This is a genomic window from Lysinibacillus sp. DFXJR4 (assembly GCF_057196045.1).
The window spans coordinates 1-57,671 of sequence record NZ_JBXUNW010000003.1 but is presented as its reverse complement, the minus strand read 5'-3'; the positions used below and the strand labels follow the sequence as shown (position 1 = coordinate 57,671).

The 57,671-nt window shown below is 37.4% G+C and carries 60 protein-coding genes, 1 tRNA gene, 1 pseudogene, 1 riboswitch and 1 other annotated feature (1 of these 64 running past the window's edge); of the genes and pseudogenes, 48 read left to right on the top strand and 14 right to left on the bottom strand.

Features of this window, described 5'->3' with window-relative positions; translation table 11 throughout:
• The 3 genes in view from AC2CGN_RS10515 to AC2CGN_RS10505 are tightly spaced (at most 43 nt apart) and all read left to right on the top strand, a layout consistent with a single transcriptional unit that may run on beyond the window.
• Positions 1-160, top strand: partial view of an amino acid ABC transporter permease gene (locus AC2CGN_RS10515; RefSeq protein WP_429982709.1) — the final stretch only. It extends 545 nt beyond the left edge of the window; the window shows 160 of its 705 coding nt (coding positions 546-705); the start codon falls outside the window, past its left edge; the stop codon is at positions 158-160.
• A gap of 12 nt (positions 161-172) precedes the next feature.
• The gene (locus AC2CGN_RS10510; RefSeq protein WP_286924575.1) at positions 173-880 is read left to right on the top strand and encodes an amino acid ABC transporter permease; all 708 of its coding nucleotides are present in this window, start codon (positions 173-175) and stop codon (positions 878-880) included.
• Between the two features lie 43 nt (positions 881-923).
• On the top strand, positions 924-1,436 hold the full coding sequence (locus AC2CGN_RS10505; protein WP_484513754.1) for a GNAT family N-acetyltransferase: 513 nt from the start codon (positions 924-926) through the stop codon (positions 1,434-1,436).
• A gap of 263 nt (positions 1,437-1,699) precedes the next feature.
• On the opposite strand, the gene AC2CGN_RS10500 is transcribed toward AC2CGN_RS10505, so the two are convergent.
• Positions 1,700-3,079, bottom strand: a complete 1,380-nt coding sequence (locus AC2CGN_RS10500; protein WP_286924573.1) for an FAD-binding oxidoreductase — start codon at positions 3,077-3,079, stop codon at positions 1,700-1,702.
• Between the two features lie 212 nt (positions 3,080-3,291).
• A complete protein-coding gene (sspI, locus tag AC2CGN_RS10495; protein ID WP_283869109.1) occupies positions 3,292-3,501 on the bottom strand; it encodes a small acid-soluble spore protein SspI in 210 nt (69 codons plus the stop codon).
• A 210-nt stretch (positions 3,502-3,711) separates the two neighbouring features.
• On the opposite strand from sspI, the gene AC2CGN_RS10490 reads away from it, so the two are divergent.
• Positions 3,712-4,251 (top strand): RNA polymerase sigma factor, encoded by a 540-nt coding sequence (locus AC2CGN_RS10490; protein WP_429982706.1) that lies wholly within the window; start codon positions 3,712-3,714, stop codon positions 4,249-4,251.
• A 202-nt stretch (positions 4,252-4,453) separates the two neighbouring features.
• The gene (locus AC2CGN_RS10485; RefSeq protein ID WP_484513751.1) at positions 4,454-6,613 is read left to right on the top strand and encodes a bifunctional diguanylate cyclase/phosphodiesterase; all 2,160 of its coding nucleotides are present in this window, start codon (positions 4,454-4,456) and stop codon (positions 6,611-6,613) included.
• A gap of 184 nt (positions 6,614-6,797) precedes the next feature.
• On the opposite strand, the gene AC2CGN_RS10480 is transcribed toward AC2CGN_RS10485, so the two are convergent.
• The 3 genes from AC2CGN_RS10480 to AC2CGN_RS10470 form a co-directional block, all read right to left on the bottom strand.
• Entirely contained in the window at positions 6,798-6,989 is a 192-nt protein-coding gene (locus AC2CGN_RS10480) for an H-type small acid-soluble spore protein (protein WP_054770918.1), read from the bottom strand.
• A 12-nt stretch (positions 6,990-7,001) separates the two neighbouring features.
• The gene (locus AC2CGN_RS10475; RefSeq protein ID WP_283869106.1) at positions 7,002-7,163 is read right to left on the bottom strand and encodes a YfhD family protein; all 162 of its coding nucleotides are present in this window, start codon (positions 7,161-7,163) and stop codon (positions 7,002-7,004) included.
• Between the two features lie 152 nt (positions 7,164-7,315).
• Positions 7,316-8,731: a LysM peptidoglycan-binding domain-containing protein gene (locus AC2CGN_RS10470; protein WP_484513748.1), complete on the bottom strand. Its 1,416-nt coding sequence runs from the start codon at positions 8,729-8,731 to the stop codon at positions 7,316-7,318.
• Between the two features lie 189 nt (positions 8,732-8,920).
• Here AC2CGN_RS10470 and AC2CGN_RS10465 point away from each other — a divergent pair, with 189 nt between their 5' ends.
• Entirely contained in the window at positions 8,921-10,270 is a 1,350-nt protein-coding gene (locus tag AC2CGN_RS10465) for an FAD-binding oxidoreductase (protein WP_484513746.1), read from the top strand.
• Between the two features lie 167 nt (positions 10,271-10,437).
• A pseudogene (locus tag AC2CGN_RS10460) lies at positions 10,438-10,712 on the top strand (alpha/beta fold hydrolase); the annotation flags it as partial.
• Positions 10,713-10,895: 183 nt separating this feature from the next.
• Here AC2CGN_RS10460 and AC2CGN_RS10455 read toward each other — a convergent pair.
• The gene (locus AC2CGN_RS10455; RefSeq protein WP_484513744.1) at positions 10,896-11,291 is read right to left on the bottom strand and encodes a (deoxy)nucleoside triphosphate pyrophosphohydrolase; all 396 of its coding nucleotides are present in this window, start codon (positions 11,289-11,291) and stop codon (positions 10,896-10,898) included.
• A gap of 179 nt (positions 11,292-11,470) precedes the next feature.
• Here AC2CGN_RS10455 and AC2CGN_RS10450 point away from each other — a divergent pair, with 179 nt between their 5' ends.
• From AC2CGN_RS10450 to AC2CGN_RS10435, 4 genes are all read left to right on the top strand, one after another.
• Complete coding sequence (locus AC2CGN_RS10450; RefSeq protein WP_286924564.1) at positions 11,471-12,235, top strand: TrmH family RNA methyltransferase; 765 nt, start codon at positions 11,471-11,473, stop codon at positions 12,233-12,235.
• Between the two features lie 590 nt (positions 12,236-12,825).
• Entirely contained in the window at positions 12,826-13,863 is a 1,038-nt protein-coding gene (gene pheS / locus AC2CGN_RS10445; RefSeq protein WP_286924563.1) for a phenylalanine--tRNA ligase subunit alpha, read from the top strand.
• Positions 13,864-13,877: 14 nt separating this feature from the next.
• Positions 13,878-16,295, top strand: a complete 2,418-nt coding sequence (pheT, locus tag AC2CGN_RS10440) for a phenylalanine--tRNA ligase subunit beta (protein WP_484513741.1) — start codon at positions 13,878-13,880, stop codon at positions 16,293-16,295.
• A 164-nt stretch (positions 16,296-16,459) separates the two neighbouring features.
• The gene (locus AC2CGN_RS10435; protein WP_484513739.1) at positions 16,460-16,639 is read left to right on the top strand and encodes a hypothetical protein; all 180 of its coding nucleotides are present in this window, start codon (positions 16,460-16,462) and stop codon (positions 16,637-16,639) included.
• A gap of 1 nt (position 16,640) precedes the next feature.
• On the opposite strand, the gene rnhC is transcribed toward AC2CGN_RS10435, so the two are convergent.
• Complete coding sequence (gene rnhC / locus AC2CGN_RS10430; RefSeq protein WP_429987816.1) at positions 16,641-17,564, bottom strand: ribonuclease HIII; 924 nt, start codon at positions 17,562-17,564, stop codon at positions 16,641-16,643.
• Positions 17,565-17,699: 135 nt separating this feature from the next.
• On the opposite strand from rnhC, the gene zapA reads away from it, so the two are divergent.
• The 16 genes from zapA to AC2CGN_RS10350 all read left to right on the top strand — a co-directional run bounded on the left by zapA (position 17,700) and on the right by AC2CGN_RS10350 (position 37,799).
• The gene (zapA, locus tag AC2CGN_RS10425; protein WP_286924560.1) at positions 17,700-17,960 is read left to right on the top strand and encodes a cell division protein ZapA; all 261 of its coding nucleotides are present in this window, start codon (positions 17,700-17,702) and stop codon (positions 17,958-17,960) included.
• A 5-nt stretch (positions 17,961-17,965) separates the two neighbouring features.
• Positions 17,966-18,505: a CvpA family protein gene (locus AC2CGN_RS10420; protein ID WP_054770922.1), complete on the top strand. Its 540-nt coding sequence runs from the start codon at positions 17,966-17,968 to the stop codon at positions 18,503-18,505.
• A gap of 59 nt (positions 18,506-18,564) precedes the next feature.
• On the top strand, positions 18,565-20,274 hold the full coding sequence (gene polX / locus AC2CGN_RS10415) for a DNA polymerase/3'-5' exonuclease PolX (RefSeq protein WP_484513736.1): 1,710 nt from the start codon (positions 18,565-18,567) through the stop codon (positions 20,272-20,274).
• Between the two features lie 18 nt (positions 20,275-20,292).
• Entirely contained in the window at positions 20,293-22,659 is a 2,367-nt protein-coding gene (locus tag AC2CGN_RS10410) for an endonuclease MutS2 (protein WP_484513734.1), read from the top strand.
• A gap of 21 nt (positions 22,660-22,680) precedes the next feature.
• Positions 22,681-23,094, top strand: a complete 414-nt coding sequence (locus tag AC2CGN_RS10405; protein WP_010860124.1) for a DUF350 domain-containing protein — start codon at positions 22,681-22,683, stop codon at positions 23,092-23,094.
• A gap of 954 nt (positions 23,095-24,048) precedes the next feature.
• Entirely contained in the window at positions 24,049-24,999 is a 951-nt protein-coding gene (locus AC2CGN_RS10400) for a nuclease-related domain-containing protein (RefSeq protein WP_429985837.1), read from the top strand.
• Positions 25,000-25,528: 529 nt separating this feature from the next.
• Positions 25,529-27,220 carry an AMP-binding protein gene (locus AC2CGN_RS10395; protein WP_429982692.1) on the top strand — a complete coding sequence of 564 codons (1,692 nt, stop codon included), beginning with the start codon at positions 25,529-25,531 and terminating at the stop codon, positions 27,218-27,220.
• 188 nt (positions 27,221-27,408) lie between these two features.
• Positions 27,409-27,990, top strand: coding sequence for a fatty acid metabolism transcriptional regulator FadR (gene fadR, locus AC2CGN_RS10390; RefSeq protein ID WP_283869093.1), 582 nt, complete (start codon positions 27,409-27,411; stop codon positions 27,988-27,990).
• A gap of 14 nt (positions 27,991-28,004) precedes the next feature.
• Complete coding sequence (locus AC2CGN_RS10385; RefSeq protein WP_286926015.1) at positions 28,005-28,778, top strand: enoyl-CoA hydratase; 774 nt, start codon at positions 28,005-28,007, stop codon at positions 28,776-28,778.
• 109 nt (positions 28,779-28,887) lie between these two features.
• Positions 28,888-29,661 carry an electron transfer flavoprotein subunit beta/FixA family protein gene (locus tag AC2CGN_RS10380; RefSeq protein ID WP_484513730.1) on the top strand — a complete coding sequence of 258 codons (774 nt, stop codon included), beginning with the start codon at positions 28,888-28,890 and terminating at the stop codon, positions 29,659-29,661.
• Between the two features lie 50 nt (positions 29,662-29,711).
• Positions 29,712-30,689, top strand: a complete 978-nt coding sequence (locus AC2CGN_RS10375; RefSeq protein ID WP_429982691.1) for an electron transfer flavoprotein subunit alpha/FixB family protein — start codon at positions 29,712-29,714, stop codon at positions 30,687-30,689.
• A 143-nt stretch (positions 30,690-30,832) separates the two neighbouring features.
• Positions 30,833-31,066, top strand: a binding site (T-box leader).
• Between the two features lie 56 nt (positions 31,067-31,122).
• On the top strand, positions 31,123-32,472 hold the full coding sequence (locus tag AC2CGN_RS10370; protein WP_429982690.1) for an amino acid permease: 1,350 nt from the start codon (positions 31,123-31,125) through the stop codon (positions 32,470-32,472).
• 141 nt (positions 32,473-32,613) lie between these two features.
• On the top strand, positions 32,614-32,925 hold the full coding sequence (trxA, locus tag AC2CGN_RS10365; protein ID WP_054770925.1) for a thioredoxin: 312 nt from the start codon (positions 32,614-32,616) through the stop codon (positions 32,923-32,925).
• Positions 32,926-33,037: 112 nt separating this feature from the next.
• Positions 33,038-34,828 (top strand): excinuclease ABC subunit UvrC, encoded by a 1,791-nt coding sequence (gene uvrC / locus AC2CGN_RS10360; RefSeq protein ID WP_429982689.1) that lies wholly within the window; start codon positions 33,038-33,040, stop codon positions 34,826-34,828.
• 39 nt (positions 34,829-34,867) lie between these two features.
• A riboswitch (Lysine riboswitch) is annotated at positions 34,868-35,046 on the top strand.
• 133 nt (positions 35,047-35,179) lie between these two features.
• Entirely contained in the window at positions 35,180-36,406 is a 1,227-nt protein-coding gene (locus AC2CGN_RS10355; RefSeq protein WP_484513727.1) for an aspartate kinase, read from the top strand.
• A 133-nt stretch (positions 36,407-36,539) separates the two neighbouring features.
• Positions 36,540-37,799: a methyl-accepting chemotaxis protein gene (locus tag AC2CGN_RS10350; protein WP_484513725.1), complete on the top strand. Its 1,260-nt coding sequence runs from the start codon at positions 36,540-36,542 to the stop codon at positions 37,797-37,799.
• A 47-nt stretch (positions 37,800-37,846) separates the two neighbouring features.
• Here AC2CGN_RS10350 and AC2CGN_RS10345 read toward each other — a convergent pair whose 3' ends face one another.
• The gene (locus AC2CGN_RS10345; protein ID WP_054770927.1) at positions 37,847-38,281 is read right to left on the bottom strand and encodes a YslB family protein; all 435 of its coding nucleotides are present in this window, start codon (positions 38,279-38,281) and stop codon (positions 37,847-37,849) included.
• Between the two features lie 272 nt (positions 38,282-38,553).
• Between AC2CGN_RS10345 and AC2CGN_RS10340 the strand changes: the two genes are divergently transcribed.
• The 13 genes from AC2CGN_RS10340 to AC2CGN_RS10280 all read left to right on the top strand — a co-directional run bounded on the left by AC2CGN_RS10340 (position 38,554) and on the right by AC2CGN_RS10280 (position 48,820).
• Positions 38,554-39,162 (top strand): succinate dehydrogenase cytochrome b558 subunit, encoded by a 609-nt coding sequence (locus tag AC2CGN_RS10340; RefSeq protein WP_054770928.1) that lies wholly within the window; start codon positions 38,554-38,556, stop codon positions 39,160-39,162.
• 66 nt (positions 39,163-39,228) lie between these two features.
• A complete protein-coding gene (gene sdhA, locus AC2CGN_RS10335; protein WP_429985831.1) occupies positions 39,229-40,983 on the top strand; it encodes a succinate dehydrogenase flavoprotein subunit in 1,755 nt (584 codons plus the stop codon).
• A 5-nt stretch (positions 40,984-40,988) separates the two neighbouring features.
• The gene (sdhB, locus tag AC2CGN_RS10330) at positions 40,989-41,768 is read left to right on the top strand and encodes a succinate dehydrogenase iron-sulfur subunit (RefSeq protein WP_283869083.1); all 780 of its coding nucleotides are present in this window, start codon (positions 40,989-40,991) and stop codon (positions 41,766-41,768) included.
• A 208-nt stretch (positions 41,769-41,976) separates the two neighbouring features.
• Positions 41,977-42,435, top strand: coding sequence for an acyl-CoA thioesterase (locus tag AC2CGN_RS10325; RefSeq protein ID WP_429982684.1), 459 nt, complete (start codon positions 41,977-41,979; stop codon positions 42,433-42,435).
• A gap of 209 nt (positions 42,436-42,644) precedes the next feature.
• The gene (locus tag AC2CGN_RS10320; RefSeq protein ID WP_004226437.1) at positions 42,645-42,866 is read left to right on the top strand and encodes a helix-turn-helix domain-containing protein; all 222 of its coding nucleotides are present in this window, start codon (positions 42,645-42,647) and stop codon (positions 42,864-42,866) included.
• Between the two features lie 74 nt (positions 42,867-42,940).
• Positions 42,941-43,393 carry a MarR family winged helix-turn-helix transcriptional regulator gene (locus AC2CGN_RS10315; protein ID WP_283869081.1) on the top strand — a complete coding sequence of 151 codons (453 nt, stop codon included), beginning with the start codon at positions 42,941-42,943 and terminating at the stop codon, positions 43,391-43,393.
• 10 nt (positions 43,394-43,403) lie between these two features.
• Complete coding sequence (gene racE, locus AC2CGN_RS10310) at positions 43,404-44,201, top strand: glutamate racemase (RefSeq protein WP_286926025.1); 798 nt, start codon at positions 43,404-43,406, stop codon at positions 44,199-44,201.
• 129 nt (positions 44,202-44,330) lie between these two features.
• Positions 44,331-45,080, top strand: coding sequence for a ribonuclease PH (rph, locus tag AC2CGN_RS10305; RefSeq protein ID WP_484513932.1), 750 nt, complete (start codon positions 44,331-44,333; stop codon positions 45,078-45,080).
• Positions 45,080-45,673: an XTP/dITP diphosphatase gene (locus AC2CGN_RS10300; protein ID WP_484513721.1), complete on the top strand. Its 594-nt coding sequence runs from the start codon at positions 45,080-45,082 to the stop codon at positions 45,671-45,673. The genes rph and AC2CGN_RS10300 overlap by 1 nt, the downstream gene beginning before the upstream one ends.
• A 12-nt stretch (positions 45,674-45,685) precedes the next feature.
• Entirely contained in the window at positions 45,686-46,192 is a 507-nt protein-coding gene (locus AC2CGN_RS10295; RefSeq protein WP_484513719.1) for a metallophosphoesterase, read from the top strand.
• 140 nt (positions 46,193-46,332) lie between these two features.
• Positions 46,333-47,793, top strand: a complete 1,461-nt coding sequence (locus AC2CGN_RS10290) for a protein adenylyltransferase SelO (RefSeq protein ID WP_484513717.1) — start codon at positions 46,333-46,335, stop codon at positions 47,791-47,793.
• 106 nt (positions 47,794-47,899) lie between these two features.
• Positions 47,900-48,064, top strand: a complete 165-nt coding sequence (locus AC2CGN_RS10285; protein WP_286926029.1) for a DUF2639 domain-containing protein — start codon at positions 47,900-47,902, stop codon at positions 48,062-48,064.
• A gap of 57 nt (positions 48,065-48,121) precedes the next feature.
• Positions 48,122-48,820, top strand: a complete 699-nt coding sequence (locus tag AC2CGN_RS10280; RefSeq protein ID WP_484513715.1) for a YqjF family protein — start codon at positions 48,122-48,124, stop codon at positions 48,818-48,820.
• Between the two features lie 36 nt (positions 48,821-48,856).
• On the opposite strand, the gene AC2CGN_RS10275 is transcribed toward AC2CGN_RS10280, so the two are convergent.
• Complete coding sequence (locus tag AC2CGN_RS10275) at positions 48,857-49,510, bottom strand: hypothetical protein (RefSeq protein ID WP_429985828.1); 654 nt, start codon at positions 49,508-49,510, stop codon at positions 48,857-48,859.
• Positions 49,511-50,365: 855 nt separating this feature from the next.
• On the opposite strand from AC2CGN_RS10275, the gene AC2CGN_RS10270 reads away from it, so the two are divergent.
• From AC2CGN_RS10270 to AC2CGN_RS10250, 5 genes are all read left to right on the top strand, one after another.
• Positions 50,366-50,439 (top strand) — tRNA-Arg (locus AC2CGN_RS10270).
• A gap of 405 nt (positions 50,440-50,844) precedes the next feature.
• Positions 50,845-51,036 (top strand): hypothetical protein, encoded by a 192-nt coding sequence (locus tag AC2CGN_RS10265; protein ID WP_484513713.1) that lies wholly within the window; start codon positions 50,845-50,847, stop codon positions 51,034-51,036.
• A gap of 122 nt (positions 51,037-51,158) precedes the next feature.
• On the top strand, positions 51,159-51,596 hold the full coding sequence (locus tag AC2CGN_RS10260) for a SpoIIAA family protein (RefSeq protein ID WP_484513711.1): 438 nt from the start codon (positions 51,159-51,161) through the stop codon (positions 51,594-51,596).
• Positions 51,597-51,838: 242 nt separating this feature from the next.
• Positions 51,839-52,093: a phage holin family protein gene (locus AC2CGN_RS10255; protein ID WP_484513709.1), complete on the top strand. Its 255-nt coding sequence runs from the start codon at positions 51,839-51,841 to the stop codon at positions 52,091-52,093.
• Positions 52,090-52,758, top strand: coding sequence for a M15 family metallopeptidase (locus AC2CGN_RS10250; protein ID WP_484513707.1), 669 nt, complete (start codon positions 52,090-52,092; stop codon positions 52,756-52,758). The genes AC2CGN_RS10255 and AC2CGN_RS10250 overlap by 4 nt, the downstream gene beginning before the upstream one ends.
• 91 nt (positions 52,759-52,849) lie before the next feature.
• On the opposite strand, the gene AC2CGN_RS10245 is transcribed toward AC2CGN_RS10250, so the two are convergent.
• Positions 52,850-53,104, bottom strand: a complete 255-nt coding sequence (locus AC2CGN_RS10245; RefSeq protein ID WP_484513705.1) for a hypothetical protein — start codon at positions 53,102-53,104, stop codon at positions 52,850-52,852.
• A gap of 472 nt (positions 53,105-53,576) precedes the next feature.
• Between AC2CGN_RS10245 and AC2CGN_RS10240 the strand changes: the two genes are divergently transcribed.
• Together AC2CGN_RS10240 and AC2CGN_RS10235 are read left to right on the top strand one after the other, a co-directional pair.
• The gene (locus tag AC2CGN_RS10240; RefSeq protein ID WP_484513703.1) at positions 53,577-54,068 is read left to right on the top strand and encodes a hypothetical protein; all 492 of its coding nucleotides are present in this window, start codon (positions 53,577-53,579) and stop codon (positions 54,066-54,068) included.
• Positions 54,069-54,282: 214 nt separating this feature from the next.
• On the top strand, positions 54,283-54,780 hold the full coding sequence (locus tag AC2CGN_RS10235; RefSeq protein WP_484513701.1) for a hypothetical protein: 498 nt from the start codon (positions 54,283-54,285) through the stop codon (positions 54,778-54,780).
• A gap of 83 nt (positions 54,781-54,863) precedes the next feature.
• Here the strand turns inward: AC2CGN_RS10235 and AC2CGN_RS10230 are convergent, their stop codons facing one another.
• From AC2CGN_RS10230 to AC2CGN_RS10215, 4 genes are all read right to left on the bottom strand, one after another.
• Positions 54,864-55,100, bottom strand: coding sequence for a DNA-binding protein (locus tag AC2CGN_RS10230; RefSeq protein ID WP_484513699.1), 237 nt, complete (start codon positions 55,098-55,100; stop codon positions 54,864-54,866).
• A 253-nt stretch (positions 55,101-55,353) separates the two neighbouring features.
• A complete protein-coding gene (locus AC2CGN_RS10225; RefSeq protein WP_484513697.1) occupies positions 55,354-55,503 on the bottom strand; it encodes a hypothetical protein in 150 nt (49 codons plus the stop codon).
• A 141-nt stretch (positions 55,504-55,644) separates the two neighbouring features.
• Positions 55,645-56,313: a hypothetical protein gene (locus tag AC2CGN_RS10220; RefSeq protein WP_484513696.1), complete on the bottom strand. Its 669-nt coding sequence runs from the start codon at positions 56,311-56,313 to the stop codon at positions 55,645-55,647.
• 76 nt (positions 56,314-56,389) lie between these two features.
• A complete protein-coding gene (locus tag AC2CGN_RS10215; protein ID WP_484513694.1) occupies positions 56,390-56,521 on the bottom strand; it encodes a hypothetical protein in 132 nt (43 codons plus the stop codon).
• A 124-nt stretch (positions 56,522-56,645) separates the two neighbouring features.
• Between AC2CGN_RS10215 and AC2CGN_RS10210 the strand changes: the two genes are divergently transcribed.
• A complete protein-coding gene (locus AC2CGN_RS10210) occupies positions 56,646-56,786 on the top strand; it encodes a hypothetical protein (protein ID WP_484513692.1) in 141 nt (46 codons plus the stop codon).
• Positions 56,787-57,671: the final 885 nt, after the last annotated feature.

Here is a 57,671-nt window from a genome sequence, read left to right as displayed (position 1 = left end):
GAGAGGAGAAACACTTATTGCCTCTACCACAAGAGCGCTAGAGATTTATTTGGCACTATCGATTGTCTATTATGTCATTGTGATGCTGCTAGAGAGGGTTTTAAAGAGTAATGAGCGCTATCTAAATCGCTATATGCCAAAGGAAGCTGTATCTAGCTAGGAGGTAAAAGTTATGACCATAGATTTTGCATTTATTTTTGAAGCTTTTAAAGAAATTAGTAAGGTACTGCCGTTAACCTTGTTTATGACAATTACACCTGTCTTATTGGGCATCATCATCGGTGTTATTGTTGCCTTTGTTCGACTCCAGCAAACTAAATTTTTCACACCGTTGTTAAATTTTTATGTATCTTTTTTTAGAGGTACACCCATTATTATGCATATAATGCTTGTTTATTTTGGGGTTCCTATCATAGTGGATTTTCTTGCGAAAGCATTAAAGTTAAATGTTCAATCCAGCTCTATTCCTATATTATTTTTTGTTTTACTTGCTTTGACATTGAGTGCGGGTGCCTATGCCTCCGAAATAATTCGATCAGGGATTTTAAGTGTACCTAAGGGGCAGCTAGAGGCAGCTTATGCAGTTGGTTTAACATTTTCTCAGGCAATGCGACGGTATATATTACCTCAGGCATTTAGTAAATCAATTCCTAATTTTACGAATGTTTTTATAGGCTTTTTACATGCTACATCGCTAGCTTTTTTTCTTTCAGTGAAAGAATTAACAGGTGTAGCGAATATTGTTGCCTCTAAAAATTTAAAATTTTTGGAGGCATTTATCGCTGTTGGTCTTATCTATTGGGGCGTTTCAGCCGTCGTTGAATGGCTTGCCCATCGCCTTGAAAGAAAAGTGACTGCCTATAATAAGGGCGGCATTTGACGAAATACCTATGGTTCGACAAAAAAAGAAAGGGGAATAAACAATGACAGTCGTGGAAATAGTGATTGAACAATTGAAAGAGGAAGACCATGCACGTTATGTAGAAGTTCTTGTAGAGAGCTATTCACAATATGAGAAAGAATATCATAACCCAGAGGATTGGGCTTCATATTTAAGTGCTATTCGTGCATCCGTAGGTAATCCTGATGCAGCAACAATTTTAGTGGCAAAGCAGGGGGATAAAATTTTAGGGGGACTCCAGCTATTTACGGATTCTGAAAAGGCCTATGGTTTGCCAGAGCTTACAATACATTCTACTATTGTACGTTTACTTGGCGTGCATCCTAAGGGAAGGGGATTAGGCATTGCGAAAAAATTACTACAAGAAAGCTTTGCCTTCGCACGCGCTCGTCAGGATCAAGCTTTATATTTACATTCGGGCGATATCATGCAGGTTGCCATTAATCTTTACTTATCATTAGGTTTTGTACGTGATGAATCTAAGGATTTTCGCAAGGGAGATATTCTTGTAAAAGGCTTCCGTTATGATTTATAAAAGTATTTAAGTGGCTTTCAGTACAAATAATCTATTTAAATGATTATTGACGTGGCATAGCGGTACTCTGCTTCCTAGGGAGCTTCAATACTGCTGTGCTAACCTATTTCGTTTAAGGCAACTACTCTCAAGGAATTGCTCATCACCTTACACATGTTTTGCCTACGGTCATAAGGCTACTTCCCCTATGACATTAAGAGGGAGATCCCTATAAAAACTAATACGATCCCGTCTTAATGACGAGATCGTGTTTTTTTGCAAGATTACATAGTAAAAATTTTTCCTGGATTCATAATATTATGGGGATCAAGGGCTGCCTTTATGCTTTTCATCACTAATAGGGATGTACCATGCTCCGTTGATTGATATTTCATTTTGCCAATTCCAACTCCATGCTCACCTGTACATGTTCCACCTCGGAGTAAGGCATATTGCACAATATGTTCATTAAAGCGGTCTGCTTGTGCGCGTTCGGCAGAATCATTTGGATCAAGCATAAGCAATGCATGAAAGTTACCATCTCCAACATGGCCAACAATACCACCTGCCAGCCCAACGCCTTCCAGTTGCTCACGCGCATATAAAATGGTTTCAGCTAGTTTTGAAATGGGTACACATACATCAGTCGACATCAGCTTTTTCCCAGGGTAAGCATGAATATATGCATAGGCTAAGGAATGGCGAGCCTGCCAGAGCCTATTGCGTGCTGCTGTATCATGCTCGAATTCAACTGAAAGACAATCGAAATCTTTGAAAATCTCTGTCGCAAAATCTATGTCAGCATGCATACCAGCTTCGTTACCGTGGAATTCTAAAAATAATGTAGGTTTTTCTTCATAAGACGTTTCATTATAAATATTTGCCTGTTTAATAGAGGCTTCATCTACCAGCTCAACACGGCCAATTGAAATCCCGACCTGCAATAATGCAGTTACTGCACTAACAGCATCGCCAACTGTTGCAAAAACTGCACGCCCTGCAGTTACAAATTCAGGAATTCCATAGACCTTTAACGTTAATTCTGTAAAGCAGCCAAGTGTACCCTCAGAGCCAACAAATAAGCTATTTAAATGATAACCAGAAGATGATTTAGCGGCAAGGCTCCCAGTATGAATAACCGAGCCATCCGCTAGTACGACCTCTAAATCACGAACTTGATCCCGCATAACCCCATAGCGTACTGCGGTTGTCCCGCTAGCATTGGTAGCAGCCATACCACCTAATGTTGCATCAGCACCAGGATCGACAGTGAATTGAAGTCCATGTTTTTTTAATTCTTTATTCAATTGATCACGAGTTACACCCGGCTGTACTTTTACCAATAGGTCGTCTGGTCGAATGTCTAAAATAGCATTCATTTCAGAGAAATCGATAGAAATACCATTGGCAATGGGAATTGCATTTCCTTCTAAGCTTGAACCAACTCCGAAAGGTACGACTGGTACACGTTCCGCATGCGCGATTTTCAAGATGGCACTGACATCTGCTGTGGAACGGGGAAAGACAACGATATCTGGTAAGCTCATTGCATGATGAGACTCATCCTTCCCATGAAGCTGTCGCACTGTTTCGTTTGTCGATACTTGTTCTTCTAATAAAGCCTCTTTTAGTTGATTGATGATTAATTCTACGGCAACAGTCATTCCAATCCCTCCAAATTTTCTGATAAGTAAAACTTTATCATGCATTTCTTGGAAATGGAATGAAATATTTAGCATTTTGCCTTGATGTTGTTGTAGCTACCGCCCAAACAATATGGACCAATCACCCTTTAAAAGAATTTAGAAAATCTTTGTTCCTCTATACCTTTGAGTGTTTGGTCACTAAACTGCATCGCCTACATTGTTTACTGAAATCAGTGAGCAAATGCTTTTTCTAGCTTTTGTACAAATGCATCCTGCTCAGCAGGACTAGATTGCTGCCACCACTTTTCAAAAAATACACCAAGCCCAGGTAATAAATGCTCTTCCCCACGACTGATCGCATCTTCAACAATATCTTTAAATTCAGCCGCTGTTTGACCATGTACGTTTGTCGTGATCGCATCTCTTATTTGAAAATTCATCTATTTCGCCTCCTTAGTGATAATTTGTCCAGCCTTTGAAGAAATATGTATAGAAGGACAGATAAAGATAGGATTTTTTATTATTTTATAGCGATTCTGAATTAATTATAGTATGGATTTATACAAAATTTCTGATCATATCGACAAAAAGGGTATTCGCCATGTTCGTAGTATAATAAGTAAGATAAAGGCACCTAGGAATAAAGGACTGTGCATAGTCGTAAGGAAAATGGGATGCCGCAATGTAATAAGCTATCACCTGAACAGTCATTTGAAGAAGTATTAGAAAAAGTCCAACCAATGATAACGTCGATCTTTTTAAAGCTCCATATTTATAAAGATTATGATTATTATCGTCATCTTGCTTCGATAGCAGTATGGGAGGCTTGGTGTAAAGTAGATCCATTGAAAGGTAAATTTTCAGCTTATATTTATACAACCGTTAAGGGAGAGCTGATGAAGGAGCTGACAAAAGAGGTGACATTTGAAGAATTGCATGCACCTATGGATGATGAAACTATAAATTACGTTAAAGGTTTTGAAATAAGTCCGAAAAGTCCTATGCTTTTAGAAGCTTTATTGGCTGAAGTAAAGGAGGAGGAAAGAGCTATCTTACTACTTTATTATGTAGAAGGTTATACTTATGAGGAGATCGCTCAAGTATTACATTTATCAGTATCAGCCATAAAAAAGAGGCGTACTAGAATCATGACAAAACTACGTGGGCTGAGGTCCTCTATAGTAAAATAAAGGGATAAAATAGCAAAAGTATGCTAATATCTAAATACACAGAATATTAGCATACTTTCAATACTTGCATACAACTTCCAAAAAAAATGCTATGATTTGTAAGAAGTCAAAAAAATATACAATTTTTAAAATGATATTTTCAATAGGTAGATAAATTTACCTATACAATTTATAGATATATACTTAGTATGGAGGGTTTGGATTGGAAAATTGGTTTAATCATTTAGAAATTGAAAAGAAGGAGTTTTGGTATATAGTATTACCGTTATTGCTAGTGGTACCCCTATTAGGTTTTAGTAATCAGGTATATGGTATTTTTAAGGAAGAAAGTTATCTTTATTTGAATTTAGTTATAAAAATACTCATTATTGTTTTTACAATGGCAATTGCCATTCAATCTTGGCTTGTTTTTTCACATCTCTCATCAAATCAAACATTATACATAGGTAATTTATTTTTTATCACCGCATTATTGGAATTAGCTAGTTTAGTTATTCAACAAAACTATTCCGTTCATTCGCACTATGCGGTAATGAGTATACATATCATAATGCGTTTATGCTTGGCTATTGGCTTTTTATTTATTATTGTAAAGCCAAAACAAAATATAGCGATGAAATATCGTTATTATACATATGGAAGTTCCTTAATATTAGTATTACTTACCCTTTTTTTAGTTTATTTATCTTCAAGGCAATTACTGTTTGAGAATCAGTTGAATAAAATAAATGATATTGTTTATTTATCTTCTGCGGTTTTCCAGATTGTCACAATATTTATTTTAAGTAAATATTTTAAAAAGATACCAAAACGTGTAATGTGGCTTATTTGTGCCGCCATCTATTTAATTTTTAGTGATATTTTCTTTGTTATCAGTAAGGATTGGCAATCAATTTGGGGATTTTCAGCACTTATTTATCAATTTTTTGCATTCTATTTTTTCTTAAAGGCCATTTATTATACAACTGTAGAAAAACCTTATCAGCAGCTTTTGAAAATCAAGCAGGATTTGGAGCATTCACAGCAAGAGCTTCATTTTCAAGCCTACCATGATGATATTACACAGCTTCCAAATGAGCACTTATTATTGAAAACCTTAAAGGAAAGCTTACATGCAAATAACCATCAAAAGGCAATTATAGCCATCGAAATTGATCGATTAGCAGCAATTCGTGCATCAATAGGGATTAGCTATTCCAATAAGATGATGAAGCTTGTTGCTGAAAGGATACAAGGAATATTACCGCCTTATTATTTTGCAACAAAACTGAATGAAGGCCAATTTATTATTTATATTAATCATGTCAAAACAAGAGAAGAGCTATTACAATTCTGTTTAAATTTAAGAAATGTGATGAAACAGCCCTTACAGGTACAGTTATTTTCACTTAATGGAAATCTTAATATAGGTATTGCCCTACATGAAGAAGATTGTACGGGTGAAGAACTACTAATGCATGCACAATTAGCAATGAGAGAAGCGAGTCAGCTCCCTCAAAGATGTTTATTTTATAAACCTTATATGTCTAACGGAGTTACTGATCGTATTCTAATTGAGCAAGATTTACATAAGGCACTGGCTAATCAGGAATTTTATTTGGATTTTCAACCACAGGTAAATTTAAAAACGGGTAAAATTGAATCTGTAGAAGCACTTGTACGCTGGTGTCATCCAACACGAGGGTTTGTGGCTCCAGATCAGTTTATAGCCATTGCTGAGGAATCAGGTCTTATCATTCCGTTGGGAAAATGGATTTTAGAAACCGCCTGTGCTCAAGCTAAAGCTTGGGAGGAGCAAGGATTACCACCGATGAAGGTAGCCGTAAATCTTTCGCTTGGACAATTGTTCCAGCAGGATTTAGTGCAGATGGTACAGGAAATTTTGCAGCGTACACGATTAGAACCAAAGCATTTACAATTAGAAATCACGGAAAGTATGACGATGAATATTGATCAAATGACACAGCTGCTGTATGAATTAAAGGCATTAGGTATTCAAATTGCTGTGGATGATTTTGGGACTGGCTATTCTTCACTTTCTTATTTAAAGGATTTTCCGATTGATTGCTTAAAAATTGACCGCGCGTTTGTTCGAAATATTCAGCATAATCCAAATGATGAAGCACTTGTGTCCATGATTTTATCGATGGCCAAGCATTTGCGACTGAAGGTTGTTGCAGAGGGAATTGAGGAAGTTGAGCAGCTTGCGTTCCTTATTGATGGAGATTGCGATTATATCCAGGGATATTTATTCAGTAAGCCGATTTCAGCAGAACAAATCTCTAATAACTTTAACGAATTACACATACATGCTTTAGAAATTTTAACACAATTTACATATGTAGAAGACTACATTATTTAGAGATAAAGATAATGAATAATAATAGGCTAGTCTCAACAATTATAATCCGCTACAATTTAAAAAGGAAAAATTATAGCGTTTAACCTATTTAGTGGGTGCATAAATAAAATAAACCCCAGCAGATGTCACGGATTTTGATGAGGCTCGAAAAAATCCGAACGCAATGATGCTGGGGTATAATTGATTAATGCATCAGATACTCTTCCTTTAATTCTCCTATATCCACCTCTGATCGCTCCTCTAAAGAACGCCGTAAATGAACAGTTGCTGTTTTTCCATCGTCATGAAGCTTATCAATCCAGATAGATACGCCATTATAACTGACTTCATATTCTAATGGTGAGGCGACTATTTCTTGTGCACGTTTAAAATCCACTTGAAGTCCCCCTTATTTTTTTGATTTACCTTCTTTGGTAACGGAATGAATAAGTTCCATAAACTCTTTTGAAAATTCTTCACTCACTTTGTTGGGCGCTATTTTTTGGTTTTTTGGCGTTTGAGGTAAAGATCCTTTGTTGGCGCTTTGTCCTTGTTTATTGTCTCTTCCCATGTTTGTATCTCCTTTCGTTTTTGATATTTCTTAATATGGCTTTTGAATCGAATTTTTATCAAGGGGAAATCTAGGGAACAGAAAAAATTTAATGTAAAACAGTTATGAATTATTTTTGGAGAAATCGTTAACCTTAAAAGAAACAAGCGTTTTTATAGCGAGACCTTTTTTATGGAAAAGTCATTATTTAATAGCACCCAATTTTGTGGGAAAGGGAAACCTAATGCCCAATAGCTAATTCCTCTAAGGTTATAGTGTCGCACCATATCAAACTTAGCTTGTGCACTTCGAGCATCTTCAAACCAAACTTCGTGTTGCTTCCCATGTTCATCAACATAACGAAAATATGGTGACTGTGCAACTAGATCATATTGAATGGTTGCACCATATTTTATTGCCCGATTAACAGCTTCTTGAGAACTGAATGTTTCTGCTTCTTGTCCTTTTACATGTGGTAAAAGCCAATCACGAGCATAAAGTTCGAAGCCTAAAAGTATTTTCTCAGCAGGTATAGCAGTTAATGCATATTCAACAACTTTCCTCATTTCATTAATTGGAGATATTGCTTGTGGTGGGCCAAGTCGATACCCCCATTCATAGGTCATCAATACTACAAAATCTGCAATCTTCCCATGTGCTTCATAATCGTGAGCCTCATACAGTGTTCCTACCTGTGCTGCGCTTGTTTTAGGTGCAAGTGCTGAAGATACTAGATAGCCATACGGATGTAGACGGTCAGCAGCGAGTTGAAGAAAGGCAGTATAATTTTCTCGATCTGCTGGAAGGACGTATTCAAAATCAATATTTAAAACTTTATAACCCTTCTCCTGCATTACTTGTAGAGTATTAGTAATCACTTTTTCACGTAATGCTGCGCTTGATAAAATAACATGTGATAAGTTAGAGCCTGTTTCAGTAGAAGTTAGGTTTGTAAGGGTTAGCATAGGTGTAATGTTTTTTGCATTGGCAGCTGCAATCATTTCTTGATCATCAAGCGGCTCTAAAGTTCCATCCTCCTTTATTATATAAGCAAAAGGACTAAAATAAGTAAGAAGATGGCCAATGGCATTTATAGATTGAACAGCTTCTTTTGGCTTTTCATACGTATAGGCGTTCACCTCAATTGAAGGCTTTGCTCTTGGGATGATTAAGTGTGTACCTACATAAATCAGATTTGGATTTGAAATGCCATTTTCAACAGCAATAGCTTGAACAGTCGTACTATATTGATAAGCAATTTGAGATAACGTTTCTCCAGGTTGGACGATATGAATAACGGGTGGAATTACTAATTGAGTGCCAGGCGTTAGCAAATCAGGATTAGTTAAATGATTAACAGAGATAATAGATTGAATTGATACGTTGTATTGTTGTGCAATCGACCATAGAGTATCTCCTTTTTTCACTGTATGAGTTGTATAGGGAGAGGGAATAACGAGTGATTGTCCGATTACTAATTGGTCTGGATTAGATAATCCATTTAATTGAATAATCTCCTGAATAGGTACAAAATAGTGATTTGCAATTTGCCACAGTGTTTCACCAGCACTCACCACATGTATTATCATTGGACACCTCCAAAGTAGTTTTCATATTGCATCATATGTATTAAGGAAGAAAATGAGTATTTTTCTGAAGAGCCTTCTATTTCTGTGGATTCAACAATGCATAATAAATATTTTATTGTTCATATTCTTTCCAATCAATATGCATAGGATAGAGCATATGCATTCATTATTTGAGAAAGGAGCTGGCTTTTGAAAAAAGTAAAGCTCACTGGAAGAATTGTTACCCCTGATGATCTGGGATATGAACAGGCAAGAACAAATAACAACTTAAATAATCCAAAATATCCCAGCGTAATTGTGTTTTGTCAAGATACAAAGGATGTTATAAATGCATTAAACTGGGCAAGGGAAAATAATGAACCATTTCGAATAAGAAGTGGCAGGCATAGCTATGAAAATTATTCATTATTAAATAAAGGTCTTGTTATTGATATTAGTGACATGAATGACATTCAATTCAATCTTCAGGAAATGACAGTGAAAATTGAAGCAGGGGCAAATCTTGGGAGCGTTTATCGTGTATTAGGAGAACAAGGTGTAACAATACCTGCCGGAACCGAAAGTAGTGTAGGTGTCGTGGGCTTAACACTTGGTGGAGGAATTGGGATGCTATCTCGTCCATTTGGGTTAACATGTGACAATTTGATTGAAATTGAGATGGTGGGTGTAAGTGGTCATGAAGGAGCAACAGTCATTCAAGCAAACAGGCAAAAAAACAGTGATTTATTGTGGGCTAGCTGTGGAGGTGGAGGTGGCAATTTTGGTATCGTAACTGCACTTACCTTTAAACTACATCCAATTAATGATGTTGCTATTTTTTCTATTACATGGGGTTGGGAGGATTTTGAACGTGCCTTTGATGCATGGCAAAAATGGGCACCATATACAGATGAACGCTTAACGTCCCAGATTGAGCTTAAATCAAAGGAGATAGGTGAGATTGTTGCACAAGGAGAGTTTGTGGGTTCTGCTTCAGAATTAAAGAAATTACTACGGCCTTTAAGGAAAACAGGAACACCCAGAAATGTTTGGATAAAGGAAGTCCCTTATTTAAAGGCTGTAGAATTTTTTGATATTCCAAGTGGCAACCAGCCAGCCCTTCGTAAAAGATCTGGTTCTTTTATTGAAAGACCATTTCCACATGCCGCCATTGTACAAATGAAGGAATTCTTAGCTAAACCACCAAATAGAAATACAACGATTTGGCAGCAATCTTTAGGAGGCGCTGTAGGTCAAGTTGCACCCAATCGTACTGCTTATTATTATAGAAATGCTTTAATGGCACAGGAGTACAATACATCTTGGAAAAAACCTAAAGAAGAAGAGAAAAACATTCGATGGGTGGAAAATGTCAGACGGGCTTTGTCTCCTTATACTACTGGGGATTATGTCAATTTCCCTGATCGCTTTATTAAAGATTGGCTGACTGCTTATTATGGCCGAAATGTTCGTAGATTAAGAGAGGTAAAGTCAAAATACGATCCGTTGAATGTGTTTCATTTTCCTCAAAGCATCCCACCTAATCGAAAATGGCTTTAGGTAGTGAATCAACGATACAAAAAACATTTGCTGAATTAAGATAAAAAGGGTAGCATGCTGAAAATTAGCTATGCATGCTGTCCTTTTGCATGAATAATTATCTTGATAATTAGTGTTCTGCAAGTCAAAATGAAGATATTACATATATTTCTAAGGGAGTAAATGCGATGACTGATGTAATTGTTCGTAATAATGTAAAAATAATTGGTAAAGGGAATCAGCCTATTATTTTTGCTCATGGCTTTGGCTGTGATCAAGATATGTGGCGGTTCATTACCCCTGCATTTGAAGATAATTATCAAGTAATTTTATTTGATTATGTTGGCTCGGGTAATTCAGATTTACACGCGTATAACTCTGAAAATATAGTTCTTTACAGGGATATGTTCAAGATATTTTAGACATTATCGAAGCATTAAATTTGAACAATATTCTATTCGTTTATCAAAACGGATAATGAGACTACCATTTTACAAAGAGCTGATAAGGCTCTATATGCCTCTAAGGAAAATGGTCGAAACCACGTTACACATAGTATAGATTTAACAAGTATTTAGAGTGGAATAAAGGGGATTTTTATGAACAAGATGGCGATTAAGAAAATTACTTAATTGCCATCTTGTTGTTATTTTTCTGCTAGCAATTTTTTTATAGAAGGGATGTCCGCTGGAGCGAAGTTTAATTCTAACAGATGGTGTCGAGCTACCCATCTGATTTCAGTATGTTCTAAAGCAAGTGGTTCTCCACTAATTATCGTGGCTTTAAATGTCTCTAGGCGCACAATGAATTCTTGATATTCATATGTGGTATCTTCTACTTTTTCATTTACCTCTATAGAGCAATTAAATTCCTCTAATATTTCACGGGCCAATGCCTGCTTCGACGTTTCCCCTACTTCTATTTTACCGCCAGGAAATTCCCAGTAGTTAGCGAGTACCATGTGAGGATTTCGTAATGCACAAAAGATTTCATTCTTGTCATTTTCAATAATTGCGCCCACTACGTGTATTTGTTTTTTCATTTTCTTCATCCTAAAATTTTTTTATGAAATATTGTAAATTATAACATGTAGTTTGAAATTTTTGTTACTTAAAATAAAAGCTGTCTTCATGAAAAACAGAGTTTTCATGACGATGTAAATTGTTATTTTCTACTGTATAATAAAAAACAGTAAATAGGAAAAGGGCGGTACGAGGTACGATGAAAAGAATAGAATCTACGCAAAATGCATTAGTGAAATACTGGAAGAAGCTAGCGACGACACGTAAAGAGCGTGAACGTTCTGGAGAATTTATAGTCGAAGGATTCCATTTAGTAGAGGAAGCATTAAAAAATAAAGAGCAGGTATTGCAGCTTATTGTGCGTGAAGGTGTAGATTTACCAATGCTTTGGCCAATTGACGATATTGCCATCATTGAAGTGACAGTAGCTGTTGCGAAGGAGTTTGCTGAAACGGAGACCTCACAAGGAGTATTTGCCGTTTGTAAGCAGCCTTTACTAAAGGAAGATGTAATGGCTTCATGGCGTAAGGTATTACTGATTGATGCTGTACAAGATCCTGGGAATATAGGAACGATGATTCGTACGGCAGATGCTGCGGGTTTGGATGCAGTTATATTAGGCAAGGGCTGTGCAGATATGTATAATCCTAAAACACTTCGTTCTGCACAGGGCTCACATTTTCACATTCCAGTACTTAGAGGTGAGTTGGAGGATTGGATAGAGCAGCTACAGGAAAATGGTGTACCAGTATTTGGAACGGCCTTAGATGAAGATGCGGTTATCTACAGCGATATTCAGCATACAGGTGCTTTTGCCATCATGATGGGCAATGAAGGCAGCGGCATCCACCCACAATTGCTTGCTATGGCCGATCAAAATATTATAATTCCTATTTTTGGACAGGCAGAATCATTAAATGTAGCGGTGGCAACAGGAATTGTATTATATGGTTTTGTTAAATAACGGATAGAACTATCAAAATGATGGATAGAATAACTAAAGTGAAGGATAGATTGCTCAAATCAATGGATGCGTTGTCATAATGAAGGGTTCAAAAACTTTGGAATCATTAATATCCTTAATAATGGGAAGATGCCCCTTGATTTGCATGAGTATAGTATTGTATAATCACTTTTAAATTGTAAACTTGAATATGAAAATGCTTTGACCGGGAAGTAGTAAAGATTGTGAATGGACGACAGGGAGCGTGGGCCGGAGATTGAGAGCCAGCGCAGAACCAATGCAGTTTTGAATTCAGCCTGCGAGCAGCTACCGGGACCAGCAAAATGCTGTAAAGGTAAGCCGGCTTTAATCTAGTCGTTATGTCAATGAAGTGATTGCTTGGCGTTTGCCTTGCAATAACTAGGGTGGTACCGCGAATATGTCCTCGTCCCTTTTTTAGGGGCGAGTTTTTTTATGCCATTAAAAAGCTGACATTTATCCTGTAGCGGAAGTGAAACATGGTATAGGACAATTCAGAATCTGTAGTGAAGGCTAAGCGATAACTACAAAAATGCCAAAGTGAAATTGATTTGAACAAGGAGGATTTACACATGGAAGAGCAATTAAAGCAATTAGAGCAAGAAGCACTTGCTAAAATTGAAGCAGCAGCAACTTTAAAAGAGTTAAATGATGTGCGTGTAGCGTATCTGGGAAAAAAAGGACCTATTACAGATTTATTAAAAGGGATGGGGAAATTATCAGCAGAGGAACGCCCTAAAATGGGTGCCTTAGTGAATACAGTTCGTGAAAAGGTAACAGCTGTTTTAGAGGAAAAGGCAACTGTGCTTGAGGAAGCGGCAATTGCTGAAAAATTAGCAAGTGAGTCGATTGATGTCACTTTACCAGGCCGAGAAATTAAAGTAGGAAATCGTCACCCATTGACACGTGTCATTGAAGAAATTGAAGATTTATTTATTGGTATGGGCTATGAAATTGCAGAAGGTCCTGAAGTGGAGAAGGATTACTATAACTTTGAAGCACTAAACCTACCGAAGGGGCACCCTGCTCGTGATATGCAAGATTCGTTCTATATTTCCGAGGAAATATTATTACGTACGCACACATCTCCAGTGCAAGCTCGAACAATGGAAGAGAAAAAAGGTGAATCCATTCGTATTATTTGCCCAGGTAAAGTATTCCGTCGCGACAACGATGATGCTACACACTCACACCAGTTCATGCAAATTGAAGGATTAGTGATTGGCGAAAATATTCGCATGAGCGACCTTAAAGGTACTTTAGATACTTTAGCGAAGAAAATGTTTGGTGCCGATCGCGAAATTCGCTTACGTCCAAGTTTCTTCCCATTCACAGAGCCATCTGTTGAAATGGATATTTCTTGCTTTAAATGTGGTGGTTCAGGCTGTAATGTATGTAAAGGTACAGGCTGGATTGAAATTTTAGGTGCTGGTATGGTACATCCAAATGTGCTTGAAATGGCTGGCTATGATCCAAAAAAAGTTTCAGGCTTTGCATTTGGTATCGGTGCAGAACGTATCGCAATGTTAAAATATGGTGTTGACGATATTCGTCATTTCTACACAAGTGATACACGTTTCTTATCACAATTCGAGCGAACAGAGGCGTAAGGGAGGAATAAAAAATGTTAGTATCATTAGAATGGTTAAAAGATTATGTAAGTACACAGAATTTAGTGCCTGAGCAGTTAGCGGAAAAAATTACGCGCTCTGGGATTGAGGTAGATGCAGTAATTGATCGTGCTAACGGAATGGATAAAGTTGTAGTGGGCTATGTCGTATCAAAAGAAAAACACCCTGAAGCGGATAAATTAAATATTTGCCAAGTGGATGTTGGTGAAGCAGAGCTACAACAAATTATTTGCGGTGCACCAAATGTTGATGCGGGACAAAAAGTTATTGTGGCTCGTCCAGGTGCACATTTACCAGGTGGCATTAAAATAAAAAAAGCGAAACTTCGTAGACATGAATCAAATGGTATGATTTGTTCATTGCAAGAGCTAGGTATCGAAGGGAAGCTTGTTCCTAAAGCATATTCTGAGGGGATTTATGTACTTCCTGCTGATGCTGAAATTGGTTCAGATGCCCTTGCTATTTTAGGTTTACGAGACACAGTACTAGAGCTAGGTTTAACACCAAATCGATCAGATGCACTGTCAATGCTAGGTGTGGCATATGAAGTTGGTGCAATTCTTTCTGAAGAAGTGAAATATCCGGAAATTTCCTATAACACATCTACTGAAAAAGCGGAAGACAGGTTAAAGCTTCGAGTAGAAGATTTGCAAGCAAACCCAATGTACGTTGCTAAAGTTGTGAAAAATGTAAAAATTGCAGAATCACCAATGTGGTTACAAAATCGTTTAATGGCTGCGGGTGTTCGTCCACACAATAATGTTGTTGATATAACGAACTACATTTTAATGGAATATGGTCAACCCCTTCATGCCTTTGACTATGATAGCCTTGCAACAGGTGAAATCGTTGTCCGAAAAGCAACAGAGGGTGAACAAATTACGACTTTAGATGACCAAGAACGTACATTAAAAGCGACTGATTTAGTGATTACTAATGGTAAGGAACCAGTAGCTATTGCAGGTGTAATGGGTGGCGCAAATTCTGAGGTAACAGAGTCTACTACAACAGTTGTGATTGAATCTGCTTATTTCGATGGCTTAACTGTACGCCAAACTTCACGTCGTCTTGGCTTGCGCTCTGATGCTTCTGCTCGTTTCGAAAAGGGTGTTGACCCTAACCGCGTTTTACCTGCAGCAGAACGTGCAGCAGCATTATTAGCTGAACTTGCTGGTGGGGAAGTGTTGGAAGGCACATGTCTTGTCGATGAACTGGATAAAACACCAGCCCGTGTTGTTGTGTCCCCAGACTTTATCAATGAGCGTTTAGGAATGAAAATTTCTTTAGAGGATATGCTTTCTATTTTAGAACGTCTGAAATTCAGTGTAGAGGCAGCGAACGGCTTGTTAATAATTGATGCGCCAACCCGTCGTCAAGATATTAAAATTGAAGAGGATATCGTTGAGGAAATTGCTCGTTTATTTGGTTATGATGAAATCCCGATGACATTACCAGAGGGTGCTACGCAAGTAGGTGGTTTAACACCATATCAAGCACATCGTCGTGTAGTCCGTAATTTTATGGAGGGAGCAGGGCTTTATCAGGCTGTAACCTATTCATTAACATCTGAGGCATTGTCACAGCGCTTCGCATTGAAGGCTGAGCCAGTCACTCGTTTGCTAATGCCTATGAGTGAAGAACGTTCAACTTTACGTCAGAGTCTGATTCCACATTTAATTGAAGCAGCTGCTTATAATGTAGCACGTCAAGCTGAAAGCGTGGCACTTTATGAGGTTGGTTCTGTGTTCCTTGGTCAACTAGAAGAAGGGCAGCCATATGAGGAAGAGCATGTAGCAGCAGTTTTAACAGGAAAATGGCTAGATCATGCTTGGCAGGGTGAGAAAAAAGCAGTTGACTTCTTTGTCTTAAAAGGCATTGTTGAGGGCGTTATTGGTAAGCTAGGCTTAGAAAATCGCATTTCATTCGTGCAAGCACAAGTCGATGGCTTGCATCCAGGACGCACAGCTAGCATTCTTTTAGATGGGGAGCAGGTCGGCATTATTGGTGGTTTACATCCTGCAGAGCAAAAAGCATGGGGTGTTAAAGACACATATGTCATGGAAATGAATTTAGTAGCATTATTAAATGCCACTGAACAAGAGGAACCGCTTACCTACACATCGGTACCTCGATTCCCAGCAATGTCTCGTGATATCGCTTTAATCATGAATCGTGCTACAACTGCAGGAGAAGTCATCACAGCTATCCGCTCAGCTAGCGTAAAATTATTGAAAGACGTTCGTGTATTTGATGTTTACGAAGGTGAAAAAATGGAGCCAGGTAAAAAATCTGTTGCATTCTCACTCACTTACCTTGATCCAGAGCGTACTTTAACAGATGAAGAAGTTGTTGCAGCACATAACAAGGTGCTAAAAGCTATTGCAACAATTGAAGGCACAGAAGTACGTTAATATTATTATTTAGGAAGACTGTCTTACGGGACAGTCTTTTTTATCTTCATTCAGCAAATGTTTCTTGTATCGAAAGAATAGCGGTAGCGGCAGATGTTTTATGCTCGTAAGTGTAGCGGCAGCGGTAGATACAGAAGACTCCCATCTCTAGCAGTGGCGAGAGAATGCGGTTTTGGTTCCTTATCAGTGGTGTCCAAACACCTACTGAAATAGCAGAACTCAGTATAAGAACGTCACATCCTGTGGCAATTTATCTGTACAAAAGTGAAGCGACAGCAACACGTTTTTATCTGTGCGAAAGCGTAGCGGTAGCGGCAGCTACAATTACGCCGGGGCGAAAATGATTTAAATCATTTTCCTTGCTTTTTCGGTATTTGCAAAATGCCATTTCGTTATAGTGCGTAAAAAATCCTCACCTTGACCACGCCAAATACGTGCTGCTAAAGCATCTACTTTTGCAGAAGCTCCCTTTAATAATTCAATTCCAGCCAGTTCACTAAGTCGATCCATTTCCTTTAAGAAAGCTGCGCGAGCTAATATGGAGGCTGTTGCGACTGAAACATGCAATTGCTCAGCTTTTGTTGAAAAAAGCACATTCTCTCGAACAATTTCTCGCTCATTCTTTAAATAGTTATAGTATACGCCTCGTTCAGCAAACTGATCGATTAAAATATGCTGTGGTTTTTCTGGTGCCATTTTCACTAGAGTATTGTTAAGTGCTTTATTGTGCATCATTGCCTTCATTTTTCCCTGTGAATAGCCCTTTGCCTGTAAATTATTATACTTCTCATTCCGCAGTACAAGTACACTATGGACACAGGCAGCACGTAAATCTGGCGCTATTTTACGCATATAGTCATCTGTTAGCATTTTTGAATCTTTTACCCCAAGCTCATTGACAAGCTCAATCTTCGTTGCAGGAACATAAACAGCTGCTACAGTCATTGGACCGAAATAATCGCCAGTGCCAGTTTCATCAGAGCCGAGCACTGACATTGTAGCAAAGCCATCAGGCAAAACATCTCCCTTTGCACCTATGGCTGAAGCTTTTGGTGGACTAGGGATGCTACTGCCCCAGCGAGCTGCTTCTCGTTCAGCTCCTCCCCCTTGAAACATTAATTTACCTGATTTGTACATGGTGATTGCTGTATCTGGAAGCTTTGCGGCAAAGATAACACCAGGTGCCTTTCGCTCTACATAATGGCTTGCATAGAAGGCCTTCACTTCTTTTTGTATATTTGGTGATATTGAAAGCACAATATTTGACATTTAATCGTCCCTTTCTGTCCTCATTGTTCACAATTTTATATCATTCATGGTATGATAATAAATAGCTTTTTTGTGTGATGCTGTTCACAACTAAAAAAATCGTGAACATAAAGATGAAAAAAGGAGGGTGCGACTATGGAAAATCAAGAAAAGAATAAAATTTCTGTGGAAATATATGGTCACACATATAAAATGGTCGGCTCTGAATCCATTGGACATATGCGACTTGTCGCTTCAATTGTTGATGACCGTATGCGCGAAATGAATTTACATAACCCCTCACTTGATAGTACAAAACTAGCTGTTCTAACAGCAGTAAATACTGTTCACGATTATTTACTATTAAAAGAGCAGATGGAGCGACTAGAAGAAGAATTGAAAAAATTAAAGGGTTGAAGTGAATGCTAGATTTAATCATATTGGCGGTGCTATTAGCTGGACTTATTATCGGTGCAAAACGAGGTTTCATCGTTCAGATGATGCATATTGTCAGCTTTATAGTTGCCATCATTGTTGCGTATATTTATTATAAGCCATTAGCACAAAAATTTGTGTTTTGGATTCCATATCCAGGTGTAACAGATTCAGGTAGTCTTGGTGTAGTCATAGATAGTCTGGATTTAGACAGCACATTTTACCGTGTCATTGCCTTCGCTGTTATTTTCTTCGCTGTGAAAATTTCCTTGCAAATTATTGCGTCGATTTTTGATTTTATAGCGTATTTACCAGTGTTAAATACTTTAAATCGTTGGCTTGGAGCATTGTTTGGCATGATTGAAAACTATTTAATTATGTTTATTTTGCTATACATTCTTGCTTTATTGCCAGTTGATTTTATTCAAGGGTTAATATCGAAGTCATTGATAAGTGGTCTTATTTTGGAGCATACACCAATTATTACAAAGATGTTTCAAAACTGGTGGTATATTTATATGCAATAGTAAACTTTGCACTTCTCTCGGCTGTGAGAGAAGTGTTTTTACGATAGGAGGAACTTCTGTTGAACAAAAAAACAATTATTCGAACACTTGAAAAAATCGCATTATATATGGAATTACAGGGGGAAAATCCATTTAAAGTATCAGCCTTTCGAAAAGCAGCTGCGGCTCTAGAGGGAGACGAACGCTCATTAAGTGAGATGGAGGATGTAACGAAACTTAAAGGAATTGGTAAAGGAACTGCCGCTGTCATTGAAGATTTAATGACAACTGGACAATCAAGTCTATTAAAGGAATTAGAAGAAGTTGTTCCTAAAGGCTTACTACCCTTATTAAAATTACCTGGATTAGGTGGGAAAAAAATAGCCAAGCTTCATCAAGAGCTAGGAATTGATTCTGCGGAAAGTCTAAAGGCAGCATGTGAGGCATGTAAAGTTCGTGAGCTAGCTGGCTTTGCAGCGAAAACAGAAGAAAAAATATTAAAGGAGCTTGCCAATTTAGCTAATCGTTCAGAGCGTTTACCAATATGGCAACTGGAGCCTGTTGTTTTACAAATAGAAGCACTTCTAGGTAGTATGAAGGAAGTAGAACGTTTTTCAGTTGCTGGAAGCTTCCGTCGGGCTGCGGAAACAAGTAAGGATATTGATTTTATTGTTGTAACAGAAGTAGTTGAGGCTGTTCGTGAGCAACTGCTGAATAAGCTTTCGATACAGGAAGTGGTAGCAGCTGGCGATACGAAAATTTCTGTTGTATTAGATTTAGACGAGCCAATAAGTGTGGATTTCCGTTTAGTAAAGGATGCGGAATATGCAACTGCCTTACATCATTTTACAGGCTCTAAGGAACATAATGTTCGTATGCGTCAAATTGCAAAAGCACGTGGTGAGAAGATTAGTGAATATGGTGTTGAGCAGGAAGACGGGAACGTATTGACCTTTAAAGATGAAGCAGCGTTTTTTGCCCATTTTGATTTACCGTTTATCCCGCCAAGCATACGCACTGGTACAACGGAGTTTGATAAAACTGAGGATATCCAAACTTTAGTGAAACTAGAGGATATCAAGGCAGATTTGCATATGCATACAACATGGTCAGATGGAGCCTATTCTGTGGCAGAAATGGGCGAGGCTTTAATCGCACGAGGTTATCAATATAGCGTTATAACGGACCATTCGCAATTTTTAAAGGTAGCAAATGGTTTAACGCCTGAGCGTTTAGTAAAACAGCGTGCTGAAATAGATGCATTTAATAAAGCACATTCGGAATTTCATTTATATGCAGGGACAGAAATGGATATTTTGCCAGATGGGTCTCTTGATTTTGACGATGAAGTATTAAAAGAGTTAGATTTTGTAATTGCATCTATCCACTCTAGCTTTACACAGTCCCAGGAAAAAATAATGGCACGTTTACTAACAGCGATGCAAAATCCGTATGTGCATATGATTGCGCATCCTACAGGTCGCATTATTGAAGATCGTCAGGGTTATAATCCTGATATGGAGCAATTAATTGCTTGGGCGAAGGAATATGGTAAAATTTTAGAGTTAAATGCCAATCCATATCGTCTTGATTTATGTGTGGAGCATTTAGAAATGGCCATGGTAGCTGGTGTGCCTATAGCCATTAATACCGATGCCCATGATATTGCTCATTTACGTTTTATGGATATAGGGGTTCGTTATGCAAACAAAGCATGGTTGAAAAAGGATATGATTGTGAATACATGGACGCGGGAACAATTTGAGGCGTTTATTCGACGAAATAAATAGGTTGAGGAGGTGTTCTCAGTGATCGCAGAACGCGCATTGAAAACACTAGAATATGATAAAGTACGTCAGCAAGTGGCTACATACTGTACTTCATCCATTGGCAAAACAGCTATTGATGAGCTTGTACCACAAACAGACTATGAGAAAGTTGTACAATTATTAGAGGAAATGGATGAAGGACTTTCCATTTTACGTGTAAAAAGCAATGTACCGATGGGTGGAATTTTTGATGTACGCCCTGCCGCAAGACGTGCACAAATCGGTGGTATGCTTTCAGCGATGGAATTGATGGAAGTTTCAAGTACGATTCGTGCTAGTAGAATTCTTCGTAATTTCATTGAGGATATTGAATCAGAAGCAGTGATTGAGATTCCTCATTTCATCACTAAAAAGGAGGCAATGCCTGTTTTAACTGGCTTGCAGCACGAAATTAACAATTGTATTGATGACAATGGTTCCGTGCTAGATTCAGCAAGTCAAACTTTACGTTCCATTCGCCAATCTTTGCGTGCAGAGGAGGCTAAGGTTCGTTCAAAGCTTGAAAGCCTTATACGTGGCAGTAATGCTGCAAAAATGCTGTCAGATGCACTTGTAACGATTCGGAATGATCGCTTCGTTATTCCTGTTAAACAGGAGTATCGTCATCATTATGGTGGAATTGTGCATGATCAATCGTCTTCGGGGCAAACATTATTCATCGAGCCAGATTCGGTTGTACAAGCAAATAATGAGATTCATCGACTAAAAATGAAGGAGCAAGCTGAAATTGAACGCATTTTACTTGCTTTAAGTGCTATGGTAGAGGAAGTAGCCCCTGATTTATTTAATTTAGTGAAAGTACTTGGTGAGATAGACGTTATTTTAGCGAAGGGGAAATATGGGCAAGCAAACAAATGTACAATGCCAAAAATGAATAATGACGGTTATATTCGCTTAGTACGTGCACGTCATCCACTTTTACCGATTGACATTGCAGTTGCCAATGATATTGAATTCGGCAAAGACATTACAGCAATTGTTATTACAGGACCAAACACTGGTGGGAAAACTGTAACGTTAAAAACAGTTGGATTATGTACATTGATGGCACAGGCTGGATTACCTGTACCTGCTCTTGATGGTTCAGAATTAGCAGTTTTCAAACAGTTATTTGCTGATATTGGTGATGAACAATCTATTGAGCAATCACTATCAACGTTCTCCTCACATATGGTGAATATTGTAGACATTTTACAAAAATTTGATCATGAGTCACTTGTGCTCTTCGATGAACTAGGTGCTGGGACAGACCCACAGGAGGGTGCAGCTCTTGCTATTTCTATTTTAGATGAAGTACATGGAAGAGGAGCTCGTGTGATGGCAACGACTCACTATCCAGAATTAAAAGCTTATGGGTATAATCGTCCTGGTGTTGCCAATGCAAGTGTGGAGTTTGATATTGAAACTTTGAGTCCAACATACCGTCTACTTATTGGTGTTCCGGGTCGCTCCAATGCATTTGAAATTTCAAGCCGTCTTGGCCTACCAGAATCTATTATAGATAGAGCGAAAGGCTTTACAGGCACAGATCGTCATGAAGTGGAGTCAATGATTGCTTCACTTGAGGAGACACGACGCCAATCCGAGGATGATGCAGAGCGATCTCATGAATTGCTGATGGAATCCGAAGCCTTACGCAAAGAGCTGCAGGACAAACTACAGGCTTATGAGGAGCGGAAAGAGGCACTCGATAAAAAAGCGAAGGAAAAGGCTCGTAAAATTGTCGATGAGGCAAAGAGAGAAGCAGAATCAATCATAGCTGAATTGCGTGAAATGCGTAAAAATGCGGACCAGGTCGTGAAGGAGCATGAGCTTATTGAAGCTCGTAAACGCTTAGAAGATGCGACGCCTCAAGATAATAATAAAGTGCTAAAGAAAGCAGCCCAAGTGAAGGCTCGCGCTCAAAACCTAGTTGTCGGAGATGAGGTAAAGGTGTTAAGCTATGGTCAACGGGGTACTTTACTGGAAAAAGTGTCTGATTCCGAATGGATTGTGCAAATGGGCATTTTGAAAATGAAAATTTCGGATAGTGACCTTGAATACATCAAGCCAGAAAAAGAGCCCGTTCAACGTATTGCAGGTGTTAAAAACCGAAATAGCCATGTGAAATTAGAATTAGATCTCCGTGGTGAACGTTTCGAGGATGCTATTTTGCGTACAGAAAAGTATATTGATGATGCCCTACTAGCTAATTATGGGCGTGTTTCGATTATTCACGGTGTTGGTACAGGTGCATTGCGTCAGGGAATTCAAAACTATTTGAAAAAGCATAAGCGTGTAAAATCCTTCCGTTTTGGTGAAGCAGGTGAGGGTGGCTTTGGCGTCACGGTTGTGGAATTGAAATAAGCAGTAAAGGGGACGGAGAAAATGCTGAATTCTAGCTTTTGGCGATATCCGATTATCGAAACGGCAGGATATTTTAGTGTTGTTGTGTTATGTTTAGTCGTCTCGATGGCATTGTTCGAAGTCGTTACGAAATATAAAAATTGGGAAGAAATAAAAAATGGCAATGTTGCTGTAGCACTTGCAACTGGAGGGAAAATTTTGGGGATTTGCAATATTTTCCGCTACTCCATTGCTCGACACAGCACATTAAGCGAAATGATTGGCTGGGGTCTTTTTGGCTTTACATTACTGATTGTGGCGTATTTTTTATTTGAATTCATGACTCCACGCTTTAATGTAGATCAAGAAATTGCGAATGATAATCGCTCAGTCGGCTTTATTTCCTTCACCATTTCAGTAGGTCTATCGTTTGTGATTGGGGCAAGTATTGCATAGGGAGTGTCATGACATGGAAAAATTGGCGAAAATTCTAATCGTTGTCTGCATCGCATTTTTGGCAGTCGGTGTCTACTATATGATGACCCTTTAAACAAGAAAACGCATCCTGTTTGTGAGGATGCGTTTTTGTTATGTTTTAAGGTGGCGTAAAGAAAAGAATTGCTCAGCTTGAGAGTGGAATCGCTCGGGTAGGGTCAAGAACGGCTCCGGTAGAGTAAAAAGTCGCTCAGGTAGGGTCAAGAAGTGCTCAGGTAGAGTAAGAAGTCGCTCAGATATGGTCAAGAAGTGCTCAGGTAGAGTAAGAAGTCGCTCAGATATGGTCGAGAAACGCTCAGGTAGAGTAAAAAATCACTCGGATAGTGTCAAGAGTTGCTCAGATAGAGTAGAAAGTCGCTCAGGTATGGTCGAGAAGTGCTCAGGTAGAGTAAGAAAGCGCTCGGGTAGGGTCAAAAGTGCTCAGATAGAGTAAGAATCCGGTATGGTCAAGAAGTGCTCAGGTAGAGTAAAAAATCACTCGGATAGTGTCAAGAAGCGCTCAGGCAGAGTAAGAAGGCGCTCGGGTATGGTCAAGAAGTGCTCACGTAGAGTAAAAAAATCGCTCGGATAGGGTCAAGAAGTGCTCAGGTAGAGTAAAAAATCGCTCGGATAGGGTCAAGAAGTGCTCAGGTAGAGTAAGAAGTCGCTCGGGTATGGTCAAGGACCGCTCAGGTAGAAAAAAAGTCGCTCGGCGATGATCAAGAAGGTCTCAAAAAAAGTAAAAAGTCGCCCAAGTATGGTTAAGAACCGCTTCGGTCCATTGTAAAATTAACTGGGGAGGGTCAAATATCCACAAATTTTCTTAATTTTATTCTTTTAAGCAAATTTAAGGGGATTAAATTTTTAATTTAAAAAAGGCTATTTGCAATGAGGATAAAACTTGCTATAGTCTAAGCAAAAAGAAAGGAAAATTTCATGATATTAAAACCATTTGAACATGCAGCAATGCTACCAGGATTACGTGCAATGATTCATCGTTTGGACTCAAGTCATCCGCTACATATAAAAGTTTCGCAAGAATTACAGCAATTAGAAGCAGGGGATTTTGGTGAACAATGTATAATAAATGAATTGCAAAAGTTATCACAGACACTGGAAATCTATGTTTTGCATAATATTACCTTGTTTGAGCCTGTTCCTATTCAGCTTGATGTTGTAGTTATTACTCCTTACGATGTAGTAGTGATTGAAAGTAAAAATATTCGTGGGAGGATTGAATTGAAGCATCACCCGAGACAGTTGGTTCGTATATTAGAAAATGGTGATAAACATATTTTTAATCACCCAGAAATTCAACTCGAGGACTATATTTATGGATTAAATTCCTTTTTTAAGCAGTTTGAGGTCCAAATAGCAGTGACAGGAATTATTGTTTTCCCTTTTAATAATGCTGAAATTTATTATGAACAAGGAAAGTTTCCAGTTTTAATGAGGCGTGAATTGTCTTATTTTCTAAGACAACATTTAAATGAAAATAAATCCAAAGGAACGATTCCAAAATCTCAAATAGCAAATCTCTTATTAAAGCATCATCGTGCTTTTCAACCTTCCCCATTATGTTCCTACTACAAAATTGACCCCAAAGCTCTTCAACAGGGTATATTCTGCAGACATTGTAATCAATCAAAAGTAATCCGACAAAAGTATAGTTGGTTTTGTCCAGCTTGCAACATGTATGACAAATTCGCACATCATCAAGCATTGCAGGATTTTTGTTTATTGATTGATGAGAAAATTAATACACAAACTGCACGCTATTTTTTAGCATTATCGAATCGACATCTTACAAAAAGGGTGCTACAGGAATTTTCTAAGAAAAAAGAAGGATGTAATAATAAGACATTCTATTATTTAAAGGGCAATTAAAAAATCCTAGCTTAGGTGAGGTAAAAATTTGTAGGAGAGAATCGGATACTACTCAGACAAGGAGAGAAATCGCTCGGCTGGCAGCAAGTACCGCTCAGGTAAGGAAAGAAGTCGCTCAGAAACAGCTCATGTGATTTCGCCCCCACCTAGGCAGCATAAATTATCCTCTAATCTTCAGCAAAATCAAAAATTTCATCGCCATCAAAATTCTCTCAAAACCACTACCGCACAAAATACTACTAAAATCTATCATTAATCTTTCATCTTTTAAAAAATTAACCCTCACAATTTATTTTCGCAATATAGAAATATTACTTCACATGTTTGCATAAAAAAACAAAGAATGAATGAGAATTCATAAGGTCTTGCAATCTAAAACCCTATAAAATACAGTCATATAAATGTTGTTAAATGCATAATAATTAATCGAAAATGCATTTATTTTCTATTTTGTGTTTGAAACTGTATTTCTTTTTCATTATAATTAATATAAGAATTTACAAAGTTTGGGGCAAAGGGGAGAGGACGTATGACAACAAAACCATGGCTAACAAATTATCCTGAAGAAGTACCATCGTCTTTAACGTTTGAGGAAATTCCAGTGCAAGAGTTTTTGACACGTGCCTATAAAAAGAATCCATCCAAAGTGGCGATTCATTTTATGGGGAAGGATTTGACGTACACAGAGTTATATGAGTCTGCGCTTAGATTTGCAAACTATTTACAAGCACTTGGTGTAGAAAAGGGAGATCGTGTGGCAATTATGCTACCAAATTCGCCTCAAAGTGTAATTGCTTACTACGGTGCTATGTATGCTGGAGCTGTTGTCGTACAAACAAATCCACTTTATACTGAACGGGAACTTCAATATCAAATGGCTGATTCAGGTGCAAAGGTTATTTTAGTGATGGACATCTTATATCCACGTGTTATGAAGATTATGAAAGAAACGGCACTTGAAAATGTAATTGTTACGGCTATAAAAGATTACTTACCATTTCCGAAAAATTTAGTTTATCCTTTTATTCAAAAAAAGCAATACGGTTTTAGTGTGAAGGTAGAACATAGCGGTCAAAACCATCTATTTACTGAGATTATGCGTTCCTCACCAATTAAGGTGCTGGATATTTCTTTTGATTTTGAAGAGGACATTGCCTTGCTTCAATATACAGGAGGTACAACCGGCTTTCCTAAAGGTGTGATGCTGACTCATAAAAATTTAATTGCCAATACAACAATGTGTGATGTTTGGATGTATAAATGTGTGCATGGTGAAGAAACCATTATGGGTATTTTACCGTTCTTCCATGTCTATGGTATGACCACGGTTATGCTACTATCTGTTTTCACGCAAAATAAAATGGTGTTATTACCAAAATTCGATGCGGAAACAGCATTGAAAACCATTGATAAGCAAAAACCAACGCTTTTCCCTGGTGCCCCAACATTATATATTGGTCTTTTAAATCATCCAGATATTACAAAATATGATTTGTCATCCATTAAAGCTTGCTTGAGTGGCTCTGCATCACTTCCGGTTGAGGTGCAAGAGAAATTTGAAGCAGTCACAGGTGGAAAGCTCGTAGAAGGTTATGGATTAACAGAAACTTCTCCAGTAACCCATTCAACACCTATTTGGGGTAAACGCAAAATTGGCTCAATTGGTTTACCATGGCCGAACACAGATGCGGTTATTCTACGTACAGGCGATACGGAGGTGCTTCCAGTCGGTGAGGTTGGAGAGATTGCTGTAAAAGGTCCACAGGTGATGAAGGGTTATTGGAATCGACCAGAAGACACGGCAGCAACGTTCGCGGATGGCTGGTTCTTAACAGGGGATTTAGGTTATATGGATGAAGAAGGCTTTTTCTATGTAGTGGATCGTAAAAAGGATTTGATTATTGCAGGCGGCTTTAATATATACCCTCGTGAGGTGGAAGAAGTCTTATATGAGCGAGAGGAAATTCAAGAATGTGTAGTTGCAGGAATTCCAGACCCGTACCGTGGAGAAACAGTTAAAGCTTATATTGTATTAAAAGAAGGATATTCGATTACAGAGGACGAATTAAATAAATATTGCCGCCAACATCTAGCTGCATTCAAAGTTCCGCGCTATTATGAATTTAGAGATGAGCTTCCGAAAACAGCTGTAGGGAAAATTTTGCGTCGCTCATTAGTGGATGAAGAAAAAACGAAATTAGTGAATAAAGAAGCAAAATAAATACGTCATAAAGTATTGACAAGCAAAGTTGTAAAATATAATATGAAAATATGAATGAATGACCATTCATATTTTCATATTTTTTTAGGTTAATACGTCACATCCTTACTTTTTACTAAATAAGGATTACATCATGTGGTAACAAAGCATGTAGACGTCTGTAAGTTTTTATAGGTGGTGATATATAAGTGAAACGTGATAAGCCGAAATATAAGCAAATTATTGATGCAGCTGTCATCGTTATAGCAGAAAATGGGTATCACCAAGCGCAAGTGTCGAAAATCGCTAAACAGGCTGGGGTGGCTGATGGAACAATCTATTTATATTTTAAAAATAAAGAAGATATATTAATTTCTGTCTTTAATGAAAAAATGGCTGTTTTTGTTGAGTCATTACAAGATATAATAGAAAATGGAAGTACGTCTAAAGACAAACTTTCACGTATGATAGAAAATCATTTTAATGTTCTAGCGACAGATCGATACCTAGCAACCGTCACACAATTAGAACTACGACAATCGAATAAGGATTTACGATTAAAGATTAATTCGGTGTTAAGAGAGTACTTACAATTACTTGATCAAATTTTAATCGAAGGTATGCTTTCCGGTGAGTTCAATCAAACGATGGATGTACGCTTGGCACGTCAAATGGTATTTGGAACAATTGATGAAACCATTACGTCGTGGGTCATGAATGACTATCGATATGATTTGATAGAACAAGTTCCAAAGGTTCAGGCATTAATTCTGAACGGCATTAAAGCTTAAAAGGATGTGGAGAAATGGAATTTCTAAGTTGGAAAGTTGAAGATGGAGTAGCAATTATTACAATTGCACGACCACCAGCAAACGCATTATCGCGTGGAATCATTACCGAAGTCAATGAAGTGCTAGATGCTGTTGAAAACGATGACGCAGTACGTGTCCTTGTACTTCACGGTGAAGGTCGTTTCTTCTCAGCAGGTGCAGACATAAAGGAATTTACAGAAGTTGAATCTGGCGAGGAATTTACAAAGCTAGCGAGCAATGGACAACAAATTTTTGAACGTGTTGAATCATTCTCAAAACCTGTTATTGCTGCAATCCATGGTGCTGCACTTGGCGGTGGTTTGGAGCTTGCGATGAGCTGTCATCTGCGCTTTGTAACAGAATCTGCAAAATTAGGATTGCCCGAATTACAATTAGGTTTGATTCCTGGCTTTGGAGGCACACAACGATTACCACGCTATGTTGGTGTTGCAAAAGCTGCAGAAATGATGTTTACAAGTGAGCCAATTTCAGGTACTGAAGCTGTGCAGTGGGGGTTAGCGAATCGAGCATATTCAGATGAAGTGTTGCTTGAGGAAACGTTAAAAACTGCTAAGAAAATTGCGAAGAAGAGCCCAATCGCCTTAAAGGCAGCTATTCAAACTTTGCAATTTGCGAAGCCTGCTTCATTCTACGAAGGTATAGAGGCTGAGGCAAAATCGTTTGGTACCGTTTTTATAACAGAAGATGCTAAAGAAGGCATTCAAGCATTTATTGAAAAACGTGAGCCTGTCTTTACTGGTAAATAATTTTCCATTCGTGTCGATAGCACTTGTCAATCGACATTATCCAAACTGAAAATATATAATATTTATAAGTTTACTTAGAATTATAAAACGTTCCAGGAGGTATGGATATATGAACATTTTTGCATTAATTAAACGTACGTTTGATACGGAAGAAAAAATCGTTGTGTCTGGTGGTAAAATTCAAGAAGATGGTGCTGAATTCATCATCAACCCTTACGATGAATATGCCATTGAAGAGGCAATCCAAGTTCGCGATGCTGCTGGGGGTAAAGTAACAGTAGTAACAATTGGTGGCGAAGATGCAGAAAAGCAACTACGTACAGCTCTTGCCATGGGAGCAGATGAAGCGGTTCTTATTAACACTGAAGATGATTTAGATGAATTAGATCAAAATGCAGCTGCTTTTATCTTAGCTGAGTATTTAAAAGATAAAGATGCTGATTTAATTTTAACAGGAAATGTAGCGATAGATGGTGGCTCTGGGCAAGTAGGTCCACGTGTTGCAGATTTACTTGGCATTAACTATGTAACAACAATTACAAAACTTGAAATCGATGGAACATCTGCGAAAATTGTACGCGATATCGAAGGTGATTCAGAGGTTATCGAGTCCTCTCTACCACTATTAGTAACAGCTCAACAAGGTTTAAATGAGCCTCGTTACCCATCTTTACCAGGTATCATGAAAGCGAAGAAGAAACCGCTTGCAGAACTTGAATTAGATGATTTAGATATCGATGAAGATGATGTAGAAGTGAAGATTGAAACTTTAGACATCTTCTTACCAGCACAAAAGGCAGCAGGACGCGTTCTTGAAGGTGACCTTTCTGCACAAGTAAAAGAACTGGTAAATCTACTTCACACTGAAGCAAAAGTAGTTTAAAAATTTGATGATGTTAATCGAATCTTAAAGGGTAACGGAGGGAATATACTATGTCAAAAAAAGTATTAGTATTAGGTGAAGTTCGTGAAGGAAGCTTACGTAATGTTTCTTTCGAAGCAATTGCTGCTGCAAAACAAATCGCTGATGGTGGCGAGGTTGTCGGCGTACTTTTAGGGGATGCTGTAGCAGATTTAACTGGTTCATTATTTGAATATGGTGCTGATCGTGTTGTAACAGTAGAGCATCCACATTTAAAACAATATACATCTGATGGATATGGTCAAGCGTTATTAGCTGTCATTGAGCAGGAAAATCCAGCTGGAATTGTATTTGGTCATACAGCTAATGGCAAAGATTTATCACCAAAGATTGCAAGTAAGTTACAGGCAGGTCTAGTATCTGATGTTACTTCAATTGAAGGCACTGGTGATGATATCGTATTTATCCGTCCAATTTACTCTGGTAAAGCTTTCGAAAAAGTAAAAGTAAAAGACGGCGTTATTTTAGCTTCAATTCGTCCAAACAATATTGCACCTTTAGAAAAAGTAGACGGCAAATCAGGTAACGTAGCTTCCATTTCGGTGGATATTACAAACCTTCGCACAATCATAAAAGAGGTTGTACGTAAGTCTTCAGAAGGTGTTGATCTTTCAGAAGCAAAAGTAGTTGTAGCGGGCGGACGTGGTGTTAAATCAGAAGAAGGCTTTGAACCATTAAAACAGCTAGCAGATTTACTGGGTGGCGCAGTTGGTGCCTCACGTGGTGCATGTGATGCTGAATACTGTGATTATTCACTTCAAATTGGTCAAACAGGTAAGGTTGTAACACCTGATCTTTACATTGCTGCAGGTATTTCTGGCGCAATCCAGCACTTAGCAGGTATGTCAAACTCTAAAGTCATCGTTGCGATTAATAAAGATCCTGAGGCTAATATTTTCAAAGTGGCAGATTACGGTATCGTAGGAGATTTATTCGAAGTAGTGCCTCTTCTAATTGAAGAATTTAAGGCATTAAAAGTAAATGCATAGTAAAGGGTACAGGGGGAATTCATTCCTCCTGTTTTTTTGTATAATGCTCTATTTTGAGAATTATCGCAAAATAAGATATTGACATAATGATGGTTAGCCCTTATAGTGGTGGATAATCATTAAATTTTTCAATAATAATGTTTTGAAACGCAAAGATTAGGAGTAGTAGAAGCTCATTATTTGGTAGAGAGAGCTGCGGGGTGGTGCAACGCAGTCCAATAAGACTTTGAACTTGCCTAGGAGTGGTAAAATAAATGGAATTAACAGATTATTCTATTTGTTTGACGATTAACCTTCGTTACAAGGTTTTAAAGTAGGGTTCGAATCGAATCAATTAGAGTGGTACCGCGGTTTGCTTATGGCATATCGTCTCTTCTTTCATTTAACGGTGAAAGGATAGGCGATATGCCTTTTTGATTTAGGAGGAAAGAAAATGGAAAAAGACAACCAGACATTAAAACGCACAATGTCCTCACGACATATCACGATGATGGCTTTAGGTGGTGCCATTGGTGCAGGATTATTTAAAGGAAGTAGTGCTGCCATTGATATGGCAGGACCATCAGTGCTCATCGCCTATTTATTAGGTGGTATTATTCTTTTATTTGTAATGCAAGGTTTAGCGGAAATGGCAGTTCGAAATAGCGAAGCCAGAACGTTTAGAGATTTAGTTCAATCGATATTAGGAAAGTACCCAGCATATTTCCTGGATTGGATTTATTGGAAAATGTGGGTTTTGAATATTGCAGCAGAATCTGTAGTTGCGGCCATTTTCATTCAATATTGGTTACCTGATTACCCAATTTGGATTCTGGCATTGTCTGTTTCAGTGTTAGTTACAGCGATTAATTTATTATCAGTGAAAGTTTTTGCTGAAACAGAATATTGGTTAGCGTTAGTTAAAATTTGTGTAATCGTTGTGTTCATTATTGCAGGCTTAATTTTATTACTTGTATCATTTGGTCAGCATACAGCTGTTGGTTTTTCGAATTTAACGGCGCATGGAGGCTTCTTCCCTAACGGATCAATGGGATTAATTGCTGCAATGCTTGTGGTTATCTATTCTTATGGTGGTACTGAAATTATCGGTATTACATTAGCGGAAACAAAGAATCCTGAAAAGGTAGTACCAAAAGCTGTGCGCAGTACACTAGTTCGGATTGTGACGTTCTATTTACTACCTTTCTTTATTATCGTAAGCTTAATTCCTTGGAATGAAGTAAATGGCGTACCTGAAAGTCCGTTTGTAATGGTGTTTAAAATGATTGGGATTCCTGGTGCAGACCATATTATGAACGCTGTTGTTTTACTTGCGATTATTTCCTCCATGAATTCAGGGCTTTATGGCTCATCTCGTGTGTTATATACACAGGCTGTGGACGGGCGTGTTCCAAAAATCTTTGCCCATTTATCGAAAAGAAAAGTTCCAGTAAATGCGATTTTAATGTGCACGTTAGCATTATATGTTGGTGTAATTATTTCACTATATGCTGGAAGTAAGACTTTTGAGTTTTTAATGGGTTCCCTAGGATACACGGTGTTATTTATTTGGTTAATCATTGCGATTGCACATCTGAAATCACGTAAAAAACAATCAGAAAAAACAAGTGCCTATGTAGTTAAATGGTTCCCTTACACAACGTGGATTGCTATTATTGCGCTAAGTGCTATCTTGATTGGTATTATTTTTACAACTTCTATAATTGTAACAGGTATTACTTTAGCTATTTATCTCTTTATTACGTTAACGTATGTTTATAAAGGTCGCTATCATACAAACTAGGCTAAATTATAAATTCATTCAAGCTATTTCGACTTTTTTCATCTTGTTTTTTCATCAATTTTGCATTATAGGCAGATTGTTCGCTCAAGGTAAATTATCCATGCTATACTACAAGCATAGTAAGTTTAAGGAGGATTTCAAATGGCAATTGTACATGCAACAGATGCAACTTTCCAAGATGATATTAAAGAGGGGTTAGTGCTAGTAGACTTTTGGGCTGCTTGGTGCGGACCATGTAAAATGATTGGACCTGTACTTGAAGAAATGGATGCTGCAGGCAGTGCGGCTAAAATCGTAAAAGTAGATGTAGATAACAACCAAGGTACGGCAGCCCAATATCAAATCATGTCAATTCCAACTTTATTATTATTTAAAGATGGTGAATTGGTGGATAAAACTGTTGGCTTCCAACCTAAAGAAGCGTTAGAGACATTTATTGCAAAACATGCTTAATTGATAAGATATGAAAAGTCGAGCCATCATTTGATGTGCTTGGCTTTTTTTCGTTATATAATAAGTTAATAGAGGATGGGCACTATGTTTAACAAAGAGGGGGCAGGTTGTAATGAATGATTTAATAAAACGAAAGCTTGATATTTTGCCCGATCAGCCTGGCTGCTATTTGATGAAGGATCGCCAAGGAACCATTATTTATGTAGGAAAAGCAAAGGTGCTAAAAAATCGAGTACGCTCCTATTTTACTGGTACACATGAGGGGAAAACACAGAGACTTGTAAGTGAGATTGAAGATTTTGATTATATTGTAACCTCCTCGAATATTGAGGCATTGATTTTAGAGCTCAATCTAATAAAACTTCATGATCCTAAATACAATGTCATGTTGACAGATGATAAAACCTATCCGTATTTAAAAATTACGAATGAAAAACATCCTCGTCTTATTACGACACGAAAAGTGAAAAAGGATAAGGCAAAGTATTTTGGACCCTATCCTAATGCATATGCAGCAAGTGAAACGAAAAAGCTACTTGATCGCTTATATCCGCTTCGAAAATGTGTACAACTACCTTCCAAGGTTTGCCTATACTATCACATGGGTCAATGTATGGCACCTTGTGTGAAGGAGATTGATGCTCAAATTTATCAGGATATGATTGAGGATATGACCAAATTTTTAAATGGTGGCGTGGAGGCAGTCAAAAAGGAGCTTGAGGTAAAAATGCTAGCCGCTGCTGAAAATTTAGAGTTTGAACGTGCCAAAGAATTCCGTGATCAGATTGCACATATTGATACAGTTATGCAAAAGCAAAAAATTGTATCAAGTGATACGACCAATCGAGATGTATTTGGTTATGCAGTTGAAAAGGGCTGGATGTGTGTTCAAGTATTCTTTGTTCGTCAAGGTAAACTGATTGAGCGTGATGTCTCTATTTTTCCGATTTATCAGGAAGCAGAAGAGGAATTTTTAACATTTGTTGGTCGATTCTACGAAAAGCTAGAGCATATTAAACCAAAGGAAATTTTTATCCCACAAGCTATTGATGCTGCCATTTTAACAGAATTATTAGATGTGAAGGTATTGACGCCAAAGCGTGGGCAAAAAAAAGAGCTTGTTGACCTCGCTACAAAAAATGCTGAAATCGCAGTAGCAGCTAAGTTCCAGCTCATTGAACGTCAGGAAGAACGAACAATTGGTGCATGTGAGGCACTGGGTGAAGCGATGGGAATTTCCACACCTTTACGAATCGAGGCTTTTGATAACAGTCATATGCATGGAACAGATGCTGTATCTGCAATGGTGGTATTTATCGATGGCAAGCCTGCAAAGAAAGAATATCGGAAGTATAAAACTCGGACAGCTGCTAAGCACGATGACTATGGGGCGATGCAGGAGGTAATACGTCGTCGTTACATTCGTGTACTAAAGGAAGGATTACCCCTACCAGATTTAGTTTTAATAGATGGAGGGAAGGGACAAATGGAAGTTGCACGAGAAGTATTAGAGGATGAGCTTGGGCTGGTCATTCCAATCGCTGGCTTAGCGAAGGATGAAAAGCATAATACATCACAGCTTCTATTTGGTGATCCACCTGAGGTCATTGCGTTAAAGCGCACAAGTGATGGGTTCTATTTATTGCAACGAATTCAAGACGAGGTACACCGGTTTGCCATTACATTCCTACGCCAGCAGCACGAAAAGCATGCTATTCAATCTGTTCTCGATCAGATTGAGGGTATTGGTCCAAAGCGAAAACAGCAATTATTAAAGCATTTTGGTTCTGTCAAAAAAATTCGAGAGGCAAGTGAGTTAGCATTACAAGAGGCTGGGATGCCTGCTAATCTTGCTAGTCATATATATACCTATTTTCAGGAACAGACATTGTCAAAGGAATAGACATATGCTAATGTTTAATAACATACATTCACTATTTTAAGTGATGATAGAGGTGCAAGATTCAAAAGTAGTACATCAGAGGATGAACAAATCCTGTGAAGATGTATGAAAGGGGAGCTTGCCGAAGTGGAGCATCGTTGTTTCCGATGTTGTACTGGTTTTGCATTTAAGAAATGTAAGACTGTCGATTCTAAACGTTTCGGAGAGCTATCACACATGCGCAAGGTTTTTTTATTGTACATGTATAGGCAGCTTTCACGTTATGTGAAAGCTGCTTTTTTTGGTTTTCTAGTAGACACTCCGAATAGAAATTACGTCAAATTAGTGATGATGAAAAGGAGAAGATTCAGGATGGCAAGAATTGTAATGAAATTTGGCGGTGCTACATTAGCATCATCAGCACATATTTTTGAGATTGCGAAAAAGGCAATTCATGAAAAAGAAAAAGGTCATGATGTAGTTATTGTTACTGCAGCAATGACAAGCTCAGCAAATGAATTAACAAAAATGGCACGGGATTTATCTGATGATGCGTCTAAGCGTGAATTAGATGTGCTACGTTCAACAAGCTCACAACAATCAAGTGCCTTAGTGGCCATTGCCTTGCAGGAAGAAGGCTATAGTGCAGTGTCATTAACAGGCTGGCAGGCAGGTGTTCAGACAGATGCAATGCATGTTAACGCACGCATTGATTATGTGGATGTAAGTCGACTAGAAGAGCATTTAGCACAGGAGCAAATTGTCGTAGTTGCTGGGGAGCAGGGTATTGATCATTTACAAAATATTACGACTCTTGGTAAAGGTGGAGCAGAGACGACTGCTGTGGCCATTGCAGCAGCACTGGATACGGAGCGTGTGGATATTTATACGAACGTGGAAGGCGTTTATACTGCTGATCCAAACCATGTGAACGGTGCACAAAAATTAAAGGAAATTTCCTATAATGAGATGCTGGAGTTATCGAATTTAGGTACACATATCTTACATCCACGAGCTGTAGAATTAGCAAAGAAGTTTCAAATACCCGTTATTATTCGATCAAATGAAATAGATACAGTAGGTACTTTATTGAAGGAGGAAGTTGAGATGGAAAAAAATTTAATTGTACGGGGTGTTGCCTATGAATCAGATGTTATTCGTTTAACGGTAGGGTATGATGCTTATTCAGATGCTTCGTTGGCAGATATCTTTACGATACTTGCAGATCATCGCATTAATGTAGATATCATCGTGCAAGCGATTATTGACGGTCTTAAACCGACTGTATCATTTACGATTTTGAAAGAAGAGTTTGCAGAAGCATTACGTGTTCTAGAAGAAAGTAAATTGTCGCTTGGGTTTAGCTTTGCTGATTTTGAAGTCGGCTTGGCAAAGGTATCTATTATTGGTTCAGGAATGGCATCTAATCCAGGCGTTGCTGCACGAATGTTTGATCGTTTACGACATGAAGGCATCCCTGTTAAGATGGTTAGTACATCCGAAATCAAAGTGTCTGTTGTAGTGCCTCAAGATGACATGATTCATGCAGCTAATGCTTTACATGATGAGTTTAATTTAGAGCAAGCACTTTATATGTAAGAATGAAAGGATGTGTAATAGCCACATCCTTTTTATATATGGGACGTTTACATCAATTTAATGTTTTATCGAAATTGATTGTTATATAATAGAGAGAGATTACATGTTTTGGCAAGGAAGAGGTGAGTATTGAATGGCATTATTTGGTCTATTTCAAAAACCAATTGTTGAGGGTATAAATCAGTGCAATGATTCTGAAATACAATTACTGAAAAAACGCATTCTAGAATTGGAACTTGCACAGGAAAGCATTGATGTAAAAAATGCAATATTAGACTTTGTACTAGCACATATGGAATTAATTAATTTTCAAACTGCTTTAAAGGTACAGGGAGTGTCAACAAGTGTAGGGGATATTTCAGCAATGAGTGAAGAAATGTCATCAAACACAGAAGAAATATTAGCTGTAGAGAAAAATGTGAATGCAAACATTCAAGAAATCAAACAGCATTCTATCCAATTAGTGAAAGAGATGGAGTCATCAATTACAAAAGGTGGAATTGTTCAAGGGTTGTTAATCCAGGGAGCTCATTCAACAGAGCAACTGAAGGATGAAATGAATAGAATGAATAACATTGGCAAAAGTGTAACAGCGATTGCTGATCAAACGCAGCTACTTGCGTTAAATGCCTCAATTGAAGCTGCGCGAGCTGGTGAGCATGGAAAGGGTTTTAATGTTGTGGCAATGGAGGTAGGGAAGTTAGCCAGTAGCTCCAAAGGTTCCTTAAAAGAAATGACAACAATTCGATCAGTCATCGATGAGAAATTACATCATACTATAACGAATATCGAACAGGTTGAATACTATTTCACAAATTTCTTAAGCAATATGAAAGACAATATTACGAATCTGTCTATTACAAGCAAAAGTATTGAAGAGGCAGCACATGGCGTTCACCAAATAACAGTTGCGTCTGAGGAAAATGTAGTAGCGATTGATCGATTGGCTATCACGACAACAGAATTATCACATACTAGTGATTTCTCCGAGACAATTCAAAATCAAGTCACTGAAATGCTAAAAGCTATTGTACCGACCTTCCGCAAACCTTCAGAGCAAACCGTCATAAGTCAGCTAGCAGCAAGATTAATGGATCATGCAAGCTTTTTGCGAAATACAATTCAAAGGGCAGGACAAAAGGATATTTTAAAAACACATCATCAATGTGCCTTTGGACAATGGTATTATGGACATCTTGAGCAGTATCATTCCTTATCAGAGTACCGTCAAATAGAGCAACCGCATGAATTCGTACATACTGCTGCACAAAAATTAGTCAATGAACTATCAATTAGTAACTTAGAGGAAATGATTCAACACTCGCTTAATATATTGGAGGCCTTTATTGCATTAATAGATATACTGTTAAAAGAAAGACATGCGCAATTATAAAAAGGATTGTCATCCCATAAATAAAGAGAGGGATGCAATCCTTTTTCTTACTCTGTTGGTATAGTATTCATAATTCTTTCTTTAACATCCCACTTCACAGTGAACATCACATGCTCCTGTTTAACTTGTTTTTCATCGTAGCATTCTGTTAAATAACCTTTTGCTTGCTGAATTTGCTCTGCTATAAAACCGGCTTCCAATCTAAAGCAACGGTGCCCAACTAATAGCAGCTCAGGATCATTTGTCAACTGGAATATACGTCCATCTTTTGTTTCTTTAATCAATTCAAGGGTACCCCAACAGGCATCTGCGAAAAATGCGATAAGTTCTTCTTGACTTTTACAAGGAAACTTCCGAGCCAGCTCTTTTCCGGCCCAGTAAAGTACATCCTCCTCGTGTTTACCAAGAATTGAAGATAAAATATGATCACGGATAATCTCATAGCCAAATGATGAGATAGTAGGATATGGAGGGTTTAACATTGAAATCCTTCTTTCTTAGAATTTTCTTAAAATTTAACGCTGATAAAGTAAAGATAGTTTTTTCGAGAAAAAATGATGCATCATGTACTAGATTAGTTCTTTAATGAGGACTATGAAAAACTCTAAGTTACCTTGACGCTCGTAGCTCTTGAGAGTACAATAAACATGTCATAATATTGTACCATGATGAAATACACAGTCAATGAAGTATCATTTACAAAATGATGACTTCTTTTGTTGTGCTATTTTAAGTACTAAGGGGGGTAACAGTCTTGTCGAAAGATCGAGAGTTTTTATGGCGTCGCTTACATTCTCTACTTGGGATCATTCCAGTAGGTTTGTTCTTAACGATGCACCTGTTCATTAACTTTACAGCAACAGGCGGAGCAGAAAGTTACAACGATGCTACCGCAGTAATGGAAAAGATTCCATTCCTTATCCTAGTTGAATGGATTGTCATCTATATTCCATTAATGTTCCACGCATTTTATGGTGTTTACATTGCATTCACTGCTACACCAAATACAGGACGTTTCAGCACATACCGTAACTGGATGTTCTCATTACAACGTTTTACAGGTGTATTCTTAGTGATTTTCATTGCATGGCATATTTTCCAAACTCGTATTCAAAAAGCGCTTGGTACACACGTTGATTACGATATGATGGCGAATATCGTTGCTAATCCAATCATGCTTGGATTCTACATCGTTGGTATTTTATCAGCAACTTTCCACTTATCAAACGGTCTATGGGCATTCCTAGTAAGCTGGGGTGTTGTACAATCTCCTCAGTCTCAAAAGATTGCTACTTATGTAACAAACATTCTTTTCGTAATTCTAAGTGTAGTTGGTGTGGCTGCTATTTTAGCTTTCGTTTAATTTAATAGAAGCTATTATAGAGCACATGCAATCATTGCAATTTTTTAAGAGGAGTGAGAAATAATCATGGCGAAAAGCAAAATAATTGTTGTCGGCGGCGGTCTTGCTGGTCTGATGGCAACGATTAAAGCAGCTGAAGTTGGTACTGAAGTTGATTTATTCTCATTAGTTCCTGTAAAACGCTCACACTCTGTATGTGCGCAAGGCGGAATTAATGGTGCGGTAAATACAAAAGGTGAAGGGGATTCTCCTTGGATTCACTTTGATGATACAGTATATGGTGGGGACTTCTTAGCTAACCAACCACCAGTTAAAGGTATGTGTGATGCGGCTCCTGGTATTATTCACTTAATGGACCGTATGGGCGTTATGTTCAACCGTACACCTGAAGGACTTCTTGATTTCCGTCGTTTTGGTGGTACATTAATGCACCGTACAGCATTCTCAGGTGCAACAACTGGTCAACAATTACTATATGCACTAGATGAGCAAGTTCGTTCACACGAAGTAGCTGGTTTAGTTAATAAATATGAGCACTGGGAATTCCTTGGTGTCATTATTGACGAAGATGGCGTTTGTCGTGGTATTGTAGCACAAGATATGCGTACTGAAGAAATTAAATCATACCGTGCAGACGCTGTTATTATGGCGACTGGTGGTCCTGGTATTATCTTCGGTAAAACAACAAACTCTGTTATTAATACTGGATCTGCTGCTTCTATCGTTTACCAACAAGGTGCTTCTTATGCGAATGGTGAATTCATCCAAATTCACCCTACAGCGATTCCTGGAGATGACAAAAACCGTTTAATGTCAGAATCGGCTCGTGGTGAAGGTGGACGTATTTGGACTTATAAAGACGGTAAACCTTGGTACTTCCTAGAAGAAAAATACCCAGCCTATGGTAACTTAGTACCACGTGATATTGCAACACGTGAAATTTTCGACGTTTGTGTAAACCAAAAACTTGGTATCAATGGTGAAAACATGGTATACCTAGATCTTTCTCATAAAGATCCACATGAATTGGACGTTAAACTTGGTGGTATCATCGAAATCTACGAAAAATTCGTTGGAGATGACCCACGTAAATTACCTATGAAAATTTTCCCAGCAGTTCACTACTCAATGGGTGGATTATGGGTTGACTACAACCAAATGACTGAAATACCTGGTCTATTTGCAGCAGGTGAATGTGATTACTCACAACATGGTGCAAACCGTCTTGGTGCAAACTCATTATTATCTGCTATCTACGGTGGTATGGTTGCAGGACCAAACGCAGTAGATTATGTAAAACATCTTAAAAAGCATGCTGAAGATCTTCCACAAGAGCTTTACGATGCTCGCGAAAAAGAAGAACAAACTAAATGGGACGCTATCATGAAGATGGAAGGCACAGAAAACGCTTACTTGCTTCATAAAGAGCTTGGTGAGATGATGACTGCTACGATGACAGTAGTACGTTATAACGACCAACTTGAAGATACATTGAAAAAATTAGATGATCTTTCTGAACGTTGGAATAACATCAACATCAATGATACGCAAAAATGGAGCAACCAAGGTGCGCACTTTACACGTCAGCTTAAAAATATGTTAATTCTTGCGAAAGTAATGACACAGGGTGCATTATTGCGTAATGAATCACGTGGTGCTCACTATAAACCAGATTTCCCGAACCGTGATGATGAAAACTTCTTAAAAACAACAATGGCGAAGTTTGATCCAACTACTGGTAATCCTATCATCACGTACCAAGAAGTCGACGTTTCTTTAATTCCACCACGTAAACGCGACTACTCTGCGAAAGGAGACTAAAAGTTATGCAAATCGCAGCAAATACTGGAAGAATGGTCAAAGTGGAAATTTTACGTCAAGATACTAAAGGCGGCAATAGCTACTGGCAAAAATTCCAAGTGCCTTACCGTCATGGTATGAACGTAATTTCAATTTTAATGGAAATTCAAAAAAATCCTGTTACTGAAAATGGTGAAAATACTTCACCGGTAGCATGGGATATGAACTGTTTAGAAGAAGTTTGTGGTGCATGTTCAATGGTTATTAATGGTCGCCCACGTCAATCTTGTTCAACACTCGTTGATCAATTGACTGAGCCTATTAAACTAGAGCCTATGAAAACATTCCCTGTAATTCGTGACTTACAAGTTGACCGTGAACGTATGTTCAATGCACTGAAAAAAGTTAAAGCATGGGTGCCAATCGATGGTACTTATGATTTAGGTGAAGGTCCGCGTATGCCAGAAGGTAAACGTCAATGGGCTTATGAATTATCTAAATGTATGACTTGTGGTGTATGTATGGAAGCTTGTCCAAACGTGTCTGAAAAAGCATCATTCATCGGGCCAGCACCATTATCACAAGTACGTTTATTCAACACTCACCCAACTGGTGCTATGATTAAAGATCAACGTTTAAATGCGATTATGGGTGATGGAGGCCTTGCAAACTGTGGTAACTCTCAAAACTGTGTTGCTGCATGTCCAAAAGGTATTCCTTTAACAACATCTATCGCATCATTAAACCGTGCAACTACAGTGCAAATGTTCCGTAACTTTTTCGGTTCAGATCACTTCGTTGACTAATTGTACAAGCTTTACTTTAAAACCCCCTACACGCAAAGTGTCAGGGGGTTTTTTCTATCCCAATTTCCTCCACTAAGGAATTTTGTGAATAAAACAAGCAAATAGATGAATTTTCTATGATAATATAATAATCTCCTTTATAATGAATATATATTCATTTATCGATTCGCTAAATTTAAAAGTGAATTAATTTTAGGAGGATGCTAAGATGAAAGCAAATTATATTGAAGATTTTCGGGAATGGGCAAAGGATTTTTCTTTTTATATCGAGGTACGTGTACGTTTTTCTGAAACCGATATGTATGGTCATATGAACAATACAGTTAGCTTTACATATTTTGAACAAGCACGAATTGATTATTTCCGTCACTTAGGTATCCTAATGCCAGCTGCAATTGATGAGAATGTTGAGGGAATTCCAATAGTAGCAGATCTACAATGTGATTATGTAAGACAGGTTTTCTTTGATGATGTATTAAAAATATATACAAAGGTAGCGAAAGTTGGTAATTCATCATTGGATATTCATTATATGGGGAAAAATCAAAAAGATGAAGTTTGTTTCACGGGTCGAGGGACAGTTGTGCAAATGGACCCTCGCACTGGGAAAAGTATAGCTTTATCTGAAGAAGCAAGGAATCATTTAGCCAGCCTTTCCATACTCTAATATAAATCGTTCTTTGACAAGCAATTTCTTTTGGGTAGTGAACAACCTTTATCATTTTGAAAGGCGTTTACCGATACATTTCATTTATTTATGACGGGAATTTTCGAAATTTTTAAGGAAACATGTCATATTCATGAAAATAGCCGTCACCGCTCCTCATTCCCTATCATAAGTTACAATACGTGCGGGGGAGGAGGGTGTAACTGAAAATGAATGGCTCTCATCATCGTTCTCTTTTAACAAATCGAGAACGTGAAATATTTGCGCTTTTATTAGCTGAAAAAACAACGAGGGATATAGCAGAGCAACTTGGTATTAGTGAAAAAACAGTGCGAAATCACATTTCCAATACAATTCAAAAGCTAGGTGTAACAAATCGATCTCAGGCGTTAATTGAGCTGTTACGCTTAGAAGAATTTAAATTAGACTAATGGACACTTGCTATTTCATGAAAAAAACGACAAAATAGAACTATTCAACGTATTTTTAGGAGTGAAATAGTTATATGTCGGATGAAGTAACAAAACACTCACCTGAAACCGTTGCAACGGTTGAAAAGGAATTACGCTATATAGCGGCCATTGTGAAACAAAAGGGAAGAGAAATTGTTTCGCAATATGCGATTACACCGCCACAATTTGTTGCATTACAGTGGTTAGAAGAACTTGGTGATATGACAATTGGCGACTTGTCTAACCGATTATACTTAGCTTTTAGTACAACAACAGATTTAGTGGACCGAATGGAGAAAAATGAATTAGTGAAACGAGTACGTGATGAAAATGATCGTCGTGTCGTTGTTGTTCATCTTCTCGAGAAAGGCGAACGTATTATTCAAGAGGTTATTGAAAAAAGACAACAGTATTTGCAGGAAAAACTTGTAGGTTTTAATGAGCAAGAAGTCGCGCAATTATCAGGATATCTACAAAGACTACATGTACACATGAAACAGGATTGAGGCGGAAAGTATGAATGCCCCGATAGGCGTTATTGATTCAGGAGTTGGCGGTTTAACCGTAGCAAAGGAAATTATGAAACGTTTGCCAAATGAAACGATTTACTACATTGGCGATACAGCAAGATGTCCATATGGTCCGAGAAGTCGACAGGAAGTACGGAATTTCACTTGGCAAATGGCAAAAGCACTCGAGAAAATGAATATCAAGATGCTTGTTATTGCTTGTAATACAGCGACTGCAGTAGCACTCGAAAGTTTACAAAGAAATATGCCTTTTCCGGTACTAGGCGTTATTAATGCTGGCGCACGTGCAGCTGTAAAGAAAACGAAGCGACATGAAGTCGTTGTGCTTGCAACAGAAGGAACCATTAAAAGTGGGGCGTATGAGGAAGCCTTACTGTCACTCAATACGTCAACACATATTATTCCACTTGCTTGTCCAACATTTGTACCACTTGTTGAAAGTGGCGAATATAAAGGTGGATTTGCTAATAAATTAATTACAGAAGGCTTAAAGCCGTTGAAAAATGAACAATTTGATACGGTCATCTTAGGATGTACACATTATCCAATTTTGCAAAAACAAATTGAAGCTGTTGTCGGAGAAGATGTTTTCGTGCTATCTTCTGCAGAGGAAACAGCAAAGGATGTTCAAGAAATGCTTGAGTATAATGGCACGTTGGCTGATTCAACTATAGTGCCTGCTCATAAATTTTATGCCACAGGATCGGTACCCATTTTCCGTTCAATTGCTGAAAATTGGCTTGAACAAGGTACTCTCGATATAAAACGTATGACATTAAAATAAAAAATCAGCTTAGCGACGGGCTAGGCTGATTTTTGCTGTTTTTAGCATCTTACATAGAGAACCGTACACTTTTTTGAATGGTTAAAGTATGATAAGATGAGTGCGAAAGTTTTAGGAGGAACAAGAATGATGACAAGATTTGATGGAAGAAATGCAGATGCACTGCGACCAGTAAAAATAGATAGTGAGTATTTAGTACACCCTGAAGGCTCAGTTTTAATTCAAGTTGGTAATACAAAAGTGATTTGTACAGCAACAATTGAGGATAAGGTTCCAGGATTTTTACGTGGACAGGGCAAAGGTTGGATCACGGCAGAATATTCGATGCTACCTCGTGCAACAGCACAGCGTACACCACGTGAGTCATCACGAGGCAAGGTGAATGGTCGTACAATGGAAATCCAACGTTTAATCGGCCGTGCATTACGTGCTATTGTTGACTTAGAGGCACTTGGGGAGCGAACAGTGTGGATTGATTGTGATGTTATTCAAGCGGATGGAGGAACACGTACAGCCTCTATTACAGGTGCATTTGTGGCAATGACACAGGCAATCGCTAAATTCGGTGCCGAAAAGCCTTTTGAAAAATTTCCTGTGACTGACTATTTAGCAGCAACAAGTGTTGGAATTGTCGAAGAACAGGGGGCAATTTTAGACTTAAACTATGTAGAAGATGTTGATGCAGCTATTGATATGAATATTGTGATGACAGGAGCAGGACAATTTGTTGAGCTTCAAGGAACAGGAGAAGAAGCAACATTTTCTCGTTCACAGTTAAATGATTTACTAGCATTAGGTGAAAAAGGTATTCAAGAGTTAATTGCACTACAAAAAGAGACACTTGGCGAACTGGCAGATCAAATTGGAGGACAAAAGTGATGAAGCAAGTAGTAATCGCAACGAAAAATAAAGGAAAAGCAAAGGATTTCGAAGCTTTATTTGGTCCACTTGGCTATGAAGTGGTAACCATGTTTGAAGTAGCACCAGAAATGGAAATAGAAGAAACGGGCACTACATTTGAGGAAAATGCAGTCTTAAAGGCAGAGGCATTAGCCAAAGAGCTCGGCACAATCGTTATTGCAGATGATAGCGGCTTAGCTGTCGATGCATTAAATGGAGAGCCAGGCGTTTATTCTGCACGGTATGCAGGCGACCATGATGATGAAGCGAATATAGTCAAACTGCTAGAAAATTTAAAGAATGTTGAAGGTGAAAATCGTACAGCACGCTTCTGCTGCTGTATTGCCATTGCAGGTCCTAATTTTAACACAACTACAGTTTTCGGTACTTGTGAGGGTGTTATTGCCCATGAAAAACGCGGTACAAATGGCTTTGGCTATGATCCAATCTTCTACGTACCAAGCTTAGGTCGTATGATGGCTGAGCTATCGCCAGCAGAAAAGGCTGCCATTTCTCACCGTGGAAATGCAATTCGTCAGTTGAAGGAACAATTGTCAAATCTTATAAAATAAGAGGTGATATCCATGCAAATACTAGTGATGAGTGATACACACGGTGATAGCGGTGTGATTGAAAAGGTTCGAGGCTTTTATCCAAACATTGACATTTTGATACATTGTGGGGATAGTGAGCTTCCTTTCTCCCATCAGGTATTAGAGGGCATGAAAAAAGTACGGGGTAATTGTGACGTTGATTCAGCCTTTCCAGATGAAATAGTGATTGATGTTGACGATATAAAAGTTTTTGCAACCCATGGTCATCTATTTAATGTGAAAAGCTCTTTGCTATCATTATCCTACCGAGCAAAAGAAGTGGATGCACAAATTGCCTGCTTCGGACATTCTCATATGCTAGGAGCAGAGATGATTGATGGTATATTATTTTTAAATCCAGGGAGCCTGTTAAAGCCGCGTGGACGCCAAGAGAAGAGCTTTGCCGTTGTGGAGATCAATCAGACAACTTTTAAAGTTGATTTCTTTACGGACGATCACCGGCTTTTAGACGCTTATACATTTATGCGAAATGAATAATGATGGTTGTAGAAATCCGCTTTATTTAGCGGATTTTTAATTTGTAGTCGGCTTGAAGGTGTTCTTAGTGGTAAAATTGACTATGAATTGATTTTAATGATGAAGGAAAAATAAATATAAAAGACAATAAAGGAGAGAGCATGGAAAATATAATTGGATGGAATTTTGATAATAGTTATGTCCAACTAGCTAGCATTTTTTATTCGGAACTAGCCCTTAATCCTGTACGTGCTCCTAAGCTGGTCAAATTAAATGAGACGGTTGCCTCGTCATTAGGTTTAACGATTGAAGCCTTATCTAGCGAGGAAGCGGTTGCGATTTTTGCAGGAAATAAGGTTCCAGCTGGAGGGAATCCCATTGCTCAAGCCTATGCTGGTCATCAATTTGGTCATTTCAATATGCTAGGCGATGGACGAGCACTGTTGCTTGGAGAGCAAATAACCCCAAATAATGAACGTTTTGATGTCGCGCTAAAAGGCTCAGGAAGGACACCTTTTTCTCGTGGCGGAGACGGCAGGGCAGCACTTGGACCCATGCTGCGTGAATATATAATTAGCGAAGCCATGCATGCACTTGGTATTCCCACTTCACGAAGCTTGGCTGTTGTAACAACAGGTGAAACAATTATCCGTGAATCTGAGCTTCCGGGTGCTGTTCTAACTCGTATTGCCAGCAGTCATTTGCGCGTCGGTACCTTCCAATTTGCAGCACAGTGGGGAACAGATGAGGAGCTAAAAATGTTAGCAGAATATACATTAGAGCGACATTTTCCGAATGCAGATCAGGCTCAAAATCGCTATCTTTATTTACTACAGGAAGTAATCAGAAAGCAGGCCTCCCTTATTGCAAAATGGCAGTTAGTTGGCTTTATTCATGGTGTGATGAACACGGATAATATGACTATTAGTGGTGAAACGATTGATTATGGCCCCTGTGCATTTATGGATACCTATGACCCAGCGACAGTGTTCAGCTCCATTGATAGACAAGGTCGTTACGCATATGGCAACCAGCCCAATATAGGTGGCTGGAATTTAACACGCTTAGCTGAAACATTATTACCTTTAATTCATGAAAATCAAGAGGAGGCAATAACCTTAGCTCAAGAAACATTGCAGCAATATCCCAAATTGTATCATGATAACTGGCTAGCGGGTATGCGTGCAAAGCTTGGCATTTATAATGAAGAAGAGCAGGACGCGCTACTTATTGAAGAGCTACTTAAGCTTATGCAGCAATATCAAGCGGACTATACAAATACATTTATTGCATTAACCTTTGAAAGATGGGACGAATCACAGCTATTTAGCTCATCGGCATTTAAAGAGTGGCATAGTAAATGGCTTGAGCGATTAACAAGACAATCGCAAACAAAGGAAATGTCCCACCAATTAATGCGTAATCATAATCCAGCAATTATTCCACGAAACCATCGTGTAGAAGAAGCATTAGAGGCTGTAGTCGAGCATGGGGACGACAGTGTTATGAACAAATTATTAAAGGCCCTTGCGCAGCCGTTCGAGCATTCTAATGAGCAATTACAATACGCAGCATTACCAGCACCATCTACACAGCCATATCGTACATTTTGTGGCACATAATTAAGCGAGGGGAACTCCCTTCGTTTTTTTATTTTGTCAAAAGGTCACTTCTAGAATCCAAGCGCATACCCTATGTATGAATAAATGCTAAAGGAGACTAGATTAGATGTATAAATATTCAAAGGGTTGGTTTGTTAAAGAATTGCGTAAACATGGAATCCTAGTACACCCTCAATTAAAAAATCATTTAGGGCTTTTTAAAGAATCTGAGCTTCGCAATTTATATTATCGCTTTGTTGTAAAAGAAACGCTAGAAACGAATCAAAAATAAAATGTTTGAACTACTCTTTTGTAGGAGAGAATTGATTCTACAGAAGGGAGTGATTTGATGTGGAGAAAACCATGGATTTTAACGCAAACATGGCAGGATGTATTGTTTTTGCATTGGCCGGTTCCTCCTTCTATACTAGAGCAGCATATCCCAAAAGATTTAAAAGTAGATCTCTTTGAACAAAACGCTTGGCTTAGTATAGTGCTTTTTAAAGTAAACGGACAACGACTACGATTGCTACCAGCATTCCCTGGAACTGATTCCTATGTACAGCTCAATATACGTACCTATGTGACGTACAAGGGGAAGCAAGGTATTTATTTTTTTAATTTAGATGTGACAAATCGCTTTGTTGCACAATTAGCTTCCTTGGGTGGTTTAAAATACCGTTATGCAAAAATGGCACTACAACTAAAGGATAATAGCTATTTTTTTACAAGCCATAGTAATAAATTTAAGGAAAGAGCAAGGATTTCTTATAAACCATTGCCTAATGAAATACCTAGTAGCAGCTTTGATAAGTGGTTAGTAGAACGCTATTGCTCATGGACAAAATCGAAAAATGTATTATTACGTATCGATATACATCATTTACCTTGGCAGCTTCAAAAAGCGCAAATCAATATTGAAAGCAATACGCTAGCTCCTTTTACGAATGAAATGCTCCAAAGGACTCAACCAATAGTTCATTATGCAAAGTGCAAGAAGGCGAACATTTTTCCACCTGTTGTTGAACAGAAAAACCAGATTTATTAACAAAAAAATCAATGTTAATAGATCTGGTTTTTATGACTAGAAGAGATAACAAAACTGGAGGACAATCGCGTGGGCAATCATATCTGACATAGCAAGTGCTTCAGCCTCAATTTCATCAAAAATGTTTACATCTGTTTGATAATCTTTTTGTATCATGGTTATCGCTTCATTTTTCGTTAACGCTAAATGTGTATAGAACATTTGTTGCACACCTTCTATGCTTAAGTAAGGATTGATACTGTGTAAAAAAATAGCAATTTCGTCTGCGTTTCGATACCATTCTTTTTCTTTAGCATCTGCTGTTTTAGCATCTCCTTTAACAGCAGCAGTCACTAATTGTGCTGCTATAGTAAGATGTTCCTTTATTAAGGTAGCATAACGATCAGCAATGGCATCACCATAGAATGGGCGTAGACAATTGCCTAAGTCAGTCGCATTGCGCAACAATCGTTGTTGCACGAAGGGAAAATCAGGCAGATTAAAAACAATGCTAATAATTGTCATCCTCGTCCAATTGACATGCTCCATCCAGAGAAGTCGATTCATCGCCATAAAGTCAGCCTCAATTTTACTTATACAGCGCCGATAATCATTTGACGGTCTTAAAAAATGGCGAACTGGTGCCGTATAATTAGTGTATGGAGCGGGATATAGCATACTAAGGGTAAACCCTTGTGAATAAGGATACAATAATTCACTCCTTTTTATTTTTCCTTTACTTTAGAATACTCTTTAAAAGTTTCGAGTATGATAGAAGGCAAAATTGATTATTCTTCATACCATCTACAGTAAGATTAATGTCTGTTATAAAATTATTTGCAGTGTTAGTTAAATAAAGGAGGGCTTGATCAATACTACAATTCCAGATAATTGCTGCGCATGATCAACCTCACGAAGCTCCTGATAATCCCCAGTTTCAATTATCCTGGTAATATACAATATGACCGTTATGTTAATGCGACATTTTGTTGCCGATAAGCCTCTGCTTCAAATTCAGACATTTCAGCACGAATAGGGGCCGAAGAAAATTGCACCATCAAGAGATCTCATCACTTTAACAGAAAAAGGCACTCGATAAATTAGTTTGGATCATTTCATTCCTTTAATGTTAAACCTATGGAGATTTATATTGAAAGTTACCCGCATTATTTATTAAAATATATATAGTATACAAAATAATCAGAGGTTCACCTTCTGTTACATCAGTTGGAATAAAAAATGTAGAATATTTTTGCTCTAGTAAATCGTTCTCTACTTACTGACCTTAACTCTCTGCTTATATCAGCATTGACAACATGAGTAACTTGTTGTGCATTTGAAAAAACGGTATCATAACTCTCGTTTTTGCTACTCTTCATTTTAGTAAAAAATCGGTCAATCCAAGCAAAAAGAATGGGAAAGATTGCATAAAATCACTAATGAATTCATATAATAATCTTTATGAGGCAAACCTTGCCTTCAAAGTAAAATTAATGTTGACATTTCCCCATAAAGTACATATAATAAATATTGTCCTTCATATGAAATATATAGAAATGACATCATGTCTCAGTAGCTCAGCTGGATAGAGCAACGGCCTTCTAAGCCGTCGGTCGGGGGTTCGAATCCCTCCTGGGACGCTAACTCAAGCCTTACAGCCACAACGGTTGTAAGGCTTTTTATATTTATGCATAAATACGGATAGCTAAATAATTTGCCCGAAATTTGACCAAATCAATCTTTTTTGTTAAAAAGCTTATCGAAGTGAGTACTGGCTCTTTGATCAGTTTCTTCTAATAAATGACCATAAGTATTCATTGTTGTGGTAATACTTGAATGTCCCAAACGAGCTTGAATATATGGGCAGCAGGGTAAAATGCAAATAAGAAATGACTAAATACAACCCATTAAACAGGCTAGTCCTCTTAAACCACCTAAAAAATAAATTCGATTAAATATAATATTTGTGATTTACAATCGTTCCATATTGTTCAGTGACGTCATTAAAAAAAGTGGCGTATTTTTATTAGAAAGAAGGTGGTTGTTTGCTTACTGTTACAGTCGGATCACAGGTAGAGCCTTTATTAAAAATCGGTACAGACTTTAAAATTGAAAAAATAAGGAGAATGATAGCTATGAATTATCAAGTACAATTAAACAATGGACAGTTAATTAATTTGAAAAATGCGGAGTTTGATGCGGGTGTATTCACGTCAACATTAAACGATCAAAAATAAATTTCGTTAATATTGGAGGGGCAATCATTAATAAACATATCATCATTAGTGACTTACCAGTAGATGATACAGAAACGCAAGCAGAAGCTTAGCGTTATTTTTATTGTCGAAACTATTAGATGGTGTGGGTATTTGATTTTATAGGGTTTTTACGGATAATAGAAACTAAGGGAGATGATTCTAAATTGATAGAAAAAAACGTCAACACCGAAGTTTCAGGAGATATAATAGTTACTCACCTAATAGGTCAAATAAAGATTGAAGATGTTAATGATTGGTTTAATGGTTTTGAAAAGGTGTGCCAGCAATTTATTTCTGAAGGTCGAGAATTCAAATTGTTGGTAGATAGAAAAGGATACATTCCAGACCATTTTTCTGTTCAGAAAGAATGGAAAGATAAGTTTTTTAATAATACCATTCTAAAACACAGCAAAGCAATTGCGTTTCTCCTTGAAGAAGGAGAGATAATGAACCACTTAAAGCAATCCAACACAAAAGGGTCTATTGAATTTTTCGATAATTATGAACAGGCATTCAAATGGCTGAGAGATTTTAAATAGTTGATGTAATATTTTAAGCAATAACAAATAACGATTTGCCTTCCACATGATTGTGGAGGGCTTTTATTATGCAAAAAGGAAGGTGTAGTATGAAAACAGACACGCTATATACATCACTCATAGGCGGCTCAAGGGCATGGGGCGCTTATTTTGTTGGTGGCATCGACCATCTAGTAAAAGCTTTCGCTATATTTATGGCTATTGATTAACGCTCGGAATTATGGTCGGTTACTTATTTAAAAATGTCGAAAGTAAAAAAGGCGTTTAAAGGGCTGATTAAAAAGTTTGCCATGATTTTAATGGTCATTGCTGCAGTACAACTAGACCTAGCTACAGAGAGTGGTAACTTCATGCGTAATGCTATGATTCTATTTTTGATTGATATAAGCATGATAGAGAATTTAGGGAAATTAGGCATTAAAGTACCGAAATTTTTAGCAAATGCATTCTCTCAATTACAAATTGATAATGATGATAAAAAGGGTGATAAACAATGACTAGCGTAACAACATGCCGAGATCTTGTTGAGCTGCTACCTGCAGCACAAACAGCCTGTCGATTGCTATTTCAGGAGTGTTTCAAAGTTGGAATTAAAAACATCTTCATCACTGAAACATACCACTCGCAGGAACGACAAAATTACCTTTATTCTCAAGGACGTACTAGACCTGAGCAAATTGTTATTTGGACACTAACCAGCAATCACAAGTCACGCCTAGCTTGGGATATTGCTATGGGTCCTCCACAGTCTTTATATGATGTAACAACACTTAATCGAGTAGGGGCTATTGCACGAAAGCTTGGCATTACGTGGGGCGGTGATTGGGTAGGTAGTATTGATCGACCGCATTTCGAGGTTAAAACATCTTGGAAGATGCCAGCAGGCTATAAAATAGGACAAGTGATTGTGCCAAGCAACAGTAAGATGCAAGTCCAATTAATTGTGGAAGACAAACCGAAGGAGGAAATCAAAGTGACTCAATCATGGAACCCTGGTTCACCAGCTATGAAAACTGAAACGGAAAACTTTATTGCACAGGCGGTTAAAGATGGAATTATTCAAGAATCACACTTAAAGGATTTACAGAATGGAACAATGACCACCGACCGTTTAATCGGGTTGTATATTACGATTCAACAGCGTAGAAATGATAAAAAGTAATAGAAACAAGTACGGTACCTGTTGTATTTAATCATAAAAATACTAAAGACCAAGATAGCCTAATTGCTGTCTTGGTCATATAACAATCTTTTTATAATTTATTTAATTCAATTATAAAATTTATAATAATAATAAGTGCCATAATTGCATACATAATTGCTCCAATCAAACAACCACTTGAAGATTCTTCTTTTTCCACATCATTTTTGACTTCGTTTTCTTCTCTCACCGTTCGCTTCGTAACTTCTGTGGTAGTATTACAATACTCACATATCTTAAATACTGAACCATCTCTATATACTTTCTTAATCGAATTATTGGCTAAACAATTAGGGCAACTACTCAATTACATTCTCCTCCATCTATTCATATCTACTATTTACCATTTTAAGAAATTTAATTATATATGTACATTATAAAAAGGGTATCTAATATTTTTTTGAGCGTGGGCTTTTTTTGTAATCATAATACTAAAATTGACAGTTTAGTGAAGAAAAATATTTAAGCAAAAAAGAAACTCTAAATAAAAATTTTCAAGTGTTTCAGTGAAAAGTTCATCAAAAATAATACTTATGTTATATGAAAGGATTATAATAGCGCCAAAAAATGGCGGTATCCTTGGCGTGATATGGCGTAAATTGTTATAAAATAGAAAACACCGTCAAAAAATGTAATTAATACCGCCAAAATCTGGCGTTAATTTTCCATTGATTTGGTATAATGGTAATGATAGGATTGAATTGACTCGAGGAAAAGAAATCTAGATTATAATTCATAAATTATTTGCGTAAATAAAAATACAAACTGGAGTGATATTAGTGAAATTTACAAAATTGGCAACAGTATCTGCTTTAACTTTAGCTTTAGCTGGAACTAGTATAGCACCTGCAATGGCATCCGAAATAGAAACAATTAACACAAACATTCAGGAAAATGAAGAGGTTAATATTGGTTCGAATCACGAAGAGTATTTTGGTAGTGATTCTTGGAAATGGGTAAGATCGCTACTAGCAAGTTACACTAACCAACCATTAGTAAATGGAGAGTTTAAAAATTCATTCCAAGTTGGTTCAAGTAAATATGACATAAGATATAACATTGCCAATAGAGGTTCAAATACTTTTAATTGGAAAATTTACAAACCTAATGGTTACATTTGGAGCTCTGGAACTTTATACCCTGGTGAATCTAAAACTTATACAGCATTTTGGGATTTAGATGACATTCCTGTGGGTGAATATAAGGTATCAATTACTACAATTAATGGTGGATCAGGAGCATTTGATTTCGCTGTCAGATCATTAAACTAAGAATCTAAATTTTAATATTTTCAGTTATATAAAAAAGCCCTGGTACTCGATTAAAGTTTGAGCCTGGGCCTTTTATAGTTATGAAATAAAAAATACTAAATTGGGAACTACCTAAGCGAAGGGAACCTAGGTGTTTTATGGTATTTTTCAAATGAAGCAAGTATGCAGAATAAGAAAAAATATAATTTTTGCTATAATTAATTAGGAGAGAATTATGAAGATATATAAATTAGCACATATTTGTTCTATTTGTATTATTTTATCAGGATGTAGTATGTATTCATCTCAAACAGAAGAACCATCTTCCAAAAAAGAGTCAAAAGTAATCAAAAATGAACCTGTTGTGTTGGATACTACTCAAAAGGAGAAAGAGGAAGAATTAAAGGGAGGGCAAATTGAAGTTACTCATGAAAGTTTAATTGATGAACAAATAGTTTCTTCTATTGGTGAAAGTAAATCATATTTTACGGTTAACGGTGATTTGAAGGTTAAGATATATTTATTGAATACTGGCACTAAAAGTTTTTTGTATAGTATTCGAAATGCGGATGATAAAAGAAAGGTTGCAACTGGTTTCTTGAAGGAGAATGAAAGCTATGAACAGGTATTTAATGATTTACCAGAAGGGGCTTATTTAATATCATGTGTAGTTCAAGAAGAAACTCCTTCAGCAGATATAGCTTTGTCAGTGAAGGTTGAGTTAGGTGAGTAGTAAATTGTTTAAATTAGTGAGTAATGTAAAAGACCAGGCGCTCATAAAAATGTGAGTGCCTGGTCTTTGTATTATTATTATTATTATTCATATGGTCTAAACTTTTTACGAAGTGATTCAAGTTCATCCTTTTTCTCTAATAGCACACTTTTTAAGAACATTTTAGGCTGCTCTTTAGCTGCTATTAACTTTCCGTCTTTTACTAATTGACCGAGCCTAACTTTCGATATTTCCAATACCTCAGCTGCTTCAGCTGCAGATAATAATTCTTCATTCAAAAAGTTAAGAAGTTCCTCAGTCGATTTAAATTTATATTCCATTTTATTCACCTCTCTTTTATCGTAAACATGATAAGTCTTATGATGTGGATTAAGATTGTGATTCCGTACAGTGCCATTAATACATAATCTAAAGTTGATGGGTTTTGAAAATCAACAAATGCTAGTATTATAACTGTACTTGCAATTAATAAAGCGATGTTTGTATAACCAAATCTTTTAAGTAATTTTTTCATACATGTAAGTGGATGTGATATAATTTGAGTAAGAAGGAGGGGTTAACCTCCTTCCGGTGTTACTTGCGACGTTTCTTCTTGGTAGGGGGGCGTCGCTTTTTCTTTTTGCCTTGCGTCATGTCGTAAATGTCTTTTAATCCTGATGTGAAAGCTTTAAATGTTGTGGCTACAAGTGCGACAGTTGCAAGAACTTTTTCAAATTCATCCACTCTTGTTCACCTCCTTTCTATACTCTTATTATACAATATCTATTTAAAAAAGTAAATAGGTTTATGTGAAATAATTTACTGTTTATCCAATTATTTTCATCAAAAAAAGCCACTCATTTGAGTGACTTAATTCGTTTTTATTTATAAAGCAATTTCGATACGTTGACTCTCCCCAAGTCTTGTACCTGCATCGCTATTTAATGTCATACCCGTATTAATGAAAATTGTATTAATATCTTCTAAAGTGCCGTTGAAGTAAGGGAAAATAGCCATGCCTTCTACAATGACTTTTCCTGCATAACTGCCTGTGTCATCAGAACTTGCTAGATTATCATAGCTATGAATTTGTGCTTTGGTATCGGTTGTTAATGTATCAATTGCCATCATCATAACATTATCATCTACTGTATTTTCGACTTTATAAACCACTTGAATTGTGTTTAATTCTGTTACATCTTTGCCACTAGCATTTTTTAAGTATTCCTTTGTTTTATCAGCAACATTTGAGTGATGTAATAATTTAACGGATTCAATTGTTAAATCGACAGGACCTTGTTTATATGTTTGGTTTACCTCTTTGATTTTTACCAAAGTAACTTTGTCTTGACCATCCATTGTCCATTGCCCTGCTTTTGTTAAAGGACCTTCTTTAACCTCATTATCATCTGTTTTACTCTCTTCTTTTTGTACTTTTTGTTCAGCTGATACAGGTGTTTCTTTTTCGCCTGGTTCTTCTTTAGCCTTATCTTCTCCGCATCCAGCTAGTCCAAGACTTAATACTAATGCTGCACTAAAAATTAATTTTTTCATTTTTAAATCCTCCCTCTATATTTCCATTTTAGGAAATCAGGGGATAAAAGTACATACAAAAAAACAGACAACTTTGTTAGTTATCTGTCTCACGATCTGTATTGGACTGTTTAGCTTGTTCAATTACTTCCTCAAAGGCTGCTTTAATTTCTTCAATCGTATAACCAGCTTCCAGTAATTCTAGGGTTGTTTGTTCTAGTTTGTTCATTTAATTATCCTCTTTTATATTTTTTCTATCTCCAACATTAATAATATTGAAATTTGCTAGAAATATCAAAAGAGCCGTATTTGTAGGGGCGTATAGTAAGGCTGTGGGGCGTTTGAGTTGAAAGGTGAATAAATCATCATATGTGGAGGGCAAAGCGCACAGGGAACGTCCAGTACCTTTCTATAATTGGTTAAATGAAAGGAATAGCCTTCCACAATCAATAGTGCATAATGAACCATCGTTAGATAATTGGCTTGAATGGTGAATGGAAAATTATATCCAAAATAATTTGATTTGAGGTATTATTAAACTGACAGGGCTGGTTAGTTTAATAATGATTCTTTTAGCTCGTCTAATTCGTATGCAATATAAAAATCAAACCTTTTTGAATTATATAACAATTATAGAATCATAATTTCGTTTCCTACTTTATAACAACTCCAATCGATACACTATTTATAAAATTATTCAAAGGGGTTTATGCTGATGCCGACGATACCAGAATCAATACAGCCATCAATCATTTATGTTACATGCGCTTATTTTATTTGTTTATTCCTATTTGTTTTTTTTAGAATTGTCGTTTTTAATTTCGCTCTAAAAAAGATTAAACGCCCACTAAGTATTGCTTACGATATTTCTCTTTTCACCATCACAACACTTTGGTTACTTTATCTAGATTTACAAGACTTTTTTGATTTACAAGGCTTTATTAGCGACCCTTATGATAGCCCTATAATCTTATTTGCTGGTTCATCCTATTTCGTATCAATATTTGATTTTATATACAATTATTTTTCATATAAAAAAATAAAATCCACGAATTTGTAAACTCGTGGATTTTTATTCTTATCGATTGTAAGGTACGTACCCAATAGTAGTCCACTGATAACCAGTGTAAATATTTGTATACTTCAACTAAACCAGCTAATAGATTGTCAATAAAAATCTTTTAAATTAAAAAACACTTCATGCTATACTAAAAAAGCGCAACCCAAATAACCCTCCGAATTCAATTTGGGAGGTTTTTATTGTATTTGAAAATGCTGTCACTACATGGTTTCTTGGAATGGTGTTTTCGTTTTTAAAATCGCATAAATCCAATGTAAAAGCTTATTTGCACAAGCAATAATGGCTACTTTATATGGCT

What these genes read in the sequence shown, in the direction of transcription:
- AC2CGN_RS10510 (WP_286924575.1), top strand. Translation starts at nt 173, where the DNA reads ATGACCATAGATTTTGCATTTATTTTTGAAGCTTTTAAAGAAATTAGT.
- AC2CGN_RS10505 (WP_484513754.1), top strand. Translation starts at nt 924, where the DNA reads ATGACAGTCGTGGAAATAGTGATTGAACAATTGAAAGAGGAAGACCAT.
- AC2CGN_RS10500 (WP_286924573.1), bottom strand. Translation starts at nt 3,079, where the DNA reads ATGACTGTTGCCGTAGAATTAATCATCAATCAACTAAAAGAGGCTTTA.
- sspI (WP_283869109.1), bottom strand. Translation starts at nt 3,501, where the DNA reads ATGAATTTTCAAATAAGAGATGCGATCACGACAAACGTACATGGTCAA.
- AC2CGN_RS10475 (WP_283869106.1), bottom strand. Translation starts at nt 7,163, where the DNA reads ATGGGAAGAGACAATAAACAAGGACAAAGCGCCAACAAAGGATCTTTA.
- AC2CGN_RS10470 (WP_484513748.1), bottom strand. Translation starts at nt 8,731, where the DNA reads ATGATAATACATGTGGTGAGTGCTGGTGAAACACTGTGGCAAATTGCA.
- AC2CGN_RS10455 (WP_484513744.1), bottom strand. Translation starts at nt 11,291, where the DNA reads ATGAAAAAACAAATACACGTAGTGGGCGCAATTATTGAAAATGACAAG.
- AC2CGN_RS10450 (WP_286924564.1), top strand. Translation starts at nt 11,471, where the DNA reads ATGAAAAGAATAGAATCTACGCAAAATGCATTAGTGAAATACTGGAAG.
- pheS (WP_286924563.1), top strand. Translation starts at nt 12,826, where the DNA reads ATGGAAGAGCAATTAAAGCAATTAGAGCAAGAAGCACTTGCTAAAATT.
- pheT (WP_484513741.1), top strand. Translation starts at nt 13,878, where the DNA reads ATGTTAGTATCATTAGAATGGTTAAAAGATTATGTAAGTACACAGAAT.
- AC2CGN_RS10435 (WP_484513739.1), top strand. Translation starts at nt 16,460, where the DNA reads ATGCGGTTTTGGTTCCTTATCAGTGGTGTCCAAACACCTACTGAAATA.
- rnhC (WP_429987816.1), bottom strand. Translation starts at nt 17,564, where the DNA reads ATGTCAAATATTGTGCTTTCAATATCACCAAATATACAAAAAGAAGTG.
- zapA (WP_286924560.1), top strand. Translation starts at nt 17,700, where the DNA reads ATGGAAAATCAAGAAAAGAATAAAATTTCTGTGGAAATATATGGTCAC.
- AC2CGN_RS10420 (WP_054770922.1), top strand. Translation starts at nt 17,966, where the DNA reads ATGCTAGATTTAATCATATTGGCGGTGCTATTAGCTGGACTTATTATC.
- AC2CGN_RS10405 (WP_010860124.1), top strand. Translation starts at nt 22,681, where the DNA reads ATGCTGAATTCTAGCTTTTGGCGATATCCGATTATCGAAACGGCAGGA.
- AC2CGN_RS10400 (WP_429985837.1), top strand. Translation starts at nt 24,049, where the DNA reads ATGATATTAAAACCATTTGAACATGCAGCAATGCTACCAGGATTACGT.
- AC2CGN_RS10395 (WP_429982692.1), top strand. Translation starts at nt 25,529, where the DNA reads ATGACAACAAAACCATGGCTAACAAATTATCCTGAAGAAGTACCATCG.
- AC2CGN_RS10385 (WP_286926015.1), top strand. Translation starts at nt 28,005, where the DNA reads ATGGAATTTCTAAGTTGGAAAGTTGAAGATGGAGTAGCAATTATTACA.
- AC2CGN_RS10380 (WP_484513730.1), top strand. Translation starts at nt 28,888, where the DNA reads ATGAACATTTTTGCATTAATTAAACGTACGTTTGATACGGAAGAAAAA.
- AC2CGN_RS10375 (WP_429982691.1), top strand. Translation starts at nt 29,712, where the DNA reads ATGTCAAAAAAAGTATTAGTATTAGGTGAAGTTCGTGAAGGAAGCTTA.
- AC2CGN_RS10370 (WP_429982690.1), top strand. Translation starts at nt 31,123, where the DNA reads ATGGAAAAAGACAACCAGACATTAAAACGCACAATGTCCTCACGACAT.
- trxA (WP_054770925.1), top strand. Translation starts at nt 32,614, where the DNA reads ATGGCAATTGTACATGCAACAGATGCAACTTTCCAAGATGATATTAAA.
- uvrC (WP_429982689.1), top strand. Translation starts at nt 33,038, where the DNA reads ATGAATGATTTAATAAAACGAAAGCTTGATATTTTGCCCGATCAGCCT.
- AC2CGN_RS10355 (WP_484513727.1), top strand. Translation starts at nt 35,180, where the DNA reads ATGGCAAGAATTGTAATGAAATTTGGCGGTGCTACATTAGCATCATCA.
- AC2CGN_RS10350 (WP_484513725.1), top strand. Translation starts at nt 36,540, where the DNA reads ATGGCATTATTTGGTCTATTTCAAAAACCAATTGTTGAGGGTATAAAT.
- AC2CGN_RS10345 (WP_054770927.1), bottom strand. Translation starts at nt 38,281, where the DNA reads ATGTTAAACCCTCCATATCCTACTATCTCATCATTTGGCTATGAGATT.
- sdhA (WP_429985831.1), top strand. Translation starts at nt 39,229, where the DNA reads ATGGCGAAAAGCAAAATAATTGTTGTCGGCGGCGGTCTTGCTGGTCTG.
- sdhB (WP_283869083.1), top strand. Translation starts at nt 40,989, where the DNA reads ATGCAAATCGCAGCAAATACTGGAAGAATGGTCAAAGTGGAAATTTTA.
- AC2CGN_RS10325 (WP_429982684.1), top strand. Translation starts at nt 41,977, where the DNA reads ATGAAAGCAAATTATATTGAAGATTTTCGGGAATGGGCAAAGGATTTT.
- AC2CGN_RS10320 (WP_004226437.1), top strand. Translation starts at nt 42,645, where the DNA reads ATGAATGGCTCTCATCATCGTTCTCTTTTAACAAATCGAGAACGTGAA.
- AC2CGN_RS10315 (WP_283869081.1), top strand. Translation starts at nt 42,941, where the DNA reads ATGTCGGATGAAGTAACAAAACACTCACCTGAAACCGTTGCAACGGTT.
- racE (WP_286926025.1), top strand. Translation starts at nt 43,404, where the DNA reads ATGAATGCCCCGATAGGCGTTATTGATTCAGGAGTTGGCGGTTTAACC.
- rph (WP_484513932.1), top strand. Translation starts at nt 44,331, where the DNA reads ATGACAAGATTTGATGGAAGAAATGCAGATGCACTGCGACCAGTAAAA.
- AC2CGN_RS10300 (WP_484513721.1), top strand. Translation starts at nt 45,080, where the DNA reads ATGAAGCAAGTAGTAATCGCAACGAAAAATAAAGGAAAAGCAAAGGAT.
- AC2CGN_RS10295 (WP_484513719.1), top strand. Translation starts at nt 45,686, where the DNA reads ATGCAAATACTAGTGATGAGTGATACACACGGTGATAGCGGTGTGATT.
- AC2CGN_RS10290 (WP_484513717.1), top strand. Translation starts at nt 46,333, where the DNA reads ATGGAAAATATAATTGGATGGAATTTTGATAATAGTTATGTCCAACTA.
- AC2CGN_RS10285 (WP_286926029.1), top strand. Translation starts at nt 47,900, where the DNA reads ATGTATAAATATTCAAAGGGTTGGTTTGTTAAAGAATTGCGTAAACAT.
- AC2CGN_RS10280 (WP_484513715.1), top strand. Translation starts at nt 48,122, where the DNA reads ATGTGGAGAAAACCATGGATTTTAACGCAAACATGGCAGGATGTATTG.
- AC2CGN_RS10255 (WP_484513709.1), top strand. Translation starts at nt 51,839, where the DNA reads ATGTCGAAAGTAAAAAAGGCGTTTAAAGGGCTGATTAAAAAGTTTGCC.
- AC2CGN_RS10250 (WP_484513707.1), top strand. Translation starts at nt 52,090, where the DNA reads ATGACTAGCGTAACAACATGCCGAGATCTTGTTGAGCTGCTACCTGCA.
- AC2CGN_RS10235 (WP_484513701.1), top strand. Translation starts at nt 54,283, where the DNA reads ATGAAGATATATAAATTAGCACATATTTGTTCTATTTGTATTATTTTA.
- AC2CGN_RS10230 (WP_484513699.1), bottom strand. Translation starts at nt 55,100, where the DNA reads ATGGAATATAAATTTAAATCGACTGAGGAACTTCTTAACTTTTTGAAT.
- AC2CGN_RS10220 (WP_484513696.1), bottom strand. Translation starts at nt 56,313, where the DNA reads ATGAAAAAATTAATTTTTAGTGCAGCATTAGTATTAAGTCTTGGACTA.
- AC2CGN_RS10215 (WP_484513694.1), bottom strand. Translation starts at nt 56,521, where the DNA reads ATGAACAAACTAGAACAAACAACCCTAGAATTACTGGAAGCTGGTTAT.